Annotated in this window: 61 protein-coding genes and 1 other annotated feature (2 of these 62 running past the window's edge); of the genes, 51 read left to right on the top strand and 10 right to left on the bottom strand. The window is 36.5% G+C overall.

All coding sequences use genetic code 11. The annotated features are described in order from the left end of the window. The 4 genes from ftsZ to sigG form a co-directional block, all read left to right on the top strand. On the top strand, window positions 1–845 hold the 3' portion of the coding sequence (gene ftsZ, locus ACTNEP_RS03270) for a cell division protein FtsZ (protein ID WP_441160205.1). It extends 301 nt beyond the left edge of the window; 845 of the gene's 1,146 nt are visible here — the last part of the coding sequence; its start codon lies beyond the left edge, outside the window; it ends in the stop codon at window positions 843–845. A 314-nt stretch (window positions 846–1,159) separates the two neighbouring features. Next, window positions 1,160–2,050 carry a sigma-E processing peptidase SpoIIGA gene (spoIIGA, locus tag ACTNEP_RS03265; RefSeq protein ID WP_441160204.1) on the top strand — a complete coding sequence of 297 codons (891 nt, stop codon included), beginning with the start codon at window positions 1,160–1,162 and terminating at the stop codon, window positions 2,048–2,050. 27 nt (window positions 2,051–2,077) lie between these two features. Then, window positions 2,078–2,797 (top strand): RNA polymerase sporulation sigma factor SigE, encoded by a 720-nt coding sequence (sigE, locus tag ACTNEP_RS03260; RefSeq protein ID WP_441160203.1) that lies wholly within the window; start codon window positions 2,078–2,080, stop codon window positions 2,795–2,797. Window positions 2,798–2,890: 93 nt separating this feature from the next. Beyond that, complete coding sequence (gene sigG, locus ACTNEP_RS03255) at window positions 2,891–3,670, top strand: RNA polymerase sporulation sigma factor SigG (RefSeq protein ID WP_441160202.1); 780 nt, start codon at window positions 2,891–2,893, stop codon at window positions 3,668–3,670. Window positions 3,671–3,922: 252 nt separating this feature from the next. Here sigG and ACTNEP_RS03250 read toward each other — a convergent pair whose 3' ends face one another. Continuing rightward, window positions 3,923–4,096, bottom strand: coding sequence for a YfhD family protein (locus tag ACTNEP_RS03250; RefSeq protein ID WP_441160201.1), 174 nt, complete (start codon window positions 4,094–4,096; stop codon window positions 3,923–3,925). Window positions 4,097–4,228: 132 nt separating this feature from the next. Here ACTNEP_RS03250 and ACTNEP_RS03245 point away from each other — a divergent pair, with 132 nt between their 5' ends. From ACTNEP_RS03245 to ACTNEP_RS03145, 21 genes are all read left to right on the top strand, one after another. Next, window positions 4,229–4,522, top strand: a complete 294-nt coding sequence (locus tag ACTNEP_RS03245; protein ID WP_441160200.1) for a YlmC/YmxH family sporulation protein — start codon at window positions 4,229–4,231, stop codon at window positions 4,520–4,522. Window positions 4,523–4,583: 61 nt separating this feature from the next. Then, complete coding sequence (pgeF, locus tag ACTNEP_RS03240) at window positions 4,584–5,381, top strand: peptidoglycan editing factor PgeF (protein ID WP_441160199.1); 798 nt, start codon at window positions 4,584–4,586, stop codon at window positions 5,379–5,381. Window positions 5,382–5,403: 22 nt separating this feature from the next. Continuing rightward, window positions 5,404–6,096: a YggS family pyridoxal phosphate-dependent enzyme gene (locus tag ACTNEP_RS03235; protein ID WP_441160198.1), complete on the top strand. Its 693-nt coding sequence runs from the start codon at window positions 5,404–5,406 to the stop codon at window positions 6,094–6,096. Continuing rightward, window positions 6,096–6,530, top strand: coding sequence for a cell division protein SepF (locus tag ACTNEP_RS03230; protein ID WP_441160587.1), 435 nt, complete (start codon window positions 6,096–6,098; stop codon window positions 6,528–6,530). The genes ACTNEP_RS03235 and ACTNEP_RS03230 overlap by 1 nt, the downstream gene beginning before the upstream one ends. An 8-nt stretch (window positions 6,531–6,538) precedes the next feature. Beyond that, on the top strand, window positions 6,539–6,823 hold the full coding sequence (locus ACTNEP_RS03225) for a YggT family protein (RefSeq protein WP_441160197.1): 285 nt from the start codon (window positions 6,539–6,541) through the stop codon (window positions 6,821–6,823). 8 nt (window positions 6,824–6,831) lie between these two features. Next, the gene (locus tag ACTNEP_RS03220; protein ID WP_441160196.1) at window positions 6,832–7,605 is read left to right on the top strand and encodes an RNA-binding protein; all 774 of its coding nucleotides are present in this window, start codon (window positions 6,832–6,834) and stop codon (window positions 7,603–7,605) included. An 85-nt stretch (window positions 7,606–7,690) separates the two neighbouring features. Continuing rightward, entirely contained in the window at window positions 7,691–8,203 is a 513-nt protein-coding gene (locus tag ACTNEP_RS03215) for a DivIVA domain-containing protein (protein WP_441160194.1), read from the top strand. A 59-nt stretch (window positions 8,204–8,262) separates the two neighbouring features. Continuing rightward, window positions 8,263–8,483: a binding site (T-box leader), on the top strand. A 399-nt stretch (window positions 8,484–8,882) separates the two neighbouring features. Next, the gene (gene ileS, locus ACTNEP_RS03210) at window positions 8,883–11,642 is read left to right on the top strand and encodes an isoleucine--tRNA ligase (RefSeq protein WP_441160193.1); all 2,760 of its coding nucleotides are present in this window, start codon (window positions 8,883–8,885) and stop codon (window positions 11,640–11,642) included. A gap of 115 nt (window positions 11,643–11,757) precedes the next feature. Next, on the top strand, window positions 11,758–12,231 hold the full coding sequence (gene lspA, locus ACTNEP_RS03205) for a signal peptidase II (protein ID WP_441160191.1): 474 nt from the start codon (window positions 11,758–11,760) through the stop codon (window positions 12,229–12,231). After that, the gene (locus ACTNEP_RS03200; protein ID WP_441160190.1) at window positions 12,228–13,142 is read left to right on the top strand and encodes an RluA family pseudouridine synthase; all 915 of its coding nucleotides are present in this window, start codon (window positions 12,228–12,230) and stop codon (window positions 13,140–13,142) included. The genes lspA and ACTNEP_RS03200 overlap by 4 nt, the downstream gene beginning before the upstream one ends. A 227-nt stretch (window positions 13,143–13,369) precedes the next feature. Next, window positions 13,370–13,918 carry a bifunctional pyr operon transcriptional regulator/uracil phosphoribosyltransferase PyrR gene (pyrR, locus tag ACTNEP_RS03195; protein ID WP_441160188.1) on the top strand — a complete coding sequence of 183 codons (549 nt, stop codon included), beginning with the start codon at window positions 13,370–13,372 and terminating at the stop codon, window positions 13,916–13,918. Between the two features lie 135 nt (window positions 13,919–14,053). Further along, entirely contained in the window at window positions 14,054–15,436 is a 1,383-nt protein-coding gene (locus ACTNEP_RS03190) for a solute carrier family 23 protein (protein WP_441160187.1), read from the top strand. Between the two features lie 29 nt (window positions 15,437–15,465). Continuing rightward, a complete protein-coding gene (locus tag ACTNEP_RS03185; RefSeq protein ID WP_441160185.1) occupies window positions 15,466–16,395 on the top strand; it encodes an aspartate carbamoyltransferase catalytic subunit in 930 nt (309 codons plus the stop codon). Then, a complete protein-coding gene (locus ACTNEP_RS03180) occupies window positions 16,355–17,635 on the top strand; it encodes a dihydroorotase (protein ID WP_441160184.1) in 1,281 nt (426 codons plus the stop codon). Before ACTNEP_RS03185 ends, ACTNEP_RS03180 begins: the two co-directional genes overlap by 41 nt. After that, complete coding sequence (locus ACTNEP_RS03175) at window positions 17,632–18,723, top strand: carbamoyl phosphate synthase small subunit (RefSeq protein WP_441160182.1); 1,092 nt, start codon at window positions 17,632–17,634, stop codon at window positions 18,721–18,723. The genes ACTNEP_RS03180 and ACTNEP_RS03175 overlap by 4 nt, the downstream gene beginning before the upstream one ends. Then, window positions 18,723–21,923 (top strand): carbamoyl-phosphate synthase large subunit, encoded by a 3,201-nt coding sequence (gene carB, locus ACTNEP_RS03170; RefSeq protein ID WP_441160180.1) that lies wholly within the window; start codon window positions 18,723–18,725, stop codon window positions 21,921–21,923. Before ACTNEP_RS03175 ends, carB begins: the two co-directional genes overlap by 1 nt. Next, window positions 21,920–22,681: a dihydroorotate dehydrogenase electron transfer subunit gene (locus tag ACTNEP_RS03165; protein ID WP_441160179.1), complete on the top strand. Its 762-nt coding sequence runs from the start codon at window positions 21,920–21,922 to the stop codon at window positions 22,679–22,681. Before carB ends, ACTNEP_RS03165 begins: the two co-directional genes overlap by 4 nt. After that, window positions 22,678–23,586, top strand: a complete 909-nt coding sequence (locus tag ACTNEP_RS03160) for a dihydroorotate dehydrogenase (RefSeq protein ID WP_441160177.1) — start codon at window positions 22,678–22,680, stop codon at window positions 23,584–23,586. The genes ACTNEP_RS03165 and ACTNEP_RS03160 overlap by 4 nt, the downstream gene beginning before the upstream one ends. Next, a complete protein-coding gene (pyrF, locus tag ACTNEP_RS03155) occupies window positions 23,586–24,290 on the top strand; it encodes an orotidine-5'-phosphate decarboxylase (RefSeq protein WP_441160176.1) in 705 nt (234 codons plus the stop codon). Before ACTNEP_RS03160 ends, pyrF begins: the two co-directional genes overlap by 1 nt. Then, window positions 24,283–24,906, top strand: a complete 624-nt coding sequence (gene pyrE, locus ACTNEP_RS03150) for an orotate phosphoribosyltransferase (RefSeq protein WP_441160175.1) — start codon at window positions 24,283–24,285, stop codon at window positions 24,904–24,906. The genes pyrF and pyrE overlap by 8 nt, the downstream gene beginning before the upstream one ends. Window positions 24,907–25,166: 260 nt before the next feature. Beyond that, complete coding sequence (locus ACTNEP_RS03145; RefSeq protein WP_441160173.1) at window positions 25,167–25,751, top strand: GrpB family protein; 585 nt, start codon at window positions 25,167–25,169, stop codon at window positions 25,749–25,751. Window positions 25,752–25,864: 113 nt separating this feature from the next. On the opposite strand, the gene ACTNEP_RS03140 is transcribed toward ACTNEP_RS03145, so the two are convergent. Then, on the bottom strand, window positions 25,865–26,611 hold the full coding sequence (locus ACTNEP_RS03140; protein ID WP_441160172.1) for an SDR family oxidoreductase: 747 nt from the start codon (window positions 26,609–26,611) through the stop codon (window positions 25,865–25,867). Between the two features lie 563 nt (window positions 26,612–27,174). Beyond that, the gene (locus tag ACTNEP_RS03135) at window positions 27,175–27,591 is read right to left on the bottom strand and encodes a MerR family transcriptional regulator (RefSeq protein WP_441160171.1); all 417 of its coding nucleotides are present in this window, start codon (window positions 27,589–27,591) and stop codon (window positions 27,175–27,177) included. 401 nt (window positions 27,592–27,992) lie between these two features. Between ACTNEP_RS03135 and ACTNEP_RS03130 the strand changes: the two genes are divergently transcribed. The 8 genes from ACTNEP_RS03130 to ACTNEP_RS03095 all read left to right on the top strand — a co-directional run bounded on the left by ACTNEP_RS03130 (window position 27,993) and on the right by ACTNEP_RS03095 (window position 34,067). Next, on the top strand, window positions 27,993–28,331 hold the full coding sequence (locus ACTNEP_RS03130; RefSeq protein ID WP_441160170.1) for a PadR family transcriptional regulator: 339 nt from the start codon (window positions 27,993–27,995) through the stop codon (window positions 28,329–28,331). Window position 28,332: 1 nt separating this feature from the next. Then, entirely contained in the window at window positions 28,333–28,677 is a 345-nt protein-coding gene (locus tag ACTNEP_RS03125; RefSeq protein WP_441160169.1) for a DUF1048 domain-containing protein, read from the top strand. Between the two features lie 302 nt (window positions 28,678–28,979). Continuing rightward, the gene (locus tag ACTNEP_RS03120; protein WP_441160168.1) at window positions 28,980–29,741 is read left to right on the top strand and encodes an ABC transporter ATP-binding protein; all 762 of its coding nucleotides are present in this window, start codon (window positions 28,980–28,982) and stop codon (window positions 29,739–29,741) included. Then, a complete protein-coding gene (locus ACTNEP_RS03115) occupies window positions 29,742–30,491 on the top strand; it encodes an ABC transporter permease (RefSeq protein ID WP_441160166.1) in 750 nt (249 codons plus the stop codon). Window positions 30,492–31,442: 951 nt separating this feature from the next. Further along, on the top strand, window positions 31,443–31,745 hold the full coding sequence (locus tag ACTNEP_RS03110; protein WP_441160165.1) for a hypothetical protein: 303 nt from the start codon (window positions 31,443–31,445) through the stop codon (window positions 31,743–31,745). 224 nt (window positions 31,746–31,969) lie between these two features. Next, window positions 31,970–32,488 carry a general stress protein gene (locus ACTNEP_RS03105; RefSeq protein WP_441160164.1) on the top strand — a complete coding sequence of 173 codons (519 nt, stop codon included), beginning with the start codon at window positions 31,970–31,972 and terminating at the stop codon, window positions 32,486–32,488. A 206-nt stretch (window positions 32,489–32,694) separates the two neighbouring features. Next, the gene (locus tag ACTNEP_RS03100; protein WP_441160163.1) at window positions 32,695–33,174 is read left to right on the top strand and encodes a hypothetical protein; all 480 of its coding nucleotides are present in this window, start codon (window positions 32,695–32,697) and stop codon (window positions 33,172–33,174) included. Between the two features lie 350 nt (window positions 33,175–33,524). Further along, window positions 33,525–34,067 carry a hypothetical protein gene (locus ACTNEP_RS03095; RefSeq protein ID WP_441160162.1) on the top strand — a complete coding sequence of 181 codons (543 nt, stop codon included), beginning with the start codon at window positions 33,525–33,527 and terminating at the stop codon, window positions 34,065–34,067. 332 nt (window positions 34,068–34,399) lie between these two features. Here ACTNEP_RS03095 and ACTNEP_RS03090 read toward each other — a convergent pair whose 3' ends face one another. Then, on the bottom strand, window positions 34,400–34,552 hold the full coding sequence (locus ACTNEP_RS03090; RefSeq protein ID WP_441160161.1) for a small acid-soluble spore protein P: 153 nt from the start codon (window positions 34,550–34,552) through the stop codon (window positions 34,400–34,402). A 24-nt stretch (window positions 34,553–34,576) separates the two neighbouring features. After that, window positions 34,577–34,819, bottom strand: coding sequence for a DNA alkylation repair protein (locus ACTNEP_RS03085; RefSeq protein ID WP_441160159.1), 243 nt, complete (start codon window positions 34,817–34,819; stop codon window positions 34,577–34,579). A gap of 155 nt (window positions 34,820–34,974) precedes the next feature. Here ACTNEP_RS03085 and ACTNEP_RS03080 point away from each other — a divergent pair, with 155 nt between their 5' ends. Next, on the top strand, window positions 34,975–35,673 hold the full coding sequence (locus ACTNEP_RS03080) for a polysaccharide deacetylase family protein (protein WP_441160158.1): 699 nt from the start codon (window positions 34,975–34,977) through the stop codon (window positions 35,671–35,673). A 178-nt stretch (window positions 35,674–35,851) separates the two neighbouring features. Here the strand turns inward: ACTNEP_RS03080 and ACTNEP_RS03075 are convergent, their stop codons facing one another. The 3 genes from ACTNEP_RS03075 to ACTNEP_RS03065 form a co-directional block, all read right to left on the bottom strand. After that, entirely contained in the window at window positions 35,852–37,552 is a 1,701-nt protein-coding gene (locus tag ACTNEP_RS03075; RefSeq protein ID WP_441160157.1) for a DUF2207 domain-containing protein, read from the bottom strand. A gap of 290 nt (window positions 37,553–37,842) precedes the next feature. After that, window positions 37,843–38,775, bottom strand: coding sequence for an aldo/keto reductase (locus ACTNEP_RS03070; RefSeq protein WP_441160156.1), 933 nt, complete (start codon window positions 38,773–38,775; stop codon window positions 37,843–37,845). A 4-nt stretch (window positions 38,776–38,779) separates the two neighbouring features. Beyond that, the gene (locus ACTNEP_RS03065) at window positions 38,780–39,781 is read right to left on the bottom strand and encodes a Gfo/Idh/MocA family protein (RefSeq protein ID WP_441160155.1); all 1,002 of its coding nucleotides are present in this window, start codon (window positions 39,779–39,781) and stop codon (window positions 38,780–38,782) included. A gap of 111 nt (window positions 39,782–39,892) precedes the next feature. Here ACTNEP_RS03065 and ACTNEP_RS03060 point away from each other — a divergent pair, with 111 nt between their 5' ends. Further along, window positions 39,893–40,726: a helix-turn-helix domain-containing protein gene (locus tag ACTNEP_RS03060; RefSeq protein ID WP_441160154.1), complete on the top strand. Its 834-nt coding sequence runs from the start codon at window positions 39,893–39,895 to the stop codon at window positions 40,724–40,726. A gap of 72 nt (window positions 40,727–40,798) precedes the next feature. Here ACTNEP_RS03060 and ACTNEP_RS03055 read toward each other — a convergent pair whose 3' ends face one another. Then, window positions 40,799–42,508: an Rqc2 family fibronectin-binding protein gene (locus ACTNEP_RS03055; RefSeq protein WP_441160152.1), complete on the bottom strand. Its 1,710-nt coding sequence runs from the start codon at window positions 42,506–42,508 to the stop codon at window positions 40,799–40,801. A gap of 145 nt (window positions 42,509–42,653) precedes the next feature. Between ACTNEP_RS03055 and ACTNEP_RS03050 the strand changes: the two genes are divergently transcribed. From ACTNEP_RS03050 to spoVM, 14 genes are all read left to right on the top strand, one after another. Then, on the top strand, window positions 42,654–43,532 hold the full coding sequence (locus tag ACTNEP_RS03050) for a YicC/YloC family endoribonuclease (protein WP_441160151.1): 879 nt from the start codon (window positions 42,654–42,656) through the stop codon (window positions 43,530–43,532). Window positions 43,533–43,561: 29 nt separating this feature from the next. Beyond that, window positions 43,562–43,822, top strand: a complete 261-nt coding sequence (gene remA, locus ACTNEP_RS03045) for an extracellular matrix/biofilm regulator RemA (RefSeq protein WP_018932726.1) — start codon at window positions 43,562–43,564, stop codon at window positions 43,820–43,822. A gap of 14 nt (window positions 43,823–43,836) precedes the next feature. Beyond that, window positions 43,837–44,457: a guanylate kinase gene (gene gmk, locus ACTNEP_RS03040; RefSeq protein WP_441160150.1), complete on the top strand. Its 621-nt coding sequence runs from the start codon at window positions 43,837–43,839 to the stop codon at window positions 44,455–44,457. Beyond that, window positions 44,454–44,669, top strand: coding sequence for a DNA-directed RNA polymerase subunit omega (gene rpoZ / locus ACTNEP_RS03035; protein ID WP_441160149.1), 216 nt, complete (start codon window positions 44,454–44,456; stop codon window positions 44,667–44,669). The genes gmk and rpoZ overlap by 4 nt, the downstream gene beginning before the upstream one ends. A gap of 81 nt (window positions 44,670–44,750) precedes the next feature. Next, window positions 44,751–45,950 (top strand): bifunctional phosphopantothenoylcysteine decarboxylase/phosphopantothenate--cysteine ligase CoaBC, encoded by a 1,200-nt coding sequence (gene coaBC, locus ACTNEP_RS03030; RefSeq protein WP_441160148.1) that lies wholly within the window; start codon window positions 44,751–44,753, stop codon window positions 45,948–45,950. Between the two features lie 2 nt (window positions 45,951–45,952). Next, window positions 45,953–48,361, top strand: a complete 2,409-nt coding sequence (gene priA / locus ACTNEP_RS03025) for a primosomal protein N' (RefSeq protein ID WP_441160146.1) — start codon at window positions 45,953–45,955, stop codon at window positions 48,359–48,361. 14 nt (window positions 48,362–48,375) lie between these two features. Then, complete coding sequence (gene fmt, locus ACTNEP_RS03020) at window positions 48,376–49,314, top strand: methionyl-tRNA formyltransferase (RefSeq protein WP_441160145.1); 939 nt, start codon at window positions 48,376–48,378, stop codon at window positions 49,312–49,314. Further along, window positions 49,311–50,666, top strand: coding sequence for a 16S rRNA (cytosine(967)-C(5))-methyltransferase RsmB (gene rsmB / locus ACTNEP_RS03015; protein ID WP_441160144.1), 1,356 nt, complete (start codon window positions 49,311–49,313; stop codon window positions 50,664–50,666). Before fmt ends, rsmB begins: the two co-directional genes overlap by 4 nt. A gap of 19 nt (window positions 50,667–50,685) precedes the next feature. Next, window positions 50,686–51,435 carry a Stp1/IreP family PP2C-type Ser/Thr phosphatase gene (locus tag ACTNEP_RS03010; RefSeq protein ID WP_441160143.1) on the top strand — a complete coding sequence of 250 codons (750 nt, stop codon included), beginning with the start codon at window positions 50,686–50,688 and terminating at the stop codon, window positions 51,433–51,435. Then, window positions 51,429–53,423 (top strand): Stk1 family PASTA domain-containing Ser/Thr kinase, encoded by a 1,995-nt coding sequence (gene pknB / locus ACTNEP_RS03005; protein WP_441160141.1) that lies wholly within the window; start codon window positions 51,429–51,431, stop codon window positions 53,421–53,423. The genes ACTNEP_RS03010 and pknB overlap by 7 nt, the downstream gene beginning before the upstream one ends. Then, a complete protein-coding gene (gene rsgA, locus ACTNEP_RS03000) occupies window positions 53,424–54,305 on the top strand; it encodes a ribosome small subunit-dependent GTPase A (protein ID WP_441160140.1) in 882 nt (293 codons plus the stop codon). A 1-nt stretch (window position 54,306) separates the two neighbouring features. Further along, entirely contained in the window at window positions 54,307–54,954 is a 648-nt protein-coding gene (gene rpe, locus ACTNEP_RS02995) for a ribulose-phosphate 3-epimerase (RefSeq protein ID WP_441160138.1), read from the top strand. 192 nt (window positions 54,955–55,146) lie between these two features. Beyond that, window positions 55,147–55,797, top strand: a complete 651-nt coding sequence (locus ACTNEP_RS02990) for a thiamine diphosphokinase (protein ID WP_441160137.1) — start codon at window positions 55,147–55,149, stop codon at window positions 55,795–55,797. Window positions 55,798–55,917: 120 nt separating this feature from the next. Next, complete coding sequence (gene spoVM / locus ACTNEP_RS02985) at window positions 55,918–55,998, top strand: stage V sporulation protein SpoVM (protein WP_441160586.1); 81 nt, start codon at window positions 55,918–55,920, stop codon at window positions 55,996–55,998. 193 nt (window positions 55,999–56,191) lie between these two features. Here spoVM and rpmB read toward each other — a convergent pair whose 3' ends face one another. Next, on the bottom strand, window positions 56,192–56,380 hold the full coding sequence (gene rpmB, locus ACTNEP_RS02980) for a 50S ribosomal protein L28 (protein ID WP_441160136.1): 189 nt from the start codon (window positions 56,378–56,380) through the stop codon (window positions 56,192–56,194). A gap of 359 nt (window positions 56,381–56,739) precedes the next feature. On the opposite strand from rpmB, the gene ACTNEP_RS02975 reads away from it, so the two are divergent. Both ACTNEP_RS02975 and ACTNEP_RS02970 read left to right on the top strand, forming a co-directional pair. Then, window positions 56,740–57,102 (top strand): Asp23/Gls24 family envelope stress response protein, encoded by a 363-nt coding sequence (locus tag ACTNEP_RS02975; protein ID WP_441160134.1) that lies wholly within the window; start codon window positions 56,740–56,742, stop codon window positions 57,100–57,102. Window positions 57,103–57,323: 221 nt separating this feature from the next. Beyond that, window positions 57,324–57,671, top strand: the 5' end (the start) of a protein-coding gene (locus ACTNEP_RS02970) for a DAK2 domain-containing protein (protein ID WP_441160133.1). It continues 1,317 nt past the right edge of the window; only the first 348 of its 1,665 coding nucleotides appear in the window; it begins with the start codon at window positions 57,324–57,326; its stop codon lies beyond the right edge, outside the window.

Genomic DNA, 57,671 nt, shown 5'->3' with positions numbered 1-57,671 from the left:
TTACAGCTGGTATGGGCGGTGGAACCGGTACAGGTGCAGCACCAGTAATTGCTCAGGTAGCGAAAGAATTAGGAGCATTAACAGTAGGAGTTGTTACTCGTCCGTTTACTTTTGAAGGCAGAAAAAGATCAACCCAAGCTGTTTCAGGAATTGATGGATTAAAAAGTAGCGTAGATACCTTGATTGTTATTCCAAATGATCGATTACTAGAAATAATTGATAAGAACACACCTATGTTAGAAGCATTCCGTGAAGCAGACAATGTTTTACGCCAAGGTGTACAAGGTATTTCTGATTTAATTGCGACACCTGGATTAATTAACGTTGACTTTGCCGATGTAAAAACAATTATGGCTGATAAAGGTTCAGCATTAATGGGTATCGGAGTTGCGACAGGTGAGAGTAGAGCTGCAGAGGCTGCCAAGAAAGCTGTTTCTTCGCCATTATTGGAAACTTCAATTGATGGTGCGCACGGTGTACTTATGAACATTACAGGTGGAACAAATCTAAGCTTATATGAAGTTCAAGAGGCTGCAGATATTGTGACCTCAGCTGCGGATCAGGAAGTGAATGTCATTTTCGGTTCAGTAATAAATGAGGAATTGAAAGATGAAATTGTTGTGACTGTTATTGCGACAGGCTTTGATGAGTCGCAAATGAAAACTACACAAAACAAACCCAAATCTGTTTTACATTCCAATACTAACAGTAGAGAAAAACAACAAGAAAAAGCACAGGAATCAGCTAATCCAACTGCTACTTCTTCTGTTTCATCGAGACCAAAACAAGAAGAAGATACATTAGATATTCCAACTTTTTTAAGGAATCGTAATAGAAGAAGATAGACATCATTACCATCTAGTTTAAAACCCGTTTCAATCAACCATTGAAACGGGTTTTTTGGTGTTCTAAAAAACAAATACACATCCTCTTAAATGGGGAAGCAACCCTCCAAGAGATAGAGGTCTTAACATTCTTTTTTATTTCAGAGATTTGATTCAACAAGATTATGGATTTTTTCTGAAAACTAGATGTTTTTTGCATACAAACTGTGACAGACTTCTTTCTTTCTTTTCTTTATACTTAGTAGACAAGAAATGCTTCTTTTATCAACACCCTAATAAGTCACACTTTACATTAGTTGGAAAGGAAGGACATAGTGGTTGTTTATGTTGAAATAATATGGCTACTCAATTTTATGATTGATTGGATGATTCTGTTACTAACTCAATCGATTACTAAACATATAACCAAGTGGTATCGAATAGTAATAGCCAGCTTTTTTGGTTCCTTAATTGTACCGTTATCCTTTATCTTTCCAACATTTCCAATTGATTCGTGGATATTAAAGATTGTTCATTCCTTTATTATCATTTGGATTGCTTTTGGTTTTCAGAATGTGGCTATTTATTTAAAGTTATTGTGCTCATTTTACTTTATGACATTTTCAATAGGTGGTGGCTTATTTGCCATTCACTTTTTATTTTCAACTGAAGACTACTTATCTACACAGGGCATTGCATCTGATCAAATACATGGATTATTCGTCGTAATCGGGTTCCCTATCATCTATTTTTTTACAAAAATCCGAATGGACAAGCACAAAATGGAACAGTTTCAGCATGAGTTTTATTACAGCGTAAAAATTAAATGGAAAGATAAACAGGTGGAGACCACGGGTTATTTGGATAGTGGAAACCATTTAATCGATCCGTTTACCCAAACCCCTGTCATTATTGTCGATCAAACAGTTCTTGAGAATTGGCTGGATGAGCAGGAAATAATGCAATTGCAAATGTCTTTTCAAAACTTGATGGACGAAGGAATTGACCATTTCTCCTCAACCACTTTTCGAATTCTACCTTTTCAAGGGGTAGGTGGACAACATGATTTTATGATTGCTTTTAAACCTGATGTACTTCACATACATACGAAAAATATCCAGCTTACAAATAAGAAGGTTTTGATTGGTATTCAATTTGGAACTTTAGTCGCTGATAACAGTTACCATTGTTTATTACACCCTAAATTATTTCAACAAACAGGGTGATATTATATAGGATAAGGAGTGGAAGGAATGCTAATCGAACAACACAAATATAAAATGATTTTTTACAAAATTCTAAAGAAAATGGGCTTTAATGTAGCAGAACTTTACTATATTGGGGGAAGTGAAGCATTACCGCCACCGTTATCTAAAGAAGAGGAATATGAATTAATTAATCGATTGCCTGTAGGAGATAAAGCTGCTAGAGCAGTCCTTATTGAGAGAAACTTACGTCTTGTTGTATACATTGCTAGGAAATTTGAAAATACTGGTATTAATATTGAGGATTTAATAAGTATCGGAACAATAGGATTAATTAAAGCCATCAATACGTTTAATCCGGAAAAGAAAATTAAGCTAGCTACTTATGCATCAAGATGTATTGAAAATGAAATATTAATGTACCTTCGCAAAAATAATAAAATTAAAACCGAAGTTTCATTTGATGAGCCATTAAACGTGGACTGGGATGGTAATGAACTCTTGCTTTCAGATGTGTTAGGGACGGATGAAGATGTAACATTTAAAGATTTAGAGCAGAGTATAGATAAAACATTATTACGAAAAGCGTTAGATCAACTAAATGGAAGAGAAAGACAAATTATGGAGTTAAGATTTGGTTTAGTTGACAAGGAAGAAATGACACAAAAAGATGTGGCAGATTTGCTAGGAATTTCACAATCCTATATATCTCGTCTAGAAAAAAAGATCATTAAAAGGCTACAAAAAGAGTTCAATAAAATGGTTTAATTAACACAAATGGTAAATGATGGATGATGCATAAAAAACTCCCGATTGGTGATACTGACTTTTGAGAAGGATCTCCAATTGGGAGGGTATTAAATGACAAGACATAAAGTAGAAATTTGTGGGGTAGATACAGCAACCTTACCAGTATTAAAAAATGAAGAAATGAGAATTCTTTTTAGGGAAATGCAGAATGGGGATCAATCTGCAAGAGAAAAATTAGTTAATGGAAATTTACGATTAGTATTAAGTGTTATTCAAAGATTTCATAACCGAGGAGAGTACGGTGATGATTTATTTCAAGTTGGTTGTATCGGGTTATTGAAATCAATTGATAATTTTGACTTAAGTCAAAATGTAAAATTCTCCACCTATGCTGTCCCAATGATTATCGGTGAAATTAGACGTTATTTGCGTGATAACAATCCGATAAGAGTGTCAAGATCATTACGAGATATAGCATATAAAGCGCTGCATGCAAGAGAGAAATTATTAAACAAAACGTCAAAGGATCCTTCTCCCATGGAAATTGCTGAAGAATTAGATGTACCGGTTACGGATGTTATTTTTGCTCTTGATGCAATCCAAGATCCTGTATCTTTATTTGAACCTATTTTTAATGATGGTGGAGACCCTATTTATGTAATGGATCAAGTAAGTGATGAAAATGTAAAAGATAATGACTGGATTAATCATTTATCAATAAAAGAAGGAATGCAGCGGTTAAACAAACGTGAAAAAATGATACTTAACAAACGCTTTTTTCAGGGAAAAACACAAATGGAAGTTGCTGAAGAGATCGGTATTTCACAAGCACAAGTGTCACGATTGGAAAAAGCAGCAATTAAAGAAATGAATAAAGAAATGTTTGAATAGAAAATCGGAGCAAAACCAATTGAGTTTTGCTCCGATTTTACGTTAGATAATAACTATAGAAAGAGCTGGAAGGTTGCTTCACCCACGGAAACAAGTACGCATTTACTCAAGCACAAATCGCTTTCGTAGTGATTTCTATGACGTTGGCCATGCATTCAATGAAGTCTAAAATGAAAGAAAGCCTATTTTAAACAGCCTTATTTCACAGTTTATGTATTTTTGTCTGGTTATTATAAAAGAAGCGATGATATTTCATCGCTTCTTTGCTCTTTGATCGGCTTTTTCCCCTCGTTCTTTTGCTTCTAAGTCTTCTGCATCAGCAAGTTCATTAGTAAATTCTACATCGATTCCATCTGTTTGTTCAGCTTTAGGTGTCTGTGCTAATGGGTTTCTTGTTGTGTTTTTCTTGTGTTCATCTCTACCCATATTTTTCACTCCCTCATTTATTGAATTACATTTAGTATTTGCAAATAACAACAGAACATGTTCGATTTTTATTGTCATAAACACCATATTTTAAAAGTGAAGACATATATTGATATAAAGGAGGAGGAGAAAATGATAACATTATCCGCTTTACAAATGAAAGATATTGTGTATATAGAAGATGGAACAAAAATAGGGAACTTAACAGATATTGAAATAAATGTTGATATGGGTAGAATTACAAACTTAGTCATAGCAACAAAAACAAAAACATTTGGGGTTTTTGGTGAATCACGTGAGATTCTTATACCATGGGAACATGTCATGAAAATAGGACATGATGTGATATTAGTAAAAAAGAATGGAAATTACCCTACTCTTCAAGTACAAAAAAATGAAGATTCCTCGACTTCATATCAGCAATAACGACATGGAACTGTATTGATCATTCAAAATATGATAAAATGAGGTAAATAGGAGGGGTATGATGACAGAACCCTTTGTACAGTCCGAAGATAAAGGCATATTATGGATTAATGAATGGATGAAGGACGCCAATATTATAGCTGGTTTTACAACACGGGAAGGTGGTGTGAGTTTACCACCATACCATAGTAATAACCTAGGTTTTCATGTAGAGGATAATCCGACTGACGTATTACAAAACCGAAAGCAATTAGCCGACATTATCTCTTTTCCACTGGATAAATGGGTAATGGCTGACCAAGTTCATGGTAATCAAGTAAAAGTCATGAAATCGAAAGATAGTGGTAAGGGAGCGTTCACAAGGGATGATGCTATCCCACAAACAGATGGTCTAATCACAAAGGAAAAAAACGTGTTGTGCACCTCTTTATTTGCTGATTGTGTACCCTTATTTTTTGCGGATAGAAAGAAGGGTACGGTTGCCATTTCACATGCAGGTTGGAAAGGAACTGTCTCCAATATTGCTAAAGAAACAGTTAATCACTTTAAACAACTGTCCTCAGTCACAAACGATATTGAAGTGATTATTGGACCTAGTATCTGTAAAGCCTGCTATCAAGTTAATGATCAAGTCATTCGTCATATAGATGCAAAATATGCAGATTCTTATCAAGGCTCAAATGGTCAATACCAGTTAGATTTAAAATATTTAAATTATCAATTATTAGTAGACGCAGGAATATCACCTGATCATATACATATATCAACTTATTGTACCTCCCATCATTCAACATTTTTCTCTCATAGAAGAGACCATCATCCTACCGGAAGAATGATGGGATTTATTGGGTTAGTTTAACTATGGTGGAAGGAGCTTGAGCATGACAGTAGCCGAAAATCTTAATCAAATACAGAAAAATGTTAAACATGCATGTAACAAAGCCGGACGAGCCCCTGAAGATATCACCATTATTGGGGTAACGAAATATGTTACAATAGAAAGAGCAATCGAAACGATTCACTCTGGTGTCCTACATTTAGGCGAGAATCGAATGGAAGGGTTTATAGAAAAGCATGATCATATTGGCGAACAAGCAATATGGCATTTTATCGGTACGTTACAATCTCGAAAAGTGAAGGACATTATTAATAAGATAGATTATATTCATTCATTAGACCGAAAATCATTAGCGAAGGAAATTAATAAACGAACAGACAAGCCTATTAAATGCTTTGTTCAAGTGAATGTTAGTGGTGAAGAGTCAAAGCATGGACTACAACCAGAAGAAGTAGCATCTTTTATAGAAATGTTAGAAGTCTATCCCAATATTAAAGTAGTCGGTTTGATGACAATGGCACCACATATTGATGATGAAAATATATTGCGTGATGTATTCCGTTCTCTACGCATCTTAAGAGATGATATCCAAGAAAAAGGTTGGCATCATGCGCCGTGTCAATATTTATCAATGGGAATGAGTAATGATTATCATATTGCGATCGAAGAAGGTGCTACTCATATCCGTATTGGTTCTAGTCTTGTAGGACCTTATGAAGATAGGGGTGATAAATGATGAGTATGAAGGGTAAATTCCGTAATTTTTTTGGGATCGAAGATGAGGAATATGAAATTGTCGAAGAGGAAGTAGAACAAGATTATCAACCACAGAGGCGAAGTGAAAAGAAAGATGAAAAACCTAATGTTGTAAGTTTAAAGTCGGTTCAAAAAAGTGCTAAAATGGTTTTGTTTGAACCAAGATCATTTAATGAAGTACAGGATATTGCGGATCATATCGTTAATCGAAGATCTGTTGTTATTAACTTACAACGAGTTGATACACAGCAGGCAAGACAAATTATTGATTTTTTGAGTGGAACAGTTTATGCTGTATCTGGTCAAATTAAAAAACTAGGTTCACAAACCTTTTTATGTACCCCAGAGAACATTGAAATCTCAGGGAATATAACAGAAATTATGGAAGAATCAGATCCAGAACAAAGGTGGTAATGAATGAAATGGGATTGTTACATCAGATTTTATATTATGCGATGACTTTTTACACATATGCGATTATTATTTATATTTTAATGTCATGGTTTCCGGGAGCTAGGGAATCATCATTCGGGCAAATGCTTGGTTCTATTGTAGAACCATATTTAGAGCCGTTCAGAAAAATTATTCCTCCGATTGGTGGTATGATTGATATTTCCCCTATTGTGGCAATTTTTGTATTGCAATTTGCAATGCGAGGATTAAATTTTTTATTCATTAACCTTCTTACTGTTGTCTTCAGTATATAGGTGGTCATATGGATTTATATCAGCATTTCAGAAAAGAGGAATATCCTTTTATTGATCAAGTATTATCATGGCGTGATGAAGTAACCACACGTTATGAGAGAAAGATAAGTGATTTCCTTCATCCACGTGAACAAAAAATTGTGGAGATGATTATAGGTAATAATGAAGAATTACAATTGTCCTTTTTCGGTGGATGGGAATTTGCAGAAAGAAAGCGTGCTGTTTTAGCACCTTTTTATGAACAAATAAATGAGACAAGCTTTGAAGTAGAGTTATTACAAACAAAATTCCCCCAAAAGTTTGTTTCCATTGAACATCGTGATGTTCTGGGAGCCTTCTTATCAGCTGGTATCAAGCGAAAAAAAATGGGTGATATTGTTATAAAAAACGATATCATTCAAATTCTCGTGGCATCAGATATAACTAAATATCTGATTACTAATGTAACGTCGATTAAGAAGGCAGGCGTTTCTTTTGAGAGCATCGCCATGTCTGAACGTCTGCCTTCGCAAGATAAGTGGCAGTCACGAATAGCTACCTGTGCGTCATTACGGTTAGATGTAATCATCAAGGAAATATATCAAATATCGAGGCAACAAGCATTGAATGTTATTAAAAAAGGACTGGTGAAAGTCAATTTCCAAACGATCGATCAACCATCCTTTCAGCTGGAAGAAGAAGATTTAATATCGATTAGAGGAAAAGGCAGATCCCGAATTATTGCATTACAAGGTCGCACAAAAAAAGATAAAATTAGAATCGAGTTTGAAAAATTATTATAGATTTTTGTAAATTTTTTTAGTAATTTGTCAAAAAAGTATGATAAGATATTGTATAACGAATGACATCCAATAGGAGGTGGCCAAAGTGCCTTTAACACCGCTCGATATTCATAACAAGGAATTTGCCAGAGGATTTAGAGGTTATGATGAAGATGATGTAAACGAATTTCTTGATCAAGTTATTAAAGATTATGAAACAGTTATCCGTGAGAAAAAGGATTTAAAAGAACAAGTGGATCACTTAAATGAAAAGCTTAGTCATTTCTCTAACATTGAAACCACTTTAAACAAATCGATATTAGTTGCACAAGAAACCGCAGAAGAAGTAAAAGAAAATGCTCGAAAAGAATCGAAACTAATCATAAAAGAAGCAGAAAAAAATGCAGACCGTATTATTAATGAAGCACTTCATAAATCAAGATCAATCGCATTAGAAGTAGAAGAATTAAAAAAACAGGCTAAAGTATTCCGAACAAGATTAAAAATGTTAATAGAAGCACAGCTTGATTTGCTGGAAAATAATGATTGGGAACAATTATTTGATATGGACATCGAAAATGAAGAAGAATTGGAAAAAGAAGAGGCCAATCAATATTAAATCTTGACGGAAGTAGAGATTTTACATATAATTTTTACTACAAACTTTTTATAAAATAATTAAATACTATGATTGGGAAGAGTATGTTAAGTGTACTAAAAAAGCGAGTTAGGGATGGTGTAAGCCTAATTTAGAACCTTAATAGAAGATCACCCATGAGTAGTTACACTGAACTATAGTAAGTGTAATCGAGTCATTCACGTTACGAATAGCTGAGTGGATAGCACTATAACTTTTGTTATCTATAAGGGTGGTACCGCGAGAACTCCTCGTCCCTTTCCGGGATGAGGAGTTCTTTTTTAGGATCAGACACCCAAAAAAAGTTTGCAAAATCCATAAACTGTGGAGTTTGACTTACTTACTTCCATTCTTAAAGGAGTACTTGCAAATGCTATGGGACAATACTTCCCTTTCCGAGGAGGCTGAGGCTGTGCTGTTCCTGTAGGAGTCTACGTATTTTCCCTTCGCTTAGTGTAGTGTACTGATTTACGAAAGCGATTTTTGCTTGAATAGATGTTACGCTTGTGCCCTTGGGTGAAAGCGGAGCATTCTGCCGAAGCAAATGGTAGCTCTCATCAAAATGCAGAATGGAAGCAAGCTACACTATAGTGAATGTTGATTAGTCATAGTTTTTATCTATTTGTAATCAGAACTAGTGTGAATATAAGGAGGATTTAAATTGGAATATAAACAAACATTGAATATGCCACAAACGGAATTTCCGATGCGTGGAAATTTACCAAACAAAGAACCAGATATGCAAAAAAAATGGGATGAAGAAAAACTATATGAAAAAGTGCAACAAAGGACTGAGGGAAGACCATTGTTTGTATTACATGATGGACCTCCATATGCCAATGGTGATATCCACATGGGGCATGCACTTAACAAAGTACTAAAAGATTTTATTGTTAAGTATAAATCGATGTCAGGCTTCCATGCACCATATGTGCCAGGATGGGATACACACGGTCTACCAATCGAGCAAGCACTTGCTAAGAAGAAAGTGAACCGCAAAAAAATGACGATTGCTGAATTTAGACAAAAATGTGCGGAGTATGCTTTAAAACAAATTGATAATCAACGTAATCAATTTAAACAATTAGGTGTCAGAGGAGACTGGGATAATCCATATATTACTTTAAACAAATCGTACGAAGCAGCACAAATTAAAGTGTTTGGAGAAATGGCCAAGAAAGGGTACATTTATAAAGGTTTAAAGCCTGTTTATTGGTCCCCTTCATCAGAGTCTGCCCTAGCAGAAGCTGAAATTGAATATCAGGATAAACGCTCTGCCTCTATTTATGTAGCATTTGATGTGAAAGACGGTAAAGGTTTATTGGACGGTGATGAAAAATTCGTTATTTGGACAACGACACCGTGGACACTTCCAGCAAACATGGCAATCTCTGTCCATCCTGATCTTGAATATGCGGTGGTCAAAGTATCTGATGAAAAATATATTGTGGCACATGATATGCTAAATGATGTAAAAGAAACACTTGAGTGGCAAGAAGCAGAAGTTGTTCAAACATTTAAGGGGAAAGAAGCAGAAAGATTAGTCGCACAGCACCCGTTCTATGATCGTGAATCATTAATTATTTTAGGTGAGCACGTTACTACTGAAAGTGGTACGGGACTTGTTCATACTGCACCTGGGCATGGTGAAGATGACTTTATTGTCGGTAAGCAATATGGTTTAGATGTCCTGTGTCCAGTAGATGAAAAAGGGGTATTTACCGCTGAAGCGCCAGGTTTTGAAGGCTTATTCTATGATGCTGCTAACAAACAAGTAACCGAAAAACTCGAAGAAAATAATGCGTTGTTAAAACTAGAGTTTATTACACACTCTTATCCACATGATTGGCGTACGAAAAAACCAACTATTTTCCGTGCAACCAACCAATGGTTTGCCTCTATTAAAGATTTCCGTGAAGATATCTTAGCGGAAATTAATCGGATTAATTGGTTGCCAAAATGGGGGGAAACACGCCTATTTAATATGGTACGTGATCGTGAAGACTGGTGTATTTCCAGACAACGTACATGGGGTGTCCCAATTCCGGTATTTTACGGTGAAGATAAAACACCAATCATTAATGACGAAACGATCAACCATGTAGCCAAATTATTTGAAGAGCATGGATCTAATATCTGGTTTGAGTGGGATACGAAAGATTTACTACCGGAAGGCTTCTCATCTGAACACAGTCCAAATGGAAAATTCACGAAAGAAATGGACATCATGGACGTATGGTTTGACTCTGGTAGCTCTCATGAAGGCGTATTGGAAGGAAGAGAAGAGCTACAACGACCTGCTGATATTTATTTAGAAGGTTCAGATCAGTATCGTGGATGGTTTAACTCATCTATTTCAACAGCTGTCGCAGTAACAGGTAAAGCTCCATATGAAACAGTAATCAGTCACGGTTTCGCATTAGATGGTCAAGGTCGTAAAATGAGTAAATCAGTAGGGAATGTAGTGGTGCCTTCTAAAATCATGAAGCAATATGGTGCAGATATTCTGCGCTTATGGGTAGCTTCTGTTGATTATCAGGCAGATGTTCGTATATCTGATGAGATTATTAAACAAACGTCAGAAGGGTACCGTAAAATTCGAAATACGTTCCGCTTCTTACTTGGTAATTTATCTGATTTCACACTAGCAAATCGTGTAGAAGAAGCAGACTTGGAAGAAATCGACCGTTACATGTTATATCGTCTGCAACAAGTAATTGACAGGTCACGTAAAGCATATGATGAATATGATTTTTCAACGGTATATCAAACCATCCATCATTTTTGTACGATTGACTTAAGCTCCTTCTATTTGGATTTTGCGAAAGATATCCTTTATATTGAAGCAGCAGATAATCATAGAAGACGCAGTATTCAAACTGTATATCATGAAATTATTACTTCATTGGTAAAATTGCTGACACCGATTTTAACTCATACAATGGAAGAGGTATGGAGTTACATCCCAGATGTTGAAACGGAAAGTCCGCAATTAACAGATATGCCAGAAGTAAAAGAAATCAAAGACCAAGAACAATTAGCTGCTAAATGGTCCCTATTTATGGAAGTACGTGATGACATTCTAAAAGCATTAGAAGAAGCACGTGCAGAAAAAGTAATTGGTAAATCATTAGAAGCTTCTGTTACCATCAAAGCAAATGATGATAAGGTGGCGACATTATTAGCGGAAGTACCATACTTGCATCAATTGTTAATTGTCTCTCATATTGAACTTGTTGAGGAACTGACAGATGGTAAAAAGTTTGAGCATGTTACACTAACAATTACCAAACATAAAGGTGAAACATGTGAACGTTGCTGGGTAATCTCAGATACAGTTGGGGAGGATCCAGATCATCCAACGTTATGTACACGCTGTGCAACAGTTGTAAAGGAAAACTATGCTGGACTAGCAGAATAATGATTTAAAAGCAACTATCCTTTTACATAGGGTAGTTGCTTTTTCAATGCTATAGATAATGGTATAATGTTAAAAGTATTGATAGTGTTTGTAATGAAATTTCCGGAGGTAGAATATGTGGCGAGTATATGCAGTAGCATTAGCAGTTATTATGGTGGACCAATTAACAAAATGGCTTGTAGTAACAAATATGGAAATTGGAGAACGAATAACAGTTATTGAATCCTTTTTTTATTTAACATCACACAGAAATTCAGGTGCAGCATGGGGAATATTGCAAGGCCAGATGACATTCTTTTACATCATTACTTTGATTGTAGTAGCCTTTATTATTTACTATATTCAAAAGTTCGGCAAGGAGAGTAAATGGCTTAGACTTGCTTTAGCTCTTGTTCTAGGAGGCGCGATCGGTAATTTTATAGATCGCTTGTTCCGTCAAGAAGTAGTCGATTTTTTTGATGTGTATATTGGGGCATATGATTATCCAATATTTAATATTGCTGATTCTGCTTTAGTAGTAGGAGTTATTCTTATTTTTATCTATACACTTTTAGATGAAAGAAATAAAAGAAGGAGCAACCAGAAATGAGTGAGTTTTCTTATTTAGTAAAAGTAAGTGATCAAGGGATGCGAATAGATAAACTTCTAGTCAATATCACAGAGGACTATTCAAGATCACAGATTAAAACATGGTTTGAAAAAAATTTAGTACGCGTAAACGGGAAGCCAGTGAAGCAAAATTATAAGTGTCAAACAGATGATGAAATTGAGTGGCAAGTACCAGAAGCAGAGCCGTTAGATGTAGAGGCAAAAAATATCCCAATTAATATTATCTATGAAGATGAGGATATTTTGGTTGTCAATAAAGAAAGTGGAATGGTTGTTCATCCTGCTGCTGGCCATCAGGAAGACACTTTGGTCAATGCATTGTTGTACCATTGTGATGATCTATCCGGTATTAATGGGGTAAAAAGACCCGGAATTGTTCATCGAATTGATAAAGACACAAGTGGTTTATTAGTAGTAGCTAAACATGATATAGCACATGAACGATTAGCGGATCAGTTGAAAGAGAAAAAAATTAGTCGGAAATATAAGGCGATCGTTCATGGTGATGTTCCTCATGAATATGGATCAATAGAGGCTCCAATAGGACGAAGTGAAAAAAATCGACAATTAATGGATGTTACTGAGAAAGGCAAGCCTGCTGTTACTCATTTTGAAGTGATCGAAAGGTTGCATGGCAAGTTTACGTTTATTGAATGTAAACTGGAAACCGGAAGAACACATCAAATTCGAGTGCATATGAAATATATTGGTTACCCTTTAGTAGGCGATCCGAAATATGGTCAGCGAAAAACAATTGACGTGGATGGTCAAGCATTACATGCTTATCATTTAGCCTTTGAGCATCCAATGAAAAAAGAACAAATGGAATTTGAAGTACCTATACCTGTTAAATTTGCAACAGTATTAGAAAATATCCGAAAAAGTTATTGACTTCCCGGACAGATTTTGACATAATATAACCAATATCATAAAGACCTTTAAAGACAGTCCCGTGAGACTGAAAAGGAATCGGATCAACATGCTATAGGTATGTCCAAAACCCTTATTCTCTCACGGAGAATAAGGGTTTTTTCATTAAAACACGGAATATTCTTTATAAAGAGTAGGTAAACATAATTGTTTGTTTTAATAATGCAATGGAAAGTGAGGTTTTTATGATGAATAAGAAAGCAAATGTATTAGATGCTTCGGCAATGAGAAGAGCATTGACTAGAATTGCACATGAAATTCTGGAACGTAATAAAGGTGTTGAAGGATTAATGCTAGTAGGTATTAAAACAAGAGGAGTTCCTATAGCCAATCGCCTTCAACAGCGTATTCAAGAGATTGAGGGTGTAAAGGTACCAATTGGAGAATTGGATATTACGTTGTATCGTGATGATTTATCTCCAGTTGATAATAATCATCAGGAACCAACGTTAAATGAAACCAACCTAAAAGAACAAGTGACAGGTAAAAAAGTTATATTAGTGGATGATGTTCTATATACTGGTAGAACGGTCAGAGCTGCAATGGACGCAATTATGGACCAAGGAAGACCGTCACAAATGCAGTTGGCTGTTCTAGTAGACCGTGGACATCGTGAGCTACCAATACGTGCTGATTTTATCGGTAAGAACATTCCAACCTCACAAAATGAAATTATAACGGTTGAGTTGGAAGAAATCGATCAAAAAGATAGTGTCAGTATATATGAAAAAGAATAAGACCTTTAAACAAGTACAGAGATGCTTGCAAGGTCGCATGTTAAGGATACGTGTATACCTATATATTACACGTTTACCTCTTTGCGACCAGCAAAGAGGTTTTTTTATTAGCTAAATAAAAAGGGGAGACAGACAATGTCAGAGAAAAATATGGTCTTGGACGTAAGAGAAATACCAAAGTTATCAAGATGGATTCTTTTTAGTATACAACATTTATTTGCAATGTTTGGTGCAACGATTTTAGTTCCGTTTTTAACTGATTTATCACCAGCAGTAGCATTAGTATCCAGTGGTTTAGGAACACTTGCCTATCTGCTTATTACAAAGGGGCAAATCCCAGCATATTTAGGTTCCAGTTTTGCTTTTATCGCACCAATTACTAGTGCAATGGCTCTTGGTGGCCCAGGTGGAGTGATGGTGGGAAGCTTTCTAGCTGGAATTGTTTATGGAATCCTTTCATTGCTGATAGCAGCATTCGGAACAGATTGGATTGTGAAAATACTACCTCCGATCGTAGTAGGACCGGTCATTATTGTGATTGGATTAGGTCTGGCACCTACGGCAGTTGATATGGCTATGAATATTGATGGGGAATATAGTGGTGTTCACTTTAGTGCAGCGATTGTTACCTTGCTGATCACTATCATCGGATCCTTACTATTTAGAGGATTCTTCGGGCTTATCCCGATTTTGATCGGGATAATTGCAGGTTATGTATATTCACTAATTATCACTGCTGTCACAAATGTTCAAGTATTAGATACTAGTGGAGTACAAGCAGCATGGGAGAAAATCGTTTCCAGCAACTCTTTTGGAGATTTCCTCCAATCCATCTTTTTAGTCCCTGACTTTGTGCTTCCATTTGTCAGCTATAATCCCTTAGAAGTTATCAGCTGGAGTGTAGTGTTACTAATGGTTCCTGTAGCGGTTGTAACAGTAGCGGAACATATCGGTGATCAAATGGTTTTATCCAAGGTAGCAGGGAAGAATTTTATTAAAGAGCCTGGATTGCATCGCTCTATATTAGGGGATGGGGTAGCAACAATTATTGCATCCATTCTGGGCGGTCCGCCAAATACAACCTATGGAGAAAACATTGGCGTTCTGGCCATAACAAGAGTGTTTAGTGTGTTTGTTATCGGTGGTGCAGCAGTATTAGCAATTCTTTTCGGGTTTATCGGAATAGTTACTGAACTAATAGCTTCTATCCCTACCCCGGTAATGGGAGGAGTATCGATCCTACTATTCGGTATTATTGCATCGAGTGGATTGCGAATGTTGATCGATAATAAAATTGATCTAGGTATTAAAAGAAATCTTGTGATCTCGTCGGTTATTTTAGTAGTTGGAATTGGTGGCGCATATTTGAACATTCCAATCGGAGATGTTGATGTAACAATCGCAGGCATGGCATTATCAGCTTTAATTGGTTTAATTTTAAATCTTATCTTACCAGAAAAAGAATCAGGTTATGGTAATGGTAATATGTTTGCAGAACCTGAGGATGCAGATAAATAGACTAAATCAAAAGCTGGGAGGAATGAAAGATGAAACATTTTGTTACGATGAAAGATAGAACAGAAACGGAAATACTTCAATTGGTGAGAAGGGCTAATGAGATTAGTCAGAAAGGGGTTGAACCTCTGCAAGGACAATATTTTGCAGCTAACCTTTTCTTTGAACCTAGTACTCGGACAAAAATGAGCTTTGTTGTAGCAGAAAGAAAGCTTGGAATGGAACCTTTGGATTTTATGGCGGATTTTTCAAGTGTAACTAAAGGTGAAAGTACGTACGATACAGCCAAAACGTTTGAATCCATTGGAGCTAATCTTATCGTGTTACGACATAATGAGGAGAATATCGCCCATCAATTAGCAGAATCTTTATCCATCCCAGTCATCAATGCAGGAGATGGTACTGGTGAACATCCAACTCAATCTCTTCTGGATCTTGTGACCATTTATCAAGAGTTTAACCAGTTTAGTGGATTAAAAATAGTGATTGCAGGAGATATCAAGCACAGTCGTGTAGCAAGATCTAATGCTTTAGCCCTTTCTACATTAGGCTGTCAGGTATATCTAACAGGAAAGAAAGAGTGGCACGATGAGAGACTACCTTTTCCATATGTATCGATGGATGAGGCAATTGAAATAGCTGATGTACTGATGTTACTACGTATTCAATATGAACGACATCAGAATCAAATTACTTTACATCAAGAAAGTTACCTAGAGAAATATGGTTTAACAATAGAAAGAGAAGCAAGAATGAAAAAACATGCAATTATCTTACATCCTGCACCAGTTAATAGAGGGGTAGAAATAGATACTAGTTTGGTAGAATGTGCAAGGTCCAGAATATTTAAACAAATGAAAAATGGTGTGTCAGCAAGAATCGCAGTAATGGAACAGCTTTTATACAAAGGGGGCAATTTTAATGAAGAAAGTCTTAACAAACGTCAAGCAGTTATTGGATAACGGCAATATTGCATCTTGTGAGATTGCAATTGAAGATGGAAAGATCATAGCAATCGGAACCGACTTGGCATTTCCAGAAGCAGAAAAAATAGATGGTAAAGGAAACTTGGTTACTCCTGGCTTTGTCGATGTTCATGTCCATTTAAGAGAACCTGGTGGTGAAGCAAAAGAAACAATTGCAACCGGAACAGCTGCAGCAGCACGTGGGGGATATACGACAGTATGTGCGATGCCGAATACCCAGCCAACCCCTGACTCAGAAGAAATATTACAATCGATTCAGGACAGAATAAAGGAAACAGCATCGATTCGTGTATTGCCATATGCCTCGATTACAGAGCGACTTGTAGGTAATAAGCTAACAGATATGAAAGCATTAAAGCAAGCAGGAGCATTTGCTTATACAGATGATGGCGTAGGTGTGCAATCAGCAGATATGATGCTGCAGGCAATGACTGAGGCAGCGACGATTGATATGCCAATTGTTGCTCACTGTGAAGAAAATACGTTAATTCATAACGGTGTCATGCATGAAGGAAACGTTAGTAAACAATTAGGCTTACCAGGTATACCTTCTATTTGTGAGTCTGTCCAGATTGCTCGGGATGTTTTGTTAGCAGAAGCTTCAGGATGCCATTACCATGTATGTCACGTGAGTACGAAAGAATCTGTACGAGTGATTCGAGATGCAAAAAGGGCAGGTATTCGTGTAACGGCAGAAGTAACGCCACACCATCTGTTAATCAATGAAAATGCGATCAAAGATAATGATGCTAATTTTAAAATGAACCCACCTTTACGTGCCGAAGAAGATCAAAAGGCATTAATTGAGGGTTTGCTTGATGGGACAATCGATTTTATTGCAACAGACCATGCTCCTCACACGACGGAAGAAAAAGCTAACGGTATGGAAGAAGCACCTTTCGGTATTGTCGGATTTGAAACAGCATTTTCTTTATTAAATACCCACTTTGTTCAAAAAGGAATCTTTACATTGAAGCAGTTAATAGATTGGATGACCGTAAAACCTGCTGATACATTTGGATTACCATATGGGAGAATTCAAATTGGCGCAAGTGCTGATTTAACACTGCTTGATCTTGAAGTAAAAGAAACAATAGATAAGCATTCATTTTTATCGAAAGGAACAAATACACCATTTGATGGGTGGGAAATAACTGGCAAGCCTGTTATGACCATTTATCAGGGACAGACTGTATATGAGGAGTGGGCAGAATGAAAAGACAACTTATTTTAGAAGATGGTACTGTTTTTAATGGGGAAGCATTTGGTTCGTCAAAAGAAAGTATTGGGGAAGTCGTGTTTAATACTGGAATGACTGGCTATCAAGAGACCTTATCCGATCCTTCCTATTGTGGACAAATTGTCACAATGACCTATCCACTTATCGGAAATTATGGAATTAATCGCGATGATTTTGAAACAATTACACCTTCTATCTTCGGTTTTGTAGTAAAAGAATTTAGTGATAAACCATCAAACTTTCGCAGTGACGAAAACTTGAATGAATACTTAAAAGCTAATAATATACCAGGTATTGCAGGCATAGATACAAGAAAACTAACGAAAATTTTACGAAAGCACGGTACAATGCGAGGGATTATAACGGAAGCAGGTGCGGAGGATAAGGAAGCACCGGGAAAATTAGCACAGGCAAAACTAATGACTAATCAAGTAGAAGTGGTGTCTACCGTAAAGCCATATGTATCACCTGGAAGAGGATATCGTATTGTTCTAGTAGATTTTGGCATGAAGCATGGTATTTTACGTGAATTGACAAAGCGTAATTGTCATGTGACCGTAGTTCCTTATGATTATAGTGCAGAAAATATCTTACGCTTAAAACCTGATGGCATTATGCTGACAAATGGTCCCGGTAACCCGAAAAATGTACCAGAAGCAATTGAAATGATTAAAAAAGTAATTCCACATGTACCAACTTTTGGCATTTGCTTAGGACACCAGTTATTAGCATTAGCGTGTGGTGCTGATACCGAAAAATTAAAATTTGGTCATCGGGGATCCAATCATCCTGTTTATGATTTTGAAACAAAACGAACCTATTTAACCTCACAAAATCACGGTTATGCGGTAACGGAAGAATCGATAGCACAAACTGACTTAGAGCTTACACAAGTTGCCTTAAACGATAAAACGGTAGAAGGGATTAGACATCTCAATTATCCGGCTTTCTCCGTACAATATCACCCTGAAAGCTCACCCGGTCCAGATGATACCAATTATTTGTTTGATCGTTTTATCGAGAACATTGCAAGCTATCAAGAAACACAGAAGGAGGAAGTCTAATGCCAAAGAGAACAGATATTCAAAAGATTTTAGTAATAGGATCAGGACCGATTGTCATTGGACAGGCAGCAGAGTTTGACTATTCAGGTACACAGGCGTGTCAGTCACTGAAAGAAGAAGGGTATACGGTTATTTTGGCAAACTCCAATCCAGCTACCATTATGACAGATCATACGATTGCAGATACAGTTTATATGGAGCCTTTAACCGTAGAATTCTTATCTAAAATTATTCGCAAGGAGCGTCCTGATGCGGTATTACCTACTCTTGGTGGACAGACAGGGCTAAACTTAGCAGTTGCGTTAGATGAATCAGGTATTTTAGCTGAGTATGGTGTAGAGTTGCTCGGTACCAAATTAGATGCGATTCAGCAAGCAGAGGATCGGGAAAAATTCAGAACATTAATGAATGAAATTAAAGAGCCTGTACCAGAAAGTCAAATTGTCAATACAGTGGAACAGGCAGTAGATTTTGCTGATGAAATTGGCTATCCACTAATTGTAAGACCGGCATATACACTAGGTGGTACTGGTGGCGGTATGTGTTATAACGAGGATGATTTAAGAGAAATTACCAAAAGCGGCTTATCTTTGTCTCCGGTAGATCAATGCTTAATTGAAAAAAATATTGCCGGCTTCAAGGAAATTGAATATGAAGTTATGCGCGATAGAAATGATCAAGCAATCGTTGTTTGCAATATGGAGAATATAGATCCAGTCGGTATTCATACCGGCGATTCCATTGTTGTCGCGCCTTCTCAAACGTTAAGTGACCGTGAATATCAAATGTTGCGTTCTGCATCCTTGAAAATAATTCGAGCATTAGAAATAGAAGGAGGCTGTAATGTTCAATTAGCTTTAGACCCATACAGTTTCCAGTACTATATCATCGAAGTAAATCCAAGAGTTAGCCGTTCTTCTGCATTGGCTTCTAAGGCAACGGGATATCCTATTGCAAAGATTGCCGCTAAAATTGCGATTGGTATGACTCTCGATGAAATAATTAACCCTATTACCGGAACAACTTATGCATGTTATGAACCAGCATTGGATTATGTAGTAACCAAATTCCCACGTTTTCCGTTTGACAAGTTTGTCTTAGGTAATAGAACGCTTGGTACCCAGATGAAAGCAACAGGTGAAGTAATGGCAATCGGTCGTAATTTTGAGGAATCTTTACTGAAAGGAATTCGCTCTTTAGACATTAGTGGAGAAGACTTCTACTTACCGAAATTAGCAGATGAATCACTAGAATCGTTACTAGACCGTTTGGTACATGCCGATGATGAACGGATATACGTTTTAGCAGAAGCACTGAGAAGAGGCGTGTCAGTTGAAGAAATATTTCAACTAACGAAGATCGATCGCTTCTTCTTGGATAAACTGAAAAAAATAATAGATTTCGAACAAAAATTATCAGACATTCCTCAAAACCTCGATCTGTTAAAAGAAGCAAAAAAACTAGGTTTGTCAGATACACACATCGCCCGTATCTGGAATGTCGAGGCCGATGAAATTTATCAACTTCGAAAATCTGAAAATATACTACCAGTTTATAAAATGGTAGATACGTGTGCAGCGGAATTCGAATCGGAAACCCCTTATTTCTACAGTGCATATGAAGAGGAGAATGAATCTATTGTGAGCGGACGCCAAAAAGTATTAGTAATTGGCTCTGGTCCAATTAGAATCGGGCAAGGAATTGAATTTGACTATGCTACGGTGCATTCTGTATTAGCACTGAAAGAGGCAGGCTATGAGGCAATTATTATGAATAGTAATCCAGAGACAGTTTCAACCGATTTTAGTGTCTCTGATAAATTATACTTTGAACCATTGACATTAGAAGATGTTATGCATGTGATTGATCTGGAGAAACCAGCAGGGGTTATTGTTCAATTTGGTGGCCAAACAGCTATAAACCTAGCAGAAGGATTAGAACGCCGGGGAGTTAGAATTTTGGGAACACCCCTTTCTGCAATTGATACTGCAGAAGATCGGGATAAATTTGAACAGCTTTTGCAAGAGTTACAGATTCCACAGCCACAAGGAAAAAGTGTGCGACAGTTAGCACAAGCAAAAGAAGTAGCGGCTTCAATAGGTTATCCAGTACTTGTAAGACCATCGTATGTTATCGGTGGAAGTCAGATGGAGATAGTTTATAGTGAAGCTGAATTAGAAAATTATTTAGCGAAGACAAACCATATTAAGCATAAACATCCAGTATTAATAGATAAGTATTTAACTGGAATTGAAGTAGAAGTAGATGCGATCTCAGACGGTGAAACAACGATCATCCCTGGGGTAATGGAGCATATTGAACGTGCTGGTGTACACTCCGGTGACTCGATTGCGGTTTATCCTACCCAACGACTATCAGCCGGTATTAAACAAAAATGTGTAGACATCACGATAAATATAGCGGAAAAACTTGGGGTAAAAGGACTGATCAATATTCAGTTTGTCGTCCATCAAAATGAAGTCTATGTGTTAGAAGTGAATCCAAGAGCAAGTCGAACGATTCCATTTTTAAGTAAAATAACAGGAGTAACAATGGCTAATATTGCGACACGTTGTATTATTGGGGAGTCACTTGCAAACATGGGCTATCAAACAGGTTTGTTGCCAGAGCCGGAAACTGTTTCTGTTAAGGTTCCTGTATTCTCTTTTGCAAAATTACGCAGTGTGGATACAATGCTCGGACCAGAAATGAAGTCAACAGGGGAAGCAATTGGAAGAGATAGAACATTGGATAAAGCATTATACAAAGGATTAACTGCTTCAGGATTAACGATTCCAATGGAAGGTGCAATTTTGATTACGATAGCAGATAAAGATAAGGCAGAAGCATCTGAAATCGCTAAGCGTTTTTATGAATTAGGATTTCACCTTTATGCAACAGAAGGAACTGCTCATACGATCAGAGAATTAAATATCCCGGTTACAGAAGTTGGCAAAGTTGGAGCAGAAGGCAAGAATGTTATCTCGATTATTGAGCAAGGGGAAGTACAAGTAGTCATTAATACGTTGACATCCGGTAAGAAGCCTCGTTCAGATGGCTTTAGAATCCGCCGTGAAGCAGTAGAGCATGGAATCCCATGTTTAACAAGTTTAGATACGGCTGAAGCGATTGTGAATGTGATTGATTCGACAACATTTACTGCGAAGCCAGCAGTGGAAGGGAAGGCTATTGTACTGTGATAACAAAACAACAGTTGAAAATAAAAAGTCATTGGCAAATTGCCAATGATACCTTTGAAGTAGTACTAGAATCACCATTAGCAAAAGCATTAAAGCCGGGGCAGTTTGTCCACATTGCCTTACCAAATCATATGTTAAGAAGACCGGTATCCGTGGCTGGCGTTAATGCTGAAGCAGAGGCATTTACGATCATCTTTAAAATTTTTGGTGAAGGAACACGCACATTAAGTAAATTTCAGGCTGGAGACTCACTGGATGTTATTTTACCATGCGGCAGCTATTATCCAATTGAACAATTAAAAATAGACCATGCATTAATAGTAGGTGGAGGAATAGGTGTCCCTCCACTCTATTACCTAGCTAAAACACTTAAAGAAAAAGGTGTACAAGTAACTAGTATTCTTGGTTTTCAATCAAAGGATCAGATTTTTTATGAAGAAAAGTTTCTATCATTAGGTGATACGTATATTGCAACAAACGACGGCAGTTATGGAACAAAAGGCTTTGTCACCGATATTATAAGGGATGTTAATCCATCCTTTGATTATTTTTTCTCTTGCGGGCCAACACCAATGTTAAAGGCAGTTGCGAATCAATTAGATGGGCATAAAGGCTATATTTCATTAGAAGAGAGAATGGGCTGTGGAGTTGGTACATGTTATGCATGTGTTGTACCATTGAAAGACGATCCTAAGAAATCAAAGAAGATATGTAAAGATGGGCCAGTATTTGCGGCAAATGAGGTGATCTTAACATGAATTTAGCTACAAGATTACCAGGCTTAACATTAAAAAATCCTGTCATGCCTGCTTCAGGTTGCTTTGGTTTTGGAAAAGAATATAGTCAGTTTTACGATTTAAGTGAGCTCGGTGCGATTATCGTGAAAGCAGCAACCGGTGAAGCTAGATATGGGAATCCAACACCACGAGTAGCAGAAACATCAAGCGGTATGTTAAATGCTATTGGTCTGCAGAATCCTGGTGTAGAAAACATTATAGAGGAAGAATTACCATTTTTGCGATCATTTGACACGCCAATTATTGCAAATGTTGCTGGAAGTACGGTAGATGAATATGTATATGTGACCAAAACGTTAAATCGATCAAAAGATATTGCCGCAATTGAATTGAACATTTCTTGTCCTAATGTAAAAGAGGGTGGTGTCCAATTTGGAACAGACCCGATATTAGCTAAAGAAGTGACCGATAAAGTAAAAGAAGCTAGTGACTATCCTGTATATGTCAAAATGTCACCAAATGTATCGAATATTGTAGAAATGGCAAAAGCGGTAGCAGAGGCTGGTGCAGATGGTTTGTCAATGATTAATACGTTAACAGGAATGCAAATAAACTTAAAACAGCGCAAACCAATTATTGCCAATAAAACAGGCGGATTATCAGGTCCTGCGATCAAACCAATAGCGATTCGTATGATCTATGAAGTACGTCAATCTCTTGATATTCCGATTATCGGAATGGGTGGAATCGTGACAGCGGAAGATGCTTTAGAATTTCTCTTAGCAGGGGCAAATGCAGTAGCTGTCGGAACAGCTAATTTCCAAAACCCGCTAGTATGTCCTGATATCATTAGTGATTTACCTAGTGTTTTAAAAAAGTATGGATTCGAATCTGTGGAAGACGCGATCGGAAAGGGGCATCGTTAATGGATCAACCATTTTTTCTCGCTTTAGACTTTCGAACAGCAAATGATGTGAAAGCATTTATTGATAAACATAAGCTTGATGGAGTACCTGTAAAAGTAGGAATGGAATTATATTATCGTGAAGGCCGAGAAATGATTGATTGGCTAAAAGAACATGACCATCCGATTTTCTTAGACTTAAAGCTTCATGATATTCCGACAACGGTGGAAAAAGCGATGTATAATTTGGCTAGCTTAGGGGTTGATATTGTTAACGTCCATGCTTCAGGAGGATCCGAAATGATCAAGGCAGCAAAGAGAGGGCTGGAAGCAGGGACACAGGACAAGGTTCCTACGCTAATTGCGGTAACCGTGTTAACATCAATGGATCAATTGACTTTGCAAGAGGAATTAAACATAAATCAATCAGTAGACGATGCCGTTAACCGGTTAGCATTATTAACAAAAAATAGTGGTGCAGATGGCGTTGTATGTTCAGCACATGAAGTACCAATGATAAAACAAGCTTGTGGAAATGACTTCTTAACCGTAACACCTGGGATTAGACTAAGTGATTCTCAGGAGAATGATCAAAAACGAGTAGCAACCCCTCAGCTGGCTAAACAAAATGGAGCAGATTATTTAGTAATAGGTAGAAGTATTACACAGGCAGAAAACCCAAAAATAAATTACGAGCGAGTGGTAGAGGAGTGGAGAAATGCTTAAGTCAAAAGAAATTGCCAACGCATTATATGAGATAGATGCTATCCAGATTCGTCCGGACAGATCATTTGTCTGGACATCTGGTATTCATTCTCCTATCTATTGTGATAATCGATTAACGATGTCTTATCCAGAAATCCGCAAACAAATAGTAAAGCAGTTTGCAGAAATAATTAATCAATTCGAAGAAAAACCAGATGTGATTGCTGGGTGTGCCACCGCAGGAATACCTCATGCTGCATGGTTAGCGGATTATTTAAATGTGCCGATGGCTTATGTACGATCAAAACCAAAAGGACATGGTAAGCAAAATCAGATAGAAGGTAAGGTAGAACAAGGAGATAAAGTCATTGTAATTGAGGACCTTATATCTACTGGTGGATCATCTATCGAAAGTGCACTTGTATTACAAGAAGCAGGTGCTAAGGTTTTGAGTGTATTAGCTATCTTTAGTTATGGATTGCAAAAGGCAGACAAACAATTTAAAGATGCTAAAATACCTTATAGAACGATCACTAACTTTGATATTTTAGCTAGTGAATTAGTAGAGAATAAAGAAATCACAGAATCTGAAAAAGTCGACTTATTAAAATGGCGTGATGAACTGGGGAATATTTGATATTTCCTGGGAAACCGCAGGAAATGTACTAATTCGATATTGTTCGACCTGAAGTGGGCGGGATGTCACCATTGGAATGCTGAGGTAATATGAGACTAATAAATAGATATTGTAATTTTGTATTATAAGGGAAAGTTCAATAAAAACTAAATTCATAGTTTGGTGGATAGTTAGTATCAATCTTTTTGTTTTGTCGTTTCATAATCACTTCGGATAAATGTTGGTTTTAACTATACTTAACAAATGAGAGAGTGATTTAATTGACGTCTGAATATAATGATTCCACTTCTAAAAGTGATAAAAGGCTTCAGGAGGTAACAGTTGGGGAACTCACCCACCACCATGCAACTATTACGCTCCTGGATTATGATCCAAACTGGCCAAAGTTATTTGAACAAGAAGCTGAAAGGATTCGTTCTATACTTGGAAACAAAATTTTGCAATTAGAGCATGTTGGCTCCACTTCAGTGCCGGGACTATGCGCAAAGCCAATTATTGATATTCTGTTGGTTGTAAGAGACTCTGCAGACGAAGCGACGTATGTTTCTGACTTGGAGGATGCAGGCTACATTTTACGTATAAGGGAACCAGAGTGGTTTGAACACCGACTCTTGAAAGGTCCTGATACAAATATCAATCTACACGTATTTAGTAAAGGATCATCAGAGATAGATCGAATGTTGCGCTTTCGTAATTGGCTAAGAACGAACAATTCCGATCGAGATAAATATGGAAGCGTAAAGCGTAATTTAGCTCACCGTAAATGGAAACATGTACAAGACTATGCAGATGCCAAAGATTCGATAGTTCAGGAAATTATGAAGAGAGCAAATGCAGTGGATTAGAAGGATGATATCGTATTATCGATATCTGAGAAGTATAGGGCTGTCGAGAGAAATTATCGACAGCCTGTGTTATTCCGAAATAACATGGTTTACCTATTATTGTCTAAATAAATTTACCAAGGTTGAATGGTTGGTCCGATTGTAAATTCATTAACATTCGTATCTTCTGGTTGATCAATCGCAAATGCGACCACATTGGCGACTCGATCAGGAGTAATCCCATATTGCTCGTACATCGCAGTCATACCTTCTGCTGTATTCTTATCACTTATCGTATCCAACAATTCTGTGTTAATTGCTGCTGGATAAATCGTTGCGGTACGAATGTTGGTACCTTCTTGGGCAGATTCCATACGTAATACTTCCATTAAATCACGTACTGCCCATTTGGTAGCACCATACACGGCACCACCTGGGTAAGCTTTAAGTCCAGCTACAGATGAAGTAGTAATGATATGGCCTGACTTCTGGGAAGTAAATGTTGGCAATACTGCAGCAATCCCATTTAAAACCCCTTTTATGTTAATATCAATCATACTGTTCCACTCGTCGGTTTTTAACTCTGAAAGTGGTGAATTTGGCATAATTCCAGCGTTCAAGAATATTACATCTACTCCACCAAACGTATCTTTAGCTAGCTGAACGAGTTGTTGGCTATCATCAGGATTAACAACATCCGTTATGCGATAAACCGCTTGTCCACCATTTGATATTATATCATCAGCTAGTTCTTTTAAACGCTCTTCTCGTCTTGCTCCAAGTACGATTTTGGCACCTTTTTCAGCTAGTAATTTAGCGGTAGCTTCCCCGATTCCTGAACTTGCACCTGTAATTACAACAATTTTGTTCTCAATTGCCATTTAATTATCATCCTTTCTCTACTTATCACTTAAATTATTTCCTACAGTAGAATGATTGTACCTAATCAAAAAATTGACTCGTGTACATGTAGTTCCCTCTCGTAAGAAAAAATAATGCTACATCTGTAGTATAAAAGCTAAAGTTAACTCTAGCGCAAGTAATAATTTATAAAAATTTCAATTTGTTTAATTCATAACTTTAAAGTAAAAGGATCTTTTGCCTTTATCTATTGGGAATACTTTCTATGTCGCTATCTTAGGGGGATTTGTAAAATGGATGAAGTGATTGATAAGTAACTTTTGATGGTGATATCGAGTGCAAAGCACCCGCTCTGGCTGATCGTTTCGCTTTCCGAGGGGAAAAAAACGTGGAAAGGAATGTGGGCAGCTGGAGCGATTGTTACATAGCTATAGCCTCTCAAAAATTACGACGAAGCAACATAAGATAATGCGTAGTATGCTCCTACTAAATAGGAAAATCCAAACGATTTCAAGGTCTATTTGAATAATCGTTTGGAATTTTGTGGCTTATACATTTCTGTTGTCCCAGCTTCATTTATTTGTTAGTTAGTGACAGGAATTTCTATTTTATCACCTTTATGAATATCTTCAGTTCCTGCATCTAGTGCCGTTTTGTAATATAAGCATTTATGTTCAATAAGTTTCATTGTTTTTTTTAGTTCTTCCATTTGAGCTTCTACACTAGCTTTTCGTTCCATAAACATGTCATATCTTTGTTGTAACGTAGCATCTCCTTCAGAACACCAATCTATGAAAGCTTTAATTTCCTTTATAGGCATCCCAGTAGACTTCAGGCATTCAATGATTTTTAAAGCCTCTATATCTGATTCTTTAAATATCCTTGTGCCGCTCGATGTCCTTTCTACAAAAGGCATCAGACCTTCTTTGTCATAGTAACGCAAAGTATGTACGGAGAGATCTAATTCCTTTGCAACTTTCCCAATTGAATATGTTTTCATTATACCCCATCCTTTTTTGAGAATTAGACTTCGATTTAACTCTATATTAATCATAAAATGAATCGTATCACGGATTAATTGATGTGTCAAAGTCGTGAAAAAAAGTGCTTTAGATAGTCAACTAACTTTATCACGATCCTAAACGTCTGTAAGACCTCACTTCACGCTTCAAGTTATACAAGGATAAGTATAGGGATAACAGACGCGAACATCTTGATAAGTTACGGGGGTTATAAGCGCTCTTATTAAATTAGATAGTTGCTGCTACGTACATTTTGAAAAAAAAATTAATGCTTGACAAACAACACTATTCTGCATTACTATATAGTAGTAATAGGTGTTACTGAATACCTGTGTTACTGAGTACTAAAATATATAATGAAAGACAATGGGTGATAAAATTGGAAAATATCACAGAAATGCTCAAAGGGGTACTCGAGGGTTGTGTGCTTGAGATTATCAGTCGTGGTGAAACATACGGCTATGAAATCACACAGCATCTACGAGAACTTGGTTTCACTGATGTAGTTGAAGGTACAGTCTATACGATTACCATGCGGCTTGAGAAAAACAATCTAGTGGACATCGAGAAAAAGCGATCCTCTGTCGGACCACCGAGAAAATTTTACACACTCAATGCAGAAGGTCAAAAACAACTTGAAACTTTTTGGGCAAAATGGGATTTTATCTCAAGCAAAATGAATGAACTCAAAACTAAAGAAATTAAAAGGAGAGGGTAAAATGGGTTTTATTGAAAAAATTATCGGAAGTCTGGAGGAAAAAAGGGAATGGAAGGAGATGGAGGCACGTGCAAAGACACTTCCAAGTGAATACCATAATGCTTACAAAGCTATCCAAAAATATATGTGGACTGCTGGTGGCCTCACAGAATGGAAGGATGTAAGCCGTATTTTTGGCGGCATTCTCGACCTTTTTGAGGAAGGTGCAGCGTCAGGTAAGAAAGTCACTGACCTTACGGGTGAGGACGTGGCCTCTTTCTGCGAAGAGCTAGTAAAGGACGCAAAGACTTGGCAAGACAAACATCGAAAAAAGTTGAACGATTCGATTGGTCGTGACTTTTCATGATGAATAGAATTAGCGCATTTTAAAATATTTTTAATAGAATATTCCGACTGAATAGCTGGAAGCAAATGAGAATTGTAACCTTCACTATTCAGTTTAATTTTAACACAGTAGTAAGTAATACTGAATATCAGTCTGACAAAGTAGGTAGATTTCAAATCAACAATTTAGATGTTCAAGACAATTGCCCGGATCATCACTACGATTTCTTTGAAGGCAAGTATTTCACTTATTTATCAAATAAAGCACCTTATTTTCGGATCAAGAAAGCGAACTTACTGTGCATATTATAAGGAGGAAAAATTATGAGCAATACAGCGATTTCTGTAAAAGGATTAAAAAAATCCTATAAAGATAAGGAAGTTTTAAAGGGAGTAAATTTTGAAGTGCAGCGTGGAGAAATTTTCGCACTTCTGGGCTCTAACGGAGCCGGCAAAACAACGGCGGTTAACATCCTTTCAACACTAATAAAGCCAAATAGTGGGGAAGTAAGTATTTGTGGGATTGACGTTCAGCGTCAGCCGGAACATGTTCGCCAATATATCAGCCTGACAGGACAGTTTGCAGCTTTAGATGGTATGCAGACCGGGCGGGAAAATCTGATGATGATTTCAAAGTTGCGGGGAGTTTCCAATCCCGCTCATGTAACCGACAATCTGCTTACAAGATTTAATCTGACTGATGCGGCTAACCGCCGTGCTGACAATTATTCTGGCGGAATGAAGCGCAGGCTAGACATCGCCATGAGCCTGATCGGAACTCCGGCGGTCATTTTTCTAGACGAACCCACCACAGGGCTTGACCCTGAAGCACGGATTGAAGTTTGGGATACCATCAAGGAACTTTCCGAGGCTGGCACGACTATATTGCTTACGACTCAGTACTTGGAGGAAGCAGAACAACTTGCGGACCGTATTGCCATCCTGCATGGCGGAAAAATCATCACGACCGGTACCCTTACAGAACTAAAGGAAATGTTCCCACCCACGAAAGTAGAATACATTGAGAAACAGCCTACATTAGAGGAAATTTTTCTTGCGATCATTAGTAAGAAGGAGGAGAAGTAAATGAAAAGTAAAACAACTGTGTTACTAGGAAGATTAATGCGCAATATTATGCGTAGCCCGGATACGATAATAACGGTGGCGATTACGCCGATTATGATGATGTTGCTGTTTGTCTACGTATTTGGCGGCGCGATAGAAACCGGCACGGACAACTACGTCAATTATTTATTGCCAGGAATCTTGCTGATGGCTATCGCATCCGGCGTCGCTTACACTTCCGTGCGTCTGTTTACGGATGTAAAGAGCGGGCTGATGGCGCGTTTCCTTACCATGCCCATCAAGAGCTCGTCGGTATTGTGGGCTCACGTGTTGACTTCGTTTGTTTCCAATGCGCTAACTGTTGTGGTGGTTATCCTCGTCGCTTTCTTGATAGGGTTCCGATCAAATGCTGATATTCTATCCTGGCTCGCGGTAGTTGGGATACTTGGGCTGTTTACTTTAGCACTTACATGGCTAGCTGTCATTCCTGGTTTGACAGCAAAGTCTATGGAAGGGGCGACAGCATACTCGTATCCGCTAATTTTCCTGCCGTTTGTCAGTTCGGCTTTTGTGCCCACCGAAAGCATGCCTAAAATTGTTCGTGCGTTCGCTGAAAATCAGCCGGTGACTTCAATCGTGAATTCGATTCGAGCCTTCTTATACGAAGGGACTGTCGACAATGAAATCTGGACCGCGCTCGCCTGGTGTGTGGGGATCATGGTCATTGCTTATTTAATCGCTAGTAAAACATTTAAACGCCAGTTAGGATAAAGATTACTCCAGAATGTTAAAATTTTTTAAAGTCTATCAAGATTCGGTCATTCAAAAAGGCAATAAAGCAAGACAATAATAGAGTACTTGACGGCAAAAATTCTATTAATTTTTTGGCTATATACTTCTCTAATCCCCCAAACTCGAAATCATTGTTCGAGTTCGAGAATTGTCAAAGATAAAAGAGAAATGGAAAAGTAATGAAAATCGAAGCGTTGAAAATTCTTTCATATAAAAAGAGACTTGAAATCGGGAGTGAAGTAATCCTCCAAATCAATTAATAAAGTTTTGGGTGGGATTGAGGAAAAAGAAATCAAAGGTTGAAACTAAATGGTATGTTTCAACCTTTATTTTTATGACTTTTTATAAACTAGGTTGGTAAATGAAAGCTATACTTGAATTTAAAGTGGCCGACCCATTAATTTATAATGGTTCATTAGAGAGAAAATAAATTAAATGCAATATATGTCTGGTAAATATACTTTAATCATCGTAGGAATCAAAAAGGAGAATAAACTAAATTCCTTTATTGCCAAGGTTTAAGAGAATCTACTTTTTGAATAACGTTAAGGAAAGCTGTTTTAATTATAGTTGGGAAGCAAATCACTACTTTAGAAGATAAGTTGTAAAAACTTTGATCAAAAATCCTTGTATTGACATACAGTGTATTTTATTTCGCAATCGATCCGACTAGTATTGGATATTTATGTTAAAATGTAAATAACTTTGTGAAAAATGTATTTAAACTAACAGGATAAGATAATTCAGTAATCAATTGCATGCGGAGAAAATTATAAATCGTATTGAGAATTTAATCCCATCTTCAAAACCAAATCTACCAACCCAGCTTAAGGATGGTGCAAGAACGTTCTACAGATGACCGTAGCAGAGTTGTGGAAGAGTATAAATAAGAATTAGTAAAAGTAAAAAAATAAGGGAGGGGTTTATCCTATGGAAATCGTGCGTATTTTACTACCTGTTGTAATCGTGGGTGCACTTGCTGTATTAGTAGTTTTAAGAATGGCAGATAAATATAAGAAAGGTAACCTGGGTAAAAAAGAATCAAAAAAAGCTCAAAATTTGTTGGATAGTTTAATTCCACTTGGAATGATAATTGGTTGTGCTGTTGGGATACTTATTAGTATGTTTTTCTCCATTTCCCTACTCTCTACAATCGGTTTGGGAGCAGGAATAGGTTTATTATTTGGATATTTTGCTTATGAGATTTACAGTAAAAAAGAAGAAAGTTATTAGAAATCTTTGTAATCGGATTATTCCACAACTGGTGCAACAGTTCAAAGACAATAAGATGATGTTTTTTATTTCTATAAAATAACTGGCGTTTAATGTTAAAATTAACTGACAAAGATCTTATACTAACCAAGCAGAATGATGAAGAAACAAGGGTAGAAAAAACATTGTAACTGGGATTTAATCTTGAAAATATAAAAAAAAATGAAGATAAAGGGGGGTGAATTTTGAAGAAGACAATAGAAAGTAGATTTGAGTACTTATATAAAGGGGAAACATTTGCAATCATTATGTTCATACCTCTTAGTTTCCTCATACACTATACGTACCCTAATCTGCAGATATATTCACTTCTTTCTTTTTGGGTTTCATTTTTCTTATTAGAATTTATCCTCATTCAAGGAGCTTACTATTGGTATTCTAAGAGGAAGCGGCTTACCACTGAGAAGAAGTCAATAACCCCAATTAGGGTTGTTAGACTGTTGAGAAAAATGAAAACGATAAATATAGGTGTAATAATTATCACTATATTCTTATTTTTTATAGACTTATATATTCACTATCCATATATCCCAGTTAAAGGGTTATTGTTGTGTGGATTTATCTTTATTTTTGCTATTCTAGAGTTTATCAATTACTTCTATGTCCAATTGTCCTATGATAATTTATCTGATATTAGATATTTCATAAGAACAAAGAAATTTAAACGATCTTGTTTAAGTAAAGATTTTAAACGTATTACTTAATTGGAAGTAGTAAATTTAGTCTAGGCAAACAACATCTTAATAAAATGATGTGTTTACTTAATGTACTAACGGTGCTTCTGTTCAATAAAGGAGGACTTTAGCAACTCTTTTTTCTTGTACATATGGGTGTGATAGTTGGATAGGATCCTTTTATATTTTTTTCTGTTGCAAGTTAGTAAAGAATAGGTGGAAGGGGTGATTTCCTAGTGAGCGCAGTTATAATGAGGAAAATTATATCAGCATCAGTTTCTGGGTCATTGTTTGCTATATTGCTCGGTTCTATTGTTCCAAATCCGTTTGGAGGAGATATAAGTTCGATAACAAATTACTTAACCGCTTTTGTAATTTCTACACCAGCTTATTTGATGTACAGTTTCCCAGTTATTTTAATCTATGGTGTTTTAACGTCGATCATTAGTGAGAAATCAAGTCATTTAATAGTAAGAAAAACTAATAATGAAAAAATCAAAGTAATTATCTCAGGTGTTTTACATGTGCTATTTGGCCTTATCTTGCTCCCTTATAGTTTGGCTGCAGCAATTTTGTTTTTTATAACAGATAGACTACTACATAAAAGTAACTATAAACTTAATTGGTTACATGCAGTAAAAAGTTTAGCAATCCCCTGTATGGTTTGGTTATCATTTATGGTAATGGTTTATTTGGAACATATATTCTTTAACTGATGGGTGTTTTACTTTAACGAAGAGGACATGCTTCCGTTCTTCTACTAGCGCAGTATAATTGAGGGAGGATATACACTTCTGAATTGTAAATGAAACCCCAGATGATATTTGAAGATTTATTATGGTAGCGAAGTGTGGTATTGAATATCCAAATATAATCCCACCTTTTGATGAAATTGAAAATCCCTTCATAGCCTAGGAATGAGAGGAATCGCTTTTAATGATGACAAGGAAACCTGTTCTAACAATAGTTCATCTCTCATACTGGTAGAAACACGCGATGCGTTATTTGCAATTTTAAGAAAAATACATAATAAAGTAGAGAAAGTTTAAAAAGGAGGGATAGGTTGATGGAATTTAAAAGAAATTTCAAGGCGGTACTAGTTAAAGGAATTATTTGTTTAGTGATAATTATCGGTTTAAGTGTTGCTCTTTACATACAAGAAAACGGATGGGAATGGCGTAATACATTGATTTGGTCTGTCGGTATCCCTTTTTATTTTTATATTTTCTTAACCGTATTAAAAACTAAGGTATATGTAGGAGATTCACGATTGGTATATCGTCGATTGTTTCGCTCAAAAGCAATGAGATATAAAGATATTACGTCTGTGGAATTAATCACAACAGCAAGCACAGGAGACAATAATAGAAGGAGTACGTATTTTGTTTTTCATGATAAATACGGGAAGAAACTAACGATTAATCGAATCATCATGCTTAGCCATGAAAAGAGTTATCGATTCTTGGCACACATAAAGTCTAAGAACTCGAACATCGATTTCGATTATGGTTGTCAGGCTATTATTGGGGATCGTAATCCGTCCTTGGATTTAAAAGAGGCAGCAGGTTTGGTTTTAGATGAGTACCATAAGAGAAAAAGAGGGAAATAAAATAAAGGATTTTAACTTTTCACCTCGAAAATGATAATATTCCTAAACTCACTCAAAAAATTAGAGGTGAAAATGAATAAATTGTTGAACAGTTGCCTTTGTTGTTTAAAGGTTAATACATATTATACATGAAAAATTTGTATCAACCTTTATGATGATTTTCATTTTTTAGATCTGATAAAATTTAATAGAAATCCCTGTGATAAGCCAAACACTATTCTTGAAGATAAGCTGTGAAAACTATGAGCAAAAATTGTATTGTTCTTTATTTCGTGATCGGTCCAGATTGTAGAAGAATTCCTACCTTCAGGTCCTCGTATTGAATAGGGTTCTCACATGTCATGTGATCTACCATGATTTTGTCGAGAATGATTTTTATTTTTTATTTTATGTGAACCTGCTAATGGTTCACCGTAGGGCTGTTGTATGCTTTTGGGTAATTCAGGCTGTTCCTGCTGTTTTGGTCCTTTAGGATTTTTGGTCATATTTATTCATCCTCCATGATTTGTTTATGGTGTTTGAGCATATTTTATAAAGGTGTTTTCATCTTCAATTAAGCCACATATCCCACATTGTATTCTTCTGTTAGGACCGTTGTAGGCGATATGAAAAGCTTCTAACGGTTCCTGTTCATAATTATTGATCACTTCTCCAGTAGCTGTGTTTAATTTTACTGGTTTGGCAACTTGTTCAATTACATTAAATCGTGAACGGTTTGTTTTACATTTAGGGCAGCGGTAAGGCTGATTCAAGCAAAACACCTCCTTGGTTACTTTGCTATTTGTCAGGATACAAAGGTTGAACGATACTTATCTTTATTTTCTCTGATTCCAGCTAAATTATACGAAGATTTTCGGGAGAGAGAAAAAATCCTTTTTCGTATTATTAATGCAAAGGAGAAACGATAATGAAAAAAATAATAATTTCATTTGCTATCATTTTAATCTGTATAGTTGCGATTTTATTTGGAAGTTATCGCCTCATGAATGCGAGGAGCTTCCAGTTATTTGGTGATTTAACTTCTCAAGTAGAAACAAATGAAAAAGTTGTTGCACTTACGTTTGATGATGGTCCTACTAAAAACGTTAAGGAGATTCTATCGTTGTTAGATAAATATAATGTTAAAGCAACGTTTTTTCTGATTGGAGAATACATAGAAGAATTTCCAGGTGAGGCGGAAGCCATTGTAGAAGCTGGACATCAGGTAGCAAACCATACTTATTCTCATAATCGAATGATTTTCAAATCTCCGTCATTTATTAAAAAAGAAATCGAAAAGACAGACCGACTAATAAGAGAAATAGGTTATCAAGAACAAATTGATTTTCGTCCACCGAATGGAAAGAAATTTATTGTATTGCCATGGTATTTGAATAAAAGTAATAAAGAAACAATTATGTGGAATCTTGAACCTGACAGCTTTTATGAGGAAGCAGCAGATAAAGTGAATTATATAGTAGAAAATATCGAACCTGGATCCATTATACTTATGCACCCAATGTATGATAACACGGGGAGTCAACTCAAAACTATCGAAGGTGTTATCCAAAGATTAACTCAAGAGAATTATCAATTCAAAACGGTTAATGAAATACAAGAAATATAATATTCTAGTACAAAAATGCGAACTTGAGAAATATCCATATCTTAAAAAATTTTTTAGCCCTTGAAGAGTGAAAGTAACAAAATAAAATCGAGAGGTACTTAGAATGTGCAAAGTATAAAGAACGAACATAGGCTAGGCTTGTGCCAGTACTTGGCACAAGCCTAGTTTATCTTTACTGTCAGAATGCACCTGATCCTCCGCCACCACCACCAACTCCTGTTCCGCCACCAGGAACACCGCCATTGCTTGAAGTAGCAGCGGATACCGTTGAATCTGCTTTGTCAAATTGATTGGTCAGGGTGCTTGCAATAAGTATAAACATCAACAAGTCATTCGTTTTTAAGTTACCATCAGCAGTAGTAGTTTGAGAGACGTTCTTGCTAAGGTGTTCACATTTCTTTTGCATCGACTTATTACCTGTACCGATGGCGAAAATAAATGCTTGCATTTGTTCATCACTCATCCAATCATTCCACTCTTTTTCACTAATATTGTCGTAATGGAAGCTGAATCTTTTCCACTGTTGTCTAATCCTAAACCCTTGAGCAGTTTGAGGCTGGTAGATAATTGCAAATAGTAATAAGGCGAAACTAAGAAAAATAGCAAGAACCATCCACATGAAAAGAGAATGCACACCAAGAATAATAATAAAAGGAATAGTTAGAAGACTGACCACGCCTGTTGTCCAACGTAAGCCTATTTCCTTTTCAAACAGGTGGTTCTCGTTAACTTCCTCTTTCACAGCTTGAACCCATTTGGTAAAGTCACTATGGTACGTCGAATGATTATCTTCGACCGTTGTATAGGTATGGAGATCTGATAAAGAAAAGACACCATTATTACCGACTTTATAGAATAACCATTCGATTAATATACTTTCATGTTGAAAGTCTGTATTTAGATCTACGATAATAAATTTACTTTCGTCTTCTCGTTTAGCGTACCCTTTTCTAACCAGATCCAATAAAGCTGCTGATATCATTTCACTACTAGCGGTCATGTGTCGCATATAAAGTATAGTAGCTGGTAAACTCATTTCCTGATTTGGTATCGACAGTGATTGAATAGTGCTACGTTCTGCTTCTCGAAACCTCCTGTTCCTTTTTCTCCATGCTACAGTAACTAGAGAGAGTAAATATATAGATAAACCACTTACAATATAAGGGGAAATAAGGCGTAATAGGTTCACTCTATTCTCATAAGCCGCTCGTTCTTCCTCTAATTTAGCTTGATCTGCTAAAATATCCTCGCGAATCGTTCTGTCCTCTAAAAGGTTGGTTGTAGGAAATAGAGAAGTATCGTAAGCTACTCGGATATCTCCTTCTGTCCCGCTTTTCACTTCACCCATGGCAAAATGTACAATCCCATCTGAATCTATACTTGAAGTCTCAAAAGCTTCATCGTACCCCAATGCGAGTACTTCTTTAGTTGTTTGAGGCGGGTGAATAAAAATATCCATGTTTTGATATGTGGACTCGTTGCTGCTGTCAAAGAAAGGCCAGTAAAATTGTGACAAGTCTGTGTAAGCTTCTACTCCATTGGTAATAGTATAAGATAGGTCAATTTGGATCCCCTGATCTGAACCACTTCGATAGATTTTATAGAGATTCTCTTCTTGTTCTACATCTAAAGGCTTGTTGTTTTCAAATGCTTTAAAGTCTTTAATTTCTGTCTGTTCTTTCGGTATTAGTGTGCGAGTGATTCCATTAAAATCACTATCAAATTGGTAGGTGTGTTGCTCTGTAACTTGTACATTGCCATTCTCCTGTAAATAAGCATTAATTTCCGAGTTCGTAATGGAAAAATCAACTGCAAAGGCGTGTTGAGGTAGTAAAAAAATTGAAAAAACAAAAACAATGAGTATAAGGTTCTTTTTCATTTTGTTCAAGCTCCTCTCCAATTTCTATACGATGAGTAAGTATAAAAGGTTTCATTTATTGTGACGGATTTAGCGCAGATAGAAAAATAAAACAAGATGATTCATTCTCACACCAATTAGCTGTACTAGTGAAAAAGAATTGCACGAAAAATTAAACATCTATAAATAAAAGAATGAGAAAAAGAAACTATCCTCTTAGTAAAGGATAGTTTCTTTTAATTTTATTAAATAATATTTAGATTTTAGATGCCTTAAGCTTCACCTGATACTCCAATTTTATCTTTTTGATCTTATATGTTGCCATTTTCCAACCAATCAACTTCTTCTTTTGATAGCTCAATCTTTGAACCTTCTAAACAGGAAAGCAGCTCTTGTTCGTTTTGCGCCCCGATTAATGCACAGGTAGGAAAAGATTGATTTAAAACATAAGCTAGCGCAATTTGGATCGCTGTTACTCCCTTTTTATCTGCTAGTTGTTCCGCTCTAGCAAGGCGATCCCAGTTGGCATCACTGTAAAAAACACGAACGAGGTCTTCATTACTCCTGTCTTCTGGAGTGAATCGACCAGTAAAAAAACCTCTGGCTTGTGAAGACCATGATAAAAGTGGTAATTGTGTTTGTTCATGCCAGCTAAGATCATCACTGTTAGTTGAGACACAGCCTTTCCAGAATGGCTCCTTAGCTTTCGCTAAACTTAGATTCGGACTGCTAAATGAAAAGCCTATTAAGCCATTAGCAGTTGCGTACTCATTTGCTGCTTGCAGTCGTTCTGTTGTCCAGTTGGACCCACCAATCGCTTTAATTCGACCAGCTTTCATATGTTCATTTAAGGCATCAATGATTTCACTTACTGGTACATCTGGGTCGTCTCTGTGTAATGCATATAAATCAATATAATCGGTGCCAAGTCTTTCTAAACTTTCAAAAAGATCTTGTCTGATTGCATCTGGATTTACACGAGGTCCGTTCTGATCATGATGAGCACCCTTAGTTAAAATTACCATATCCTCTCGATTATTCCGTTCCTTTAACCACATGCCAATAGCTACTTCACTTTCCCCGCCACAGTATATATGTGCTGTATCAATCGTATTGCCGCCGATCGCAACATAACGATCTAATACCTGACAAACTTTATCATATACACTTGGCTTGAAATAATCGGATCCTTGAATCAGGGTAGTAACAGGCTTATCTAGGCCATTAATTTGAATCGTTTTCATTTGGTCATCCTCCTTTGATCTCTACACGTCTTCTTTCCTCGGCAGAAGTAAGACAAGCATCTAATACCTTCATATTCAAGACGGCATCTCTAGCTGGAAAGGGTAATGTCTTGCCCTTTTGAATACTGTGCCCAACTGCATCTGCTTGTAGTGCATATTGATTGACATAGGGTACTTCTACTTTCTGTGTACCTTTACTTGTATGAAGATAAAAATGATCCTGTTCATTTTGGTTTACAACGAAAGCAGACGGAACCTCGATTCTACCTTCTGTCCCTAAAATTTCTAATTGATTACGGAAATCTGCCCACATTCCACAATCAAAGGTAAGCGCAACACCATGATCAAATTCCAACAATCCGGATGCCATCATATCCACTTGATCATGCTCTTCTGAAAAGAAAGCATGAACAGTTGCAGCTTGCGGTTCTTCTTTTAAAATCATTCTGGCAGCACTTATTGGATAAACTCCTACATCGTATAAGGAGCCGCCACCCCAATCCTTTCGATAGCGAACATTTTCTTTTGCTGCTGCATTGTTGAAAGTAAATACACCATGAATACCACGAATGTTCCCGATTTCACCAGATTGAATGAATTCCTCGATCATCTGATATCTTGGGTGATATCGATACATGAAGGCTTCTGCTAAAACAACTCCGGCTTTTTTGCTTGTTGCTTCCATCTCCTGAGCTTCATTAGCATTTAAAGCAATTGGTTTCTCACAGAGCACATGCTTTCCTTGCTCCATCGCTTTAATAGACCATTCTTTATGTAAATGATTCGGTAACGGGATGTAAACGGCATCAATATTGGAGTCAGCTAATAATTGTTCATAGCTACCATATGCAACGGGAATCTCTAATTCCATCGCTGTTTTTTTGGCATTGTCTAAATTACGACTGGCAATAGCGTATACTTCACCTGTTTCTGATTCTTTTATTCCAGGAATAACCGCTTTTTGTGCGATATTCGCTGTACTTATAATTCCCCATTTAATGGACATTTTTGAACCTCCTCTATAACTTTGTTGTTATTATAAACGATTGGTATTAATATGAAAATAGAAGCTTTTTGCTATAAGATAACACAATATTGTCCTCGAGGGAGTGGAGTTATGAACCGTCAAGCTTTATTACCAACATTAAAAAAACATGAATACATGATCCTTCCAGAGTCAGTCGGCTGGTATAAGTCAACCGCAGATCATAATGTCTATCGGGAAGCAGGCTCCATTGATAATTTCAGTATTCACTTTGTTTTATCAGGAACTGGTTTTGTAGAAATGAATGGAAAACAATATACGTTGCAAAGAGGGGATGCTTTTCTTTATTTCCCGGAACAGGAACAAAAATATTATAGCAGTACGGAGAAGCCATGGAATATCAGATGGGTTCATTTTTACGGAAATACCTTGCATACTTTTTTATCAGAAATTGGCTTTGGACGGTTTACCTTGTGGAGACTCCCGAATTTGGCTGAATTGGAAAAAACACATGAACAATTATTACAGGAAGCAGAGGAAAATAGCTTTTTACAACTATCACACTTATCAACACTTACCTATTCTTTTTTGACTACTTTTACTAACAATGCAGTGCCAAGAGAATCTAATTCCAAGCAAGAATTAGATCTACGGATCCAATCACTTTTGCCGAAAATGCAAGATAAAGCTCCAGAAGCTTTTGATCTTGCATACTGGGCAAAAGAAACAGGGGTAAGCACGTTTTATTTTTGTCGGTTATTCAAACGTGTTACTCAGATGACACCAATGGCTTTTATAACATTATGCCGATTGCAATGGAGTAAACAATTACTATTAGAAGAAAAACATCTAACAGTAAAGGAAATCGCTGCAAAATCTGGATATCCAAACCCCAGCTATTTTAATAAACTTTTCCTGGAAAATGAGGGGATGACACCAACGAAATATAGGCAAATGTATCATTAATTATATGCCTAAAAAGTGAACGCTCAGTAGAGTTAAGGGAGTAAATAACATCACCGACTGAGCGTTATTATGCTAATTTTTCTTTAACTTTTTAAAAAAAGTCTTGTCTGGTGTAACAAACAATGTTTTTTGATTCTCGTAGGTGACAAAGCCAGGCTTAGCTCCATTTGGTTTTTTTACATGTCTTATTAACGTATAATCGACCGGAACGGATGAAGAATGCTTTGATTTACTAAAATTGGCAGCTAATTGGGCAGCCTCTAGTAGAGTATCCTCACTAGGATCAGTTGACCGAATAACAACATGTGAACCAGGGATGTCTTTTGTATGCAACCAAATTTCGTTCTTACGCGCCAATCGATTGGTCAAATATTCATTTTGTTTGTTATTTTTCCCAACCAAAATTTCCGTTCCATCGGATGCATAAAATGTTTCTGGTACAGGCTTCGATACTTTCTTTTTTTGTTTTGTTTTTGCTTGTTTTTTCTTTAAATACCCTTGTTCTTGAAGCTCTTCACGTATTTCTTCAATATCCTGTTCTCTGGCAGAATCGATTTGTTCTATAATTTGATCTAAATAGTCAATTTCCTGATAGGTTTTCTTTTTCTCTTCTTCGACCATTTGTTTGGATGTTTTAAGCTTGTGGTATTTCTTGAAAAGAGCCTGTGCATTCTCGCTGGGTGTTTTATTTTCATTCAAAGCTATCTTTCGCTTTTTTTGATCTGAATCATAATAATCAATTACTTCGACTTCTTTATCACCTTTTTTCACTAAATGCATGTGAGCTGTTAATAGCTCACCATCTCTTTGATATCGATCTGCATTTTTAGCTTCTTCCAACGTTTTATTTAATTTCCCTAATTTACGTTTGTTTTTCTTTTGTTCATTCGTTAAGAAACGTAAAAGATCTCCAGCTTTTTGTTTAACACGATCACGTTCTGCCTTCCCTGAATAAAACGTATCAAGCATACCACTCACAGTATCAAAATATTGCTTATCACCGTCTTTGGTCGATAACGGTAAAACATAAAAACTTTCTTTTTTCTCTTTGAATAATATCGCTTGAAATTGTCGTTCAATTATCTGTTGCTGAATGTTAAAAAAGATTTCTTTATAAGCATCTACTTTGCCAAGACCGACTTGGGAGGTGATCTCCTTTGCTAAAACAGATGAAACCCCCATAAAGGTGTTAACGATTTGCTGATCGAGCTTTCCTGCATTAAAATCCAGTTTTCGAATAAACGTTTCTGCATCAATAGTTAGTGGATTCAGCTTACCCTGATTAGGGGGCTTCACATAGGAACTGCCAGGTAAAATAGAACGGTGACGATTTTGTGCACTCGAAACATGTTTAATACTCTCCAGAATCACTTGCCGTTCTTGATCGACTAAAATGATATTACTATGCTTTCCCATTAATTCCACTATCAGTGTTTTTATGCTTTTATCGCCCAATTCATTTTTAGTTTGAAAATGAATATGAATAATTCGTTCATTTTCAACTTGTTCAACTAACTCAATAAAACTTCCATTTAAATACTTACGAAGCATCATACAGAACATCGAAGGTTCAGTAGGATTTTCATAAGTATCTGCCGTTAAATGCATCCTAGCATAATTTGGATGCGCACTGATCAAAAGCTGTTTATTAGCGCCGAATTTTCTTACCGTGAACAATAATTCGGTATCAGTAGGCTGATATATTTTTAATACACGTCCTGAAGTCAATTCATCATGGAGTTCGTGTGTTATTGCACGGGTAACAATTCCGTCAAATACCATTTGTATCACCTCATTATTCCATTATACCATGTCTAATCGATAAAAAAGAATGCAAAGAATTATTTGTCTTATAATTAGAATGTTTGATATGATGATTATGGTGAGCGAGTAGTGTCGATACTATTTGATGGAAGTGATGTAAAAAATGTTAAGTATGACCGGTTTTGGCAGGGAAGAGTTTCAAAATGATCAACTCGAAATTAGTGCAGAGGTTAAAACGATTAATCATCGTTATTTTGACATTACTTTTCATATGCCAAGATTTTTATTACCAATTGAAGATCAGTTGAAAAAGATAATTCAACAGAAAATGAAACGAGGAAAAATCAGTGTGTCGATTTTTATTTCAGGTACATATACACACCGTAAAAAACTGCAAACGGATTGGGATCTAGTCGAACAGTACATAGAGCAATTAAAGCAACTGCAATCTACATATCAGCTTGACGGAGAGATCACAATGGAGATGATCAGCAAGTTTACGGATATTTTCGACATTGAAGAAAAAGAAGAAATCAACACAGAAACGGAAGCATATGTAAAGGCGACTCTTGAAAAAGCGGTCGAAAGAGCTAATCAAATGCGTATAAATGAGGGCAATGAATTAAAACAAGATCTTGTTACAAGAGCAGAAAATATACGAAATAATATAAAACAGTTGGGAGAAAGACGAAAAATTGTTATAATAGAGTATCAGGAGCGAATATTGGAACGGATAAACAAATATATTGAAAATACGTTAGTTTCCGACGAATCAAAGCTTTATCAGGAAGTTGCGCTGCTTGCGGAGAAAGGGGATATTTCTGAAGAGCTGACAAGGATACATAGTCATCTTAAGCAATTCCAGCAAATTGTTGGTGAATCTGGTCCGATAGGTAGAAAATTAGATTTTATTGTACAGGAAATTAATCGGGAATTAAACACGATTGGATCCAAATCAAATGACGTATTAATAAGTGAACAAATTGTTTATTTGAAAAGTGAAGCAGAAAAAATGAAAGAGCAAATTCAAAATGTAGAATAATTGGTTTATAATCTAAGGGGGAGCTCGGAATGAGTTTGAAGTTAATTAACATAGGTTTTGGAAACGTGGTTTCTGCAAATAGAATTATTTCTATTGTTTCACCAGAATCTGCTCCAATTAAACGTATCATTACAGTAGCAAGAGACAATAATAAATTAGTAGATGCTACATATGGAAGAAGAACTAGAGCAGTTATTATTACTGATAGTGATCATGTCGTGTTATCAGCTGTTCAGCCAGAAACAGTTGGACAAAGAGTCATTAGTCATGATGAAATAAATGAAGAATAGTAGGAGGAACTGATTTGATAGAAGAAAAGGGCATACTGTTTATTCTATCTGGTCCATCCGGAGTAGGCAAGGGGACAGTACGAAAAGCATTATTTGAACAAGACACTAACTTAAAGTATTCTATTTCGATGACAACAAGGTCAATCCGTGCAGGAGAGCAAGAAGGTGTCGATTATTTTTATCGGACAAGAGAACAGTTTGAACAAATGATTAAAGAGAAAAAAATGTTAGAATATGCAGAATATGTGGGGAACTATTACGGTACACCAAAACAATATGTTGAAGATACAATCGAAAAAGGTCACGATGTTTTTTTGGAAATTGAAGTGCAAGGGGCATTACAAGTTAAAGAAAACTTCCCACAAGGTGTATTTATCTTTTTAATCCCACCAAGCTTAGAAGAATTAAAGAATCGTATCGTTGAGCGTGGAACGGAAACGGAGGACCTGATCATAAACCGTCTGAAAGAAGCAAGAAGTGAAATTGAAATGATGGATAAGTATGATTATGTCGTAGTTAATGACGATATAAATGAAGCAGTTAAAAAAGTGCAAGCAATCGTACAAAGTGAACATTGTAAACGTGAAAGAGTAGCTAGTCAATACAAAGCATTATTGGAGGTAGATGAAAAATGATTTTAGAACCATCAATCGATAAATTACAAACAAAAATTAATTCCAAATATACACTGGTTACACTCGCTGCCAAAAGAGCACGCCAAATTCAAGATACGAAAATGCATCAAGTAGAATCTCCGAAAGCAGCAACATTCGTTGGATTGGCTTTAGAGGAAATAATAGAGGAGAAATTAACAGTAGATCCGGACTATAAGATGTTTTATGAATAATAAGGATATGGAATGGAAGAGCCCCCCTCGCATTACTTCTGCTTGCGGGGGTTTCTTCTATATCAGAAGGGGGTTTTGGATATGCTAGATGGAAAAAAAGTTCTACTAGGAGTTGCAGGAGGCATTGCTGTTTATAAAGCAGTTGCACTTACAAGTAAATTAACACAAGCTGGAGCCGATGTAAGAGTAATTATGACAGAAAACGCTACAGAATTTGTTACACCGTTAACTTTTCAAGCGATATCAAGAAACCCTGTATATACCGATACGTTCGATGAAAAAGATCCAGCCAAAATAGCTCATATCGATTTGGCAGATTGGGCTGATTTTGTGTTATTAGCACCTGCCACAGCCAATATAATAGGTAAAATCGCAAATGGTATTGCGGATGATATGTTAACTACTACTTTGTTGGCAACAGAGGCGCCAGTGTATGTTGCACCAGCTATGAATGTTCATATGTATCAGCATCCGGCTGTGATCAAGAACTTGCGTACACTTGATAATTGGGGATATCGTTTCATTGAACCAGGTGATGGATATCTTGCTTGTGGTTATATTGGAAAAGGACGTCTGGAAGAACCGGAAAATATTGTCGATCTACTTGAATCGGAAATGAACCGTACATCCAAGTGGAAAGGAAAAAAGGTATTGATTACGGCAGGTCCGACAAGAGAAGCTTTAGACCCCGTCCGTTTTTTTACTAATTATTCGTCTGGAAAAATGGGATATGCACTCGCACAAGCTGCAATGGAAAATGGTGCTGAAGTTATATTGATTTCAGGACCAACAACACTTACACCACCAGTAAACGTCACAACTATTGATATAACAAGCGCTGAGGAAATGTTTGAACAAATGAAAAAATGGTATGGAAGCATGGATATTATTATCAAAACGGCGGCAGTAGCTGATTATCGACCGACAACGATAAATGAGCATAAGCTTAAAAAGCAGGATGAATCGTTGATGTTGGAAATGGAAAGGACTACGGACATCCTTCAATACGTTGGTCAACATAAAACAAAGCAATTTTTAGTTGGCTTTGCAGCAGAAACACAGAATATCGAGGAGTACGGCAGAAAAAAAATCAAAAAGAAAAATTTAGATGCAATCGTTGTGAATGATGTCGGTCGTAAAGAAATAGGATTTAATTCCGATCAAAATGAAGTGCTATTTATGACAAGAAACGGAAAAGAGCAGGTTATCGAACAGTCGAGCAAAAAGAATGTTGCGAAACAGATTATTGAACTAATAGATATGGAATTAAGGAAGGATTAGGTATGCGAGTTGCTAAAGTTATTGTGGATGTACCAACTAATCAGACGAATCAAACGTATGACTATTTGATTCCTGCTAAGCTTGAAGGTCTTGTGCAAAAAGGTATGCGTGTAACGGTTCCTTTCGGTCCCAGAAAAGTGATGGGCTTTGTGTTAGAAGTCGTGGATCATTCTGATATTGACAAGCTCAAGTCTGTTGAAGAGGTGATGGATCTTAGCCCGGTCTTAACAGAAGAATTATTACACTTAGGAAAGTGGATTAGTGAACAAACAGTCAGTTTTTATATCCAAACCTTTCAGGCGATGCTGCCCCAAATTTTAAAAGCCAAGTATAGGAAAGAAATTGAGGCACTAACAGATGTTGAGTTATCCGATGATTTGCAAAAGTTATTTGCAGGTAGAGCAGTGATGGATTACGATGAATTTATCGAAAGAAACGGTGACTATCAACTATTATTAAAGGAAGTACGAAGTGGTCATGTTCGAATCAATTATATTGTTCAATCAAAAGAAACAAAAAAGACAACATTGTTTATTGCACCGGATAAAGAGATATACTTATTAGTAGAGGCATTAGAAGATATCTCTAAACGGGCAAAGAAGCAAAAGGAGATTATCGACTATTTTATTCAAAATCCCGAACCTGTTGAACAGAAAGTGCTTTTATCTGAATTAAACACGACTACAGCAACTATTAATCAATTAGTAGAGAAAAAGCTTCTGAAAAAGATAGAAAAAAAAGTATATCGCGATCCTTTTCAGAATGCTAATTTTGAAAAAACAACTTCTTTACCCTTAAGTGCCCAGCAAGCTAGAGCGATTGAACCGATTTGGCAAGCTGTTGAAGAAGAACAGGATAAAGTATTTCTCTTGCATGGAGTAACAGGTAGTGGGAAAACCGAAGTCTATTTACAAGCAATAGAGAAAGTGTTAAATCAAGGCAAGGAAGCAATTGTTTTAGTACCAGAAATTGCCCTGACACCACAGATGGTACATCGCTTTAAAGGAAGATTTGGCTCGCAGGTAGCAGTTTTACATAGTGCATTATCACCTGGGGAGAAATTTGATGAATGGACAAAAATTCAAAAAAAGGAAGTAAAAGTAGTGGTCGGGGCGCGATCGGCAATATTTGCCCCTTTTGAAAATATTGGTATTATTATAATTGATGAAGAACATGAAACAAGTTACAAACAAGATGAACAACCTCGTTACCATGCACGGGAAGTTGCTAAAAAACGTGGTGCCTATCATCATTGTCCGGTTGTTCTAGGAAGTGCGACACCAATGTTGGAATCCTATGCCAGAGCGAAAAAGGGAGTATATCATTTATTAGAAATGCCTGATAGGATGAATGAAGCTACCATGCCACCAGTTGATATCGTTGATATGCGTGACGAATTATATGCAGGAAATCGTACCATGTTTTCTCGTAAGTTACTAGAGGCAATTAAAAACCGGATTGATCAAAATCAGCAAGTTGTTCTATTTCTAAATCGAAGAGGGCACTCTACTTTTGTTATGTGCCGAGAATGTGGAGATGTGATGAAATGTCCTCATTGTGACATTGCCTTAACATATCATAAAAGCTCTCATCAATTAAAATGTCATTATTGTGACTATCAATTACCAATGGTCCAGCAATGTGGAACATGTGGGAGTAAGAATATACGTTATTTCGGTACAGGAACCCAAAAGGTGGAAGAAGCATTAAAAGAGCACATCCCTGAAGCAAGCGTGATTAGGATGGATGTCGACACAACAAGAAGAAAAGGGTCACATAAAAAACTTTTAGAGCGTTTTGGTAATGGCAAAGCTAATATTTTATTAGGTACTCAAATGATTGCAAAAGGGTTGGACTTTGAGAATGTGACCCTTGTTGGAGTATTGGCAGTAGATACAATGTTACATTTACCAGATTTCAGGTCTGCAGAAAAAACTTTTCAATTATTGACACAAGTTAGTGGGAGAGCTGGAAGACATCGTTTACCTGGTGAAGTGATAGTACAAACATACAGTCCTGAACATTATAGTATTCAATTAGCTAGTCAATATGAGTATCAGCAATTCTTCTTACAGGAGATGGAGATGCGTAGAAGCTTTCATTATCCTCCTTATTATTATTTAACCTTAATTACGGTATCACATCCAAATCAATTAAAGGCACAAGAAGTAACGAAGACAATTAGTAAGCTTCTATTTAAGCATTTATCTAATCATGCTACTATTTTAGGACCAACCCCTTCACCGATGGTCCGCATAAATAATAGATATCGATATCAGTGCATGGTAAAATATAAGGATGAACCGAATCAAAGGGACATTATTCGAAAAATACAAGACCATTATAATGATGAAATTCATCGGAATGATTTAACGATACAAGTAGATTTTGAACCATATTCTTTAATGTAAGAGGAGTTTTTGGAATGAAGAAAATTATTTTTATGGGGACACCAGATTTTGCTGTTCCTGTGCTAGAACGGTTAATTTCCGAAGGGTACAACATCGAATTAGTGGTGACACAACCAGATCGCCCTCGTGGCCGAAAAAAGGTGCTGACACCCCCACCGGTTAAAGTAGCAGCTGAAAAACATCATATTGCTGTGTTTCAGCCGGAAAAAATAAAAAATGACTACGAAGAAATTAAAAAGAGAAATCCTGATCTCATCATTACGGCTGCCTTCGGGCAACTACTACCAAAAGGGTTGTTGGAAATTCCGAAGTTTGGTTGTATTAATGTACATGCTTCCTTATTACCAAAGCTAAGAGGAGGGGCACCGATACATTATGCCATTCTTGAGGGACATGAAAAAACAGGAATTTCCATTATGTATATGGCTGAAAAATTAGATGCTGGAGATGTTATTAGTCAAGAAGAAGTCATGATTGAAGACAAAGATGATGTTGCGACCTTACATGACAAATTATCAGAAGTAGGAGCGGATCTATTATTATCAACGCTTCCTGCAATATTCTCAGGTGATGCCGAGCGTATACCACAAGATGACAGTAAGGCAACCTTTGCGCCAAACATTACTCGAGATCAAGAAAAGATAGATTGGAATCAGTCGCAACAAACCGTTTATAATCGTATTCGAGGATTACATCCGTGGCCAGTTTCATTTACTACATGGCGTGGCAAAGTTTTGAAGGTATATGAAGCAAAAAAAACGAACCAATCGACAAACGAGTTACCAGGAACAGTAATAGAGAAGGATGAAACAGGTATCCTTGTTGCAACTGCTGATCAACAAACAATACAACTAACAGTACTACAGCCGGCTGGAAAGAAAAAAATGACAGCAGCAGATTTTTTAAGAGGTGTCGGAAGTAATATGACAGTAGGAGAGAAACTAGGCGAATGACAAGACAAACATACAACATAAGGGAACTAGCGCTTGACCTTTTAATTAGGATTGGTGATCAAGGCGGCTATAGTCATTTAGTCATTGACCAATTACTAAAAAAACATCAACTAGAATCGAGAGACGGTGCTTTGCTAACAGAGATTGTTTATGGGACACTTCAAAGAAAGATAACTTTAGAATATGACTTGCATACATTTATCCGATCTAAAAAAAGGATAGATAAATGGGTAAAATGGTTACTATACTTATCCTTCTATCAAATGAAATATCTAGATAAAGTACCTGATCATGCTGTGATACATCAATCTGTTGAAATTGCTAAAAGAAAAGGTCATAAAGGGATAGCTAATTTTGTTAATGGTATATTACGTTCAGCTCAGCGTGAAGGTTTTCCCAGTTATGAAGAAATAGAAGATCCCGTGAAACGAATCAGTATCGAAACAAGTCATCCGTTTTGGTTAGTAAAGCGTTGGAATAAGCAATACGGAATGGACATAACTGCACAAATGTGCCGAACTAATACAACACATAAAAAAGTGTCTATTCGTGTTCAACCACTTCGAATTTCTAGGGAACAATTACAGTCGAGGTTGACGAAAAATCAGATAAAAGTTCGACCATCTTCTTTTTCAGAACAAGGTCTTGTTGTTGAAGAGGGAAATATCCTGAAAGATGAAACTTTTAAGGAATCTTTATTTACGATCCAAGATGAGAGTTCTATGTTAGTGGCAGAATTAATGGATATAAAAGAAGGTATGACTGTTCTTGACGGTTGTAGTGCACCTGGAGGTAAGACAACGCATATTGCGGAGAAAATGAATGATAATGGTACTATCTTTGCATATGATTTACATGCTAAAAAAGCAAATCTAGTAAGAAAAAAGGCAGAAGAATTGGGGCTGACCTCTATTAAGACTGGTCAATCAGACGCGCGTAAACTACAGGAAAAGCACATTAACCAATCATTTGACCGTATTTTAATTGACGCTCCTTGTTCAGGTCTTGGTGTACTTCGAGGTAAGCCTGATATAAAATATAATAAAACAAGTGAAGATATAGTCAAATTATCAAGGATCCAAAAAGAAATCCTGCAACATATCGAACCACTGTTAAAAAAAGATGGCAAATTAATATACAGTACATGTACAGTTGATCAAGAGGAGAATGAAGAGGTGATTAGAGATTTTCTCGAGAAACACCCACATTATCGAGTTGATCCAGCCTTTTTTGAAAGTCTACCGGTATTATTGAAAAACAGTGTTGGCAGAAGTGAATTTGGTATTCAGATATTTCCTCAAGACATTAACAGTGATGGCTTTTTTATGACGAGGCTAATAAGGGATAGCTGATTGGAGAAGAGGTGTTGAAATGAAATATGTTTATCAGTCTGATAAAGGTAAGGTCCGTGAGTTAAATGAAGATGCTGTGGCAGTTTTTCCTCGGGGTAATGCATTGCTTGCAGTAGTAGCAGATGGTATGGGAGGACACCAGGCTGGAGATGTGGCTAGTAATCTGACCATTCAACAATTAGAAAAATTATGGACTAAATTAGATGAACCTTTAGAAAAAATAAATGTAGAAGAATGGTTAGCAGATTCTATTAAGGAAGTCAATAACTTGGTATATGAAAAAGCACAGTCAGATAGTGCATGTCAAGGAATGGGAACAACCATTGTGGTAGCTATTTGTACTGAACAGGATTTGACCATTGGCCATATTGGGGATAGCCGCGCATACTTATTTAATCAATCTGCTTGGAAGCAAGTAACCGATGATCATTCTCTTGTTGGCGAGTTAGTTCGAACTGGTCAGTTATCAGAAGAAGATGCTCAAGTACACCCGAGAAGAAATGTTATTTTAAAAGCATTGGGGACAGAACTTGATTTAGAACCAGATATCTTTCATTCTCAATGGAAGGATTTTGATGGCTTATTAATGTGTTCTGATGGCTTGACAAATAAAATTACGGATGAAGAATTGCATAAACTGATATTAGAGACTGAAGATGATCAGATAAGCCAAACTTTAATTGATTTGGCTAATGAACGAGGCGGGGAAGATAACATCACTCTTACGATTATAAGTCAGCATGAAAAAGTTGGTGAGCCACCATGTTAGAAGGAAAAGTATTAAATGAAAGATATGAGATTATTAAGTTAATCGGTGGCGGTGGAATGGCAAATGTCTACCTGGGAAATGATCCTATTCTAAATAGACAAGTAGCTATTAAAGTTCTACGTCTTGAATATGCAAATGATGAAGAGTTTATTACAAGATTCCACCGGGAAGCACAAGCAGCGACAAGCTTGTCTCATCCGAATATCGTTAATATTTATGATGTTGGAGAAGAAGATCAGATATATTATATGGTCATGGAATACGTTGATGGCATGACCTTAAAGCAATACATACAATTACATGCACCGATAGAAGTAGAGGAAGTAATAGAAATTATGACTCAAATTACTTCTGCTATTTCACATGCACATGAAAATGGTTTAATTCATCGTGACATTAAGCCGCAAAATATTTTAATTGATCCATATGGTCAAATTAAAGTAACTGATTTCGGGATTGCGATTGCGTTAAGTGCAACAGCATTGACGCAAACGAACTCAATGTTGGGGTCCGTACATTATTTATCTCCAGAGCAAGCGCGGGGCGGAAAAGCAAATCGTAAATCGGATATATATTCTTTAGGAATCGTATTATTTGAAATGCTAACGGGACAGTTGCCATTTTCAGGACAATCTGCCGTGTCGATTGCACTTAAACATTTACAGACAGAAACACCTTCGGTTAAGGAATTAAATCCAAAGGTACCGCAATCAGTTGAAAATATTGTATTGAAGTCAACAACAAAGGACCCGTTTCATCGTTATCAGGAAGTGTATGAAATGGAAGATGAATTAACCCATGCACTTGACCCAAATCAATTAAATGTGACGAAATACCAGCCACCGGAATCCGATGATACGATTACAAAAGCAATTCCGATTGTTAATGAGAATATGAGTATAGAGAATAGTCCTATTGACAAAGAGGACACGATCGTCACCACTGGTAATGATCCTAACAGTAACGAGAAGGAAGAACCAAAAGAAAAGAAAAAGAAAAAAAGGAAAAAACGATTTATATGGGTTACTAGTTTATTTGTTATCTTGTTCGGAGCGATTTTACTAGCTTTATTTGTGTTGCCTAGTTTATTTCAACCTAAAGATGTAGAGGTACCTGATGTCTCTGGTTTAACTTATGAGGAAGCATTGCAGCAATTGGAAGATTTAAAATTGAATGTTATTAAGGAAGAAGATCACGATGAGGAAGTCGAAGAAAACCATGTAATTGAAACATTCCCTCGTCCAAATCAGAAAATAAAAGAAGGAAAAGATATTACCGTTTATGTGAGTTTAGGACCGGAAACTTTTGTTTTCAATGACTATGTAGGAAGTGACTATGAACGTATTGAGAGTATTCTCCTTGATGCCGGATATAAAAATGTAAAGTTTTATGAAGAGTTTTCGGATAAGCCAGTAGGAGAAATAATTGAACAAATTCAGCCTGCTCCAGGTACAGATGTAGTTCCTCGGGATACGACTGTTATTTTTGAAATCAGTAAAGGACCAGAAAAAATAACATTAAACCGATTGATTGGTCTTCATGTAGATGAAGCAACAGAATATTTAACAGACAGAGATCTCTCTGCTGATATTAAAGAAGTACATGATGAAGATGTGGAAGAAGGCTATGTCATTGAGCAAAGTCCATCTGCTAATGAAGAAGTGGAAAAAGGAGAAGTAATAGAACTTACAGTATCATTAGGTCCTGAACCAAAAAAACAAATTACACATACTGAATCATTTACCATTCCTTTTACTGGGGATTCTAATGGAGGCGAGCCAGAGCCGCAAGAAGTTAGTATTTATGTAGATGATATGAATAATGAAATATCAGAATTATTCCAAGAAGTGGAAATGATTACGGAAGATACAACGTTTACGATCGAATTAACGATTCCACCTGATGAAGAAGCAAGTTATAAAGTGATCAGAAATGATGATCTCATCATAGAAAAAACTTTATCATATGAAGATGTAGAGGGTGAGTAAATGCCAAAAGGTAAAATTGTCAAGGCACTTAGCGGATTTTATTATGTGCAATACGAGGGTGGTCTGATCCAGTGTCGTGGAAGAGGGGTTTTTCGTCAAAGAAAGATTACCCCTTTAGTTGGTGATTTTGTCGAGTTTGAATACGGGGATAAAAAAGAAGGCTATATATTGTCTATTGATGAACGTGAGAATCAGTTGACACGCCCGCCGATAGCTAATGTGGACCAGGCAATTATTGTTACATCTGTCAAAGAACCAGACCTGAGTCTAAATCTTCTAGATAAATTTCTCGTATTGGTAGAAGCCAAAGCGATTAGACCATTATTGTTTTTTACTAAAATGGATTTACTTACCGGTGAAGAAGCTGTGGAAATTCAAGACAAGCTTGCTTATTATCGTAAGATCGGTTATACAGTAGAATTTCTCTCTACGAAAGATATGGAAGTGAATCAACAATTATCCGTTTATTTAAATAATAAAGTTTCCGTCTTTGCCGGACAATCGGGAGTGGGAAAGACATCGTTATTGAACAAAATTATACCAGGTTTACAGTTAGAAACGGACGACATTTCAGAGAGTTTAGGTAGAGGAAAGCATACAACCCGGCATGTGGAACTCATTCCGTTTGAGCAAGGGTTAATTGCGGATACACCAGGGTTTAGTGCATTAGATTTCAAGGATATTGCACTAGAAGAACTACCTGATTGTTTTCCTGAATTCGTAGAGTTAAAAAATCAATGTAAATTTAGAGGGTGTATGCATTTAAAAGAGCCAAAATGTGCTGTCAAAGAAGCGCTAGATAATAGAGAAATCTTAGAAGAGCGTTATCAAAATTATTTGCAGTTTGTAGAAGAAATAAAAAATAGAAAGCCGAGGTATTAATATGAGTACGAAAATAGCGCCATCAATTTTATCAGCTGATTTCTCCATATTAAAAGAAGAAATTGCAGATGTACGTAAAGGGGGAGCGGATTATATACATGTGGATGTGATGGATGGGCATTTTGTGCCAAACATTACACTTGGACCAGTTGTACTTTCAGCTATTCGACCAGTTACAGAGGCTATACTTGATGTACATCTTATGATTGAGAATCCGGATCGTTATATTCAAGACTTTGCTGACGCCGGTGCTGATATCTTAACAGTACATGTTGAAGCATGTCCCCATTTACACCGGACCATTCATATGATTAAGAACGCCGGTGTTAAACCTGGAGTTGTTATCAATCCGGCAACACCGGTAGAAATGATTAAACCGATCATTAGAGATGTAGAACTAGTTTTATTTATGACAGTAAATCCTGGATTTGGTGGACAAGTTTTTATACCAGAAGTGTTAGATAAAGTAAGACAAGCTGTAAAGTGGCGCGAAGAGCTAGGATTATCATTTGAAATTGAAGTAGACGGCGGTGTGAACGAAACTACGGCAAAGCAATGTATCGAAGCAGGTGTTGATGTACTTGTTGCAGGTAGTGCCATATTTGACGAAAAAGACCGTTCAGCAGCGATTCAAAAACTAAGAGATTAATGCCACATACAACATAAAGCGAACTATGGCTGAATAAGATAAACCTGATTCGCTAATATCCTCAACTACTCAGTATGAAGCAAATCTGAATTTTCATTGGTTGCACTTTTATTTACTATAGTCAAATATGTGAGTGAAAACCGGGCTTGGTTACCCGGTTTTTCTCAGAATTAGGAAAGGTTGTTGTTAGTTATGAGAATTGGAATAGTTGCAGGGGGACCTGAAGATGCATTAGCACCGTTAACTTCTTATCGAAACGATGTCGACAGATGGATTGGTGCAGATTTAGGCGCATCTTACCTATTGAAGAATCAGTTACCTATTGATGTAGCTATAGGGGATTTTGATTCTATAGATATGAAAGAAAAGGAACTTATTAAACAAAAAGCTAAAAACTTTCACGAATACTCTGTAGAAAAAAATGAAACAGATCTTGAACTAGCAATTGAAGCAGCTCTTTCTTATCGACCTGCTTCTATTTTTTTATTCGGAGCTACAGCTGGTAGGCTTGATCACGAATTAGCGAATATCCAAATGCTCTATCATCTTTTAGAAAAAAATGTAGACGCAAAAATAATCGATGATAAAAATATCTTATCTATTTATCGACCTGGAAAATATGAAGTGACTGCCAAAAATTCTGATTTACTATCATTCATCCCCTTAACCCCTTCTGTAAAGGGACTCACATTGAAGGGATTCTATTACCCTTTAGATAATTATACAGTTACATGGGGAAGTACACGTTGTATATCCAATCAATTAATTAACGAACAAGGTACTTTTTTATTTAATGATGGCATATTAATAATGATAAAGAGTTCTGAGGAGGATCGTTCGTAAATTCTTACGAAATTATGTAAAGATATGCAATTATAGTCGTGTGTCCTCATAAACTGTATAAGAAATAGTATATTGTAATGATAACGATGAGGTTATGTCTTCATAGTGAAGAGGAGGGGTATGATGAAATTTTATACAATTAAGCTCCCGCGGTTTATCGGTGGTTTCATTCGAGCATTGTTGGGTTCAGGGAAAAAATAATATGGATAACGCAAGCGCTGATTAATTGGTAAGTTTTCTATAACGTACCAAAGGGCGGGAAGCTTTCATTATGCGGCACTTGCAAGGATTAATTTCCAGCATACCAAAGTATTCTGGATTAAGAAAAAAGGCTCCTTCTTACACAGGAGCCTTTTTTCTTCTCGCATCAATTAACTTTTGATTAAAATATAAATTAAACGCGTTCTACTTTGCCTGATTTAAGCGCTCGAGCAGAAACATACACACGTTTTGGTTTTCCATCAACCATAATTCTAACTTTTTGTACATTTGCTTTCCATTTACGCTTGTTTGCATTCATAGCATGTGAACGATTATTACCTGAAGTCGTTTTACGACCAGTTACTACACATTTACGTCCCATTCTTTCGTTCCCTCCTACTAACTTAGGTCCATACTTATATAATTTATCATAGATTTTAATATATTGCAATTTCAAATTTTGTGAGTATGGTATAAATTAATTGGATCAATAATAATGCACAAACTGGCAGTGGATTTTTATCTTTAAGGAGTGGCAAATCGGTTACAGCACAATTTTAGCTGATTTCATGAAGGCATTCAAGATGTTCTATTGCTTATTAATGCTTGACATAAACGCAATTTTCATACATTCTATAATGGAATACCCTTATCTCTAGTTATAAAAGCAATAATATTAAAATATAAAATTGATTAAAAAAAGTGTTTTTTTCTCTTACTAATGTAGAAGGAGGATAAAAGATGGCAATTGAATTAAAAACAGAAAATGGGCAGGTAACTATTACCAATGAAGTGATAGCAACAATTGCTGGTGGTGCTGCAATTGAGTGTTATGGTATTGTAGGGATGGCCTCTAAAAAACAATTACGTGATGGTATAGCGGAAATTCTTCGAAGAGAAAATTTTTCAAAAGGTGTTGTCGTTCGGCAGGAAGTTGAAGATGTACATATTGATATGTATATTATAGTAAGCTATGGTACAAAAATTTCTGAAGTTGCACATAATGTTCAATCACAGGTAAAATATAATCTTGAAAAAACGCTAGGATTAAAAATCAAGTCAATCAATATTTATATTCAAGGGGTACGTGTGATTCAAGACTAAGTAGGACATAAGAATGCGTAAAAGGAGCTTCCACTTACAATATGCTAATAACCTAGTATTTTCAAGAGAGCTAGTGGAAATCCATGTTTATCAAGAGAAGGAATCACCGATGACGATACCGATTTGCCAATGTTGCTCAGGTACAGTCGTTTTACCACATTGCACTTTCTTATGAATATAAATTATCATTTTAGAAATGGAGTAGAGGGAGGAACTATGAAGTGACGCAAAAAACGATAGATGGAGCAATGTTTGCCAATATGGTGTTAGCTGGTGCACACCATTTAGCAAATAATGCCGAAAAAATAGATGCTTTAAACGTCTTTCCGGTGCCAGATGGCGACACTGGAACAAACATGAATTTATCGATTACTTCAGGGGCTAACGAAGTAAAAAAGGCTAATAACGAGAGTGTCTCAGTAGTCGCAAATGCATTTGCCAAAGGGCTATTAATGGGAGCAAGAGGTAATTCTGGTGTGATTTTATCACAATTATTTCGAGGTTTTGCCAAAGGGTTGGAGGGTAAAACTAACTTAGATATTGAAAATTTTGTAGTAGCACTCAATAGT

It is taken from the genome of Gracilibacillus sp. HCP3S3_G5_2 (assembly GCF_052063305.1).
In the GTDB taxonomy this organism is placed as follows: domain Bacteria; phylum Bacillota; class Bacilli; order Bacillales; family Amphibacillaceae; genus Gracilibacillus.
This window is presented reverse-complemented; position numbering and strand designations above follow the sequence as displayed.

Coding starts and splice junctions, on each gene's coding strand:
- carB (WP_441160180.1), top strand. CDS start 18,723: ATGCCAAAGAGAACAGATATTCAAAAGATTTTAGTAATAGGATCAGGA.
- ACTNEP_RS03070 (WP_441160156.1), bottom strand. CDS start 38,775: ATGAAAACGATTCAAATTAATGGCCTAGATAAGCCTGTTACTACCCTG.
- pyrE (WP_441160175.1), top strand. CDS start 24,283: ATGCTTAAGTCAAAAGAAATTGCCAACGCATTATATGAGATAGATGCT.
- ACTNEP_RS03050 (WP_441160151.1), top strand. CDS start 42,654: ATGTTAAGTATGACCGGTTTTGGCAGGGAAGAGTTTCAAAATGATCAA.
- ACTNEP_RS03225 (WP_441160197.1), top strand. CDS start 6,539: ATGGGATTGTTACATCAGATTTTATATTATGCGATGACTTTTTACACA.
- ACTNEP_RS03190 (WP_441160187.1), top strand. CDS start 14,054: ATGTCAGAGAAAAATATGGTCTTGGACGTAAGAGAAATACCAAAGTTA.
- ACTNEP_RS03230 (WP_441160587.1), top strand. CDS start 6,096: ATGAGTATGAAGGGTAAATTCCGTAATTTTTTTGGGATCGAAGATGAG.
- ACTNEP_RS03180 (WP_441160184.1), top strand. CDS start 16,355: ATGAAGAAAGTCTTAACAAACGTCAAGCAGTTATTGGATAACGGCAAT.
- ACTNEP_RS03140 (WP_441160172.1), bottom strand. CDS start 26,611: ATGGCAATTGAGAACAAAATTGTTGTAATTACAGGTGCAAGTTCAGGA.
- ACTNEP_RS03090 (WP_441160161.1), bottom strand. CDS start 34,552: ATGACCAAAAATCCTAAAGGACCAAAACAGCAGGAACAGCCTGAATTA.
- pyrR (WP_441160188.1), top strand. CDS start 13,370: ATGAATAAGAAAGCAAATGTATTAGATGCTTCGGCAATGAGAAGAGCA.
- priA (WP_441160146.1), top strand. CDS start 45,953: ATGCGAGTTGCTAAAGTTATTGTGGATGTACCAACTAATCAGACGAAT.
- pyrF (WP_441160176.1), top strand. CDS start 23,586: ATGGATCAACCATTTTTTCTCGCTTTAGACTTTCGAACAGCAAATGAT.
- ACTNEP_RS03060 (WP_441160154.1), top strand. CDS start 39,893: ATGAACCGTCAAGCTTTATTACCAACATTAAAAAAACATGAATACATG.
- ACTNEP_RS03160 (WP_441160177.1), top strand. CDS start 22,678: ATGAATTTAGCTACAAGATTACCAGGCTTAACATTAAAAAATCCTGTC.
- remA (WP_018932726.1), top strand. CDS start 43,562: ATGAGTTTGAAGTTAATTAACATAGGTTTTGGAAACGTGGTTTCTGCA.
- ACTNEP_RS03110 (WP_441160165.1), top strand. CDS start 31,443: ATGGAAATCGTGCGTATTTTACTACCTGTTGTAATCGTGGGTGCACTT.
- rsgA (WP_441160140.1), top strand. CDS start 53,424: ATGCCAAAAGGTAAAATTGTCAAGGCACTTAGCGGATTTTATTATGTG.
- spoVM (WP_441160586.1), top strand. CDS start 55,918: ATGATGAAATTTTATACAATTAAGCTCCCGCGGTTTATCGGTGGTTTC.
- ACTNEP_RS03065 (WP_441160155.1), bottom strand. CDS start 39,781: ATGTCCATTAAATGGGGAATTATAAGTACAGCGAATATCGCACAAAAA.
- ACTNEP_RS03125 (WP_441160169.1), top strand. CDS start 28,333: ATGGGTTTTATTGAAAAAATTATCGGAAGTCTGGAGGAAAAAAGGGAA.
- ACTNEP_RS03250 (WP_441160201.1), bottom strand. CDS start 4,096: ATGGGTAGAGATGAACACAAGAAAAACACAACAAGAAACCCATTAGCA.
- ACTNEP_RS03075 (WP_441160157.1), bottom strand. CDS start 37,552: ATGAAAAAGAACCTTATACTCATTGTTTTTGTTTTTTCAATTTTTTTA.
- ACTNEP_RS03185 (WP_441160185.1), top strand. CDS start 15,466: ATGAAACATTTTGTTACGATGAAAGATAGAACAGAAACGGAAATACTT.
- ACTNEP_RS02990 (WP_441160137.1), top strand. CDS start 55,147: ATGAGAATTGGAATAGTTGCAGGGGGACCTGAAGATGCATTAGCACCG.
- ACTNEP_RS03220 (WP_441160196.1), top strand. CDS start 6,832: ATGGATTTATATCAGCATTTCAGAAAAGAGGAATATCCTTTTATTGAT.
- rpe (WP_441160138.1), top strand. CDS start 54,307: ATGAGTACGAAAATAGCGCCATCAATTTTATCAGCTGATTTCTCCATA.
- ACTNEP_RS03010 (WP_441160143.1), top strand. CDS start 50,686: ATGAAATATGTTTATCAGTCTGATAAAGGTAAGGTCCGTGAGTTAAAT.
- ACTNEP_RS03055 (WP_441160152.1), bottom strand. CDS start 42,508: ATGGTATTTGACGGAATTGTTACCCGTGCAATAACACACGAACTCCAT.
- ACTNEP_RS03135 (WP_441160171.1), bottom strand. CDS start 27,591: ATGAAAACATATTCAATTGGGAAAGTTGCAAAGGAATTAGATCTCTCC.
- ACTNEP_RS03175 (WP_441160182.1), top strand. CDS start 17,632: ATGAAAAGACAACTTATTTTAGAAGATGGTACTGTTTTTAATGGGGAA.
- ACTNEP_RS03115 (WP_441160166.1), top strand. CDS start 29,742: ATGAAAAGTAAAACAACTGTGTTACTAGGAAGATTAATGCGCAATATT.
- pgeF (WP_441160199.1), top strand. CDS start 4,584: ATGACAGAACCCTTTGTACAGTCCGAAGATAAAGGCATATTATGGATT.
- ACTNEP_RS03095 (WP_441160162.1), top strand. CDS start 33,525: ATGGAATTTAAAAGAAATTTCAAGGCGGTACTAGTTAAAGGAATTATT.
- ACTNEP_RS03120 (WP_441160168.1), top strand. CDS start 28,980: ATGAGCAATACAGCGATTTCTGTAAAAGGATTAAAAAAATCCTATAAA.
- ACTNEP_RS03200 (WP_441160190.1), top strand. CDS start 12,228: ATGAGTGAGTTTTCTTATTTAGTAAAAGTAAGTGATCAAGGGATGCGA.
- fmt (WP_441160145.1), top strand. CDS start 48,376: ATGAAGAAAATTATTTTTATGGGGACACCAGATTTTGCTGTTCCTGTG.
- sigG (WP_441160202.1), top strand. CDS start 2,891: ATGACAAGACATAAAGTAGAAATTTGTGGGGTAGATACAGCAACCTTA.
- rsmB (WP_441160144.1), top strand. CDS start 49,311: ATGACAAGACAAACATACAACATAAGGGAACTAGCGCTTGACCTTTTA.
- ACTNEP_RS03235 (WP_441160198.1), top strand. CDS start 5,404: ATGACAGTAGCCGAAAATCTTAATCAAATACAGAAAAATGTTAAACAT.
- ACTNEP_RS03080 (WP_441160158.1), top strand. CDS start 34,975: ATGAAAAAAATAATAATTTCATTTGCTATCATTTTAATCTGTATAGTT.
- coaBC (WP_441160148.1), top strand. CDS start 44,751: ATGCTAGATGGAAAAAAAGTTCTACTAGGAGTTGCAGGAGGCATTGCT.
- sigE (WP_441160203.1), top strand. CDS start 2,078: ATGCTAATCGAACAACACAAATATAAAATGATTTTTTACAAAATTCTA.
- rpoZ (WP_441160149.1), top strand. CDS start 44,454: ATGATTTTAGAACCATCAATCGATAAATTACAAACAAAAATTAATTCC.
- ACTNEP_RS02975 (WP_441160134.1), top strand. CDS start 56,740: ATGGCAATTGAATTAAAAACAGAAAATGGGCAGGTAACTATTACCAAT.
- pknB (WP_441160141.1), top strand. CDS start 51,429: ATGTTAGAAGGAAAAGTATTAAATGAAAGATATGAGATTATTAAGTTA.
- ACTNEP_RS03245 (WP_441160200.1), top strand. CDS start 4,229: ATGATAACATTATCCGCTTTACAAATGAAAGATATTGTGTATATAGAA.
- lspA (WP_441160191.1), top strand. CDS start 11,758: ATGTGGCGAGTATATGCAGTAGCATTAGCAGTTATTATGGTGGACCAA.
- rpmB (WP_441160136.1), bottom strand. CDS start 56,380: ATGGGACGTAAATGTGTAGTAACTGGTCGTAAAACGACTTCAGGTAAT.